This is a genomic window from Sinorhizobium arboris LMG 14919 (genome assembly GCF_000427465.1).
In the GTDB taxonomy this organism is placed as follows: Bacteria; Pseudomonadota; Alphaproteobacteria; order Rhizobiales; family Rhizobiaceae; genus Sinorhizobium; species Sinorhizobium arboris.
Window position 1 is genome coordinate 1 of record NZ_ATYB01000009.1, and the last position, 56,599, is coordinate 56,599.

Consider the following 56,599-nt stretch of genomic DNA (forward strand, 5'->3'; position numbering starts at 1 on the left):
TAACGGGTGGTCACTTGCAAGGATTGGGTAGTGAAAGACTACCCGCAGGTAGTCACTCCGGATTGCGCCGGCGTTCCTTGGCGTAAAGGGCGACCGCCATGGCGCGGTTGCGCACTTCGAGTTTGTCGTAAAGATTTTTGAGGTGGTATTTCACGGTATTCTCGGAAATGCCCGTTCGTGCGGCAATCTGGATATTGGTCCAACCGTTGGCCAGCATGCCGAGCAGCTCACGTTCCCGAGAGGTGAGCTGCTGGAATGGCGTGTTCGAGACTTTCGAGAGCACCGTATAGGGAATGCAGATCCGACCTTGCATTACGGCGGTGAGCGTCGCGAACAGGATTCCAGGATCTTCGAATTGGTAGCAGAGACCGTTGACACCAAGCCGGATGGTCTCGTTGAGGACCGAGGGGTTGCTGGTATCGGCAAAGAGGACAATCCTCGGGTCGAGACCCAGCCGGCTGAGTTCCGCAAGCACCTCGGGCGCCTCTGCATCGTCGAGCTGCCAACTGAGCAGCACGCAGTCCGTCCTGATGGAGGCAAGCTTCTCGCAAAGTTCGGCCGATGTCCGCGCCGTATCGATGATGGAAAACCTGGCGTTTTCGGAAAAAAGTCCGCGAAGAGCGGCAATCACCAGTGGGTTGCGCTCCGCGACCAATACCCGGCCTCCGACCTCCTGCGACATGTGCCTCCCTGCGTCCTATGCGGTGACGCGCACTCATCCAGCGACGGTCCGAACAGTAACATCACAAATTGCGTACATTTCATCGTCGAGCGACGAAACGTGTCTTAAAACGTCTTTTTACATTCTGCACGGCCGCCTTGCCGCCGCCGGTCGGTGGAAGTTGATGGCGATAGATGGGTGCGTGCCTGGCGTCAGCGGGCCCAGGCGTGACCCGCCTGGTTGTCCGGTCGTCTTGACGCTAGTCTCAAAAATGCATAGCCTATGCATATGTTGGATGGAAACAAACTCGGGGTCATGGGACTGCTCGTTGTCGACGCGATCGAGACATCGTTCGGCGATTTGTCGCGCAGTGCCGCCGCCCTTCTCCTGACTTTACACTATCACGGGCCAATGACGGCGACAGAGCTCGCCATGATCGCCGGGATCACCCAGCCAACCGCAGTCCGAGTTGTGGATGGCCTCATCCGACGCGGCCTCGTCGTGCGCGAAGGACGATCGGGGCGGAGGGCGCCGCTGGCCCTTACCCGCGAAGGATCGGAAAGTACCAATGCCCTGCAGGCGGCCCGGTTGGACGCCATGGAACGTCTGCTGGCAACGCTGCCGAAGGCCGAACGTGTGCGGTTCGAGCGGTCCCTCGATCGGCTACTTGCGTCGGCAACTCGGTCCCGGGCCTTTGCCCGTACGACCTGCCGTCTCTGCGACCACGGGCTTTGCAGCGGCCCGCTCTGCCCGATTGGTACCCGGGCGAGTGAACTCGAACACGTCGCCGGCGCTAAAGGAGAACCACATGCTGATCGCACATGACGACAAGAGCCCGCAGATCGACCCCACAGCCTGGATCGCCCCCGACGCAACCGTCTGCGGTGACGTGATCATTGGCCCGGGCGTGCGCATTCTGCACGGAGCAAGGGTGATCGGCGAAGCAGGCGGCTCCATCCGGATCGGCCGCGACTGTATCGTGATGGAGAACGCAGTGATCCGCGCCAATCCTCGTCACGGCTGCGTCATCGGCAATCACTGCCTCATCGGGCCGAACGCCCATGTCATTGGCGCAACAATCGAGGACGAGGTCTTCGTCGCGACCTCCGCCGCAATCTTCCACGGCGCCCATCTCGGCCGCGGCACGGAAGTACGCGTCCATGCAACCGTCCACCTGCGGACCCGCCTCGCGGCCGGCAGCACGGTGCCAATCGGCTGGGTAGCTGTTGGCGACCCGGCTTGCGTCCTGCCGCCCGACCGACACGACGAAATCTGGGCGATACAAAAGCCGCTGAACTTCCCGGAGTGGGTCTATGGCTACGACCGTGCCACGCCGGATCTTATGCGACAGGTCACCCGGCGCCTCTCCGAGAGCTTGGGATCACACATCGGCGACACGGTCGTCGGCTAAATGTCGTAAAGCGTCGCCGATGGTTATGATCAGCGCGTCCAGTGTATATCGCGTATATAAGCGACACCGAGCCGGCGGCCTCAGAGGGTGTTCATTGGCTATAGGTTTCTGGATGAGTATCTACGGAAATCAACACTCTGCCCAGTGGGTCTGAAAGCCATCCAACGACGTGTTCGCTGTTCGTTCATGAATTCCGGACACCTACGCACTACTCTTGTAATGCCCCCGCGATGGCCGAGCAATCGCCTCTGGCGCCTCCACGCCAATGGCGTTCACAATCTTGAATGATACAAGTGTTGCTTTTCGGATCGTTGATGATACGGTGGGAACATGAAGGACGATTTCATGCCGGCGGAGCGCCGCTGGCTGCTTCTGATCCACCAACTGCCGAGCAAACCAGCCTACTTCCGAGTGAAGGTCTGGCGGCGCCTGCAGCGCATCGGCGCCGTCGCCGTCAAGAGCACGGTCTACGCGCTGCCGGCGAATGCTGAGACACAGGAGGATTTTGAATGGCTGCTGAAAGAGATCGTCGAAGGCGGTGGCGAGGCCATGGTGTGCGAGGCGCGTCTGATCGACGGCCTCTCGGACGCCCAAGCGCACGCGCTGTTCGATGCGGCTCGCGACGAGGACTACGAGACAATCGCGAACGAGGCGCGGACGCTTTCAGCCCGGCTCGAGGCGGCTGCGTCGGCAGAGGTACGGGCCGAGATTCGCGCACAGGTCGGCAGGCTGCGCAAGCGCCTCGCGGACATCGCCACCATCGACTTCTTCGGCGCGACCGGCCGCCTCTCCGCAGAGAGCTTAATCGCGGAACTTGAAAGCAGACTTGCAGAGGACACCGACATGGCCGACGAGGAGGCGAGAACGACGCCGCTCACGGCGGCGGATCTGAAGGGGCGGATCTGGGTCACGCGCAAAGGTGTGCATGTCGATCGCATCGCCTGCAGTTGGCTCATCCGCCGCTTCATCGATCCGGATGCCGTCATTCGGTTCGTGCCCGGCAAAGGCTACGTCCCCAACTCTGGCGAAATTCGCTTCGACATGTTCGAGGGAGAGATTACTCATGAAGGCGATCGATGCAGTTTCGAGGTCCTACTCACCAGGGTTGGCATCACCGATCCGGCGCTCCAGGCAATCGCCGAGATCGTCCACGACATCGATTTGAAGGATGCGAAGTTCGGGCGCGAGGAGGCGACCGGCATCGCCAGCCTGGTTGCCGGCATCTGCGCAGCCAATCCGCAGGACGAGCAACGCATTGCCCAAGGCGGGCCGGTCTTCGACAACCTCTATCAGTATTTCCGCGCAAAGCGCGGATGATTACGGAAAGCCAGCCATGAACCAGTCTGACAGTCTCGATACGGCGCCGGTCCAGCGGGCTGACACGCCTTCCCACGGCGTTACCTTCGCCGAGGCACTGCGCGTCTGGGCACGTGTGGCCGCCTTAAGCTTCGGCGGTCCTGCCGGGCAGATTGCGATGATGCATCGCATCATCGTCGAGGAGAAACGCTGGATTGGCGAAACGCGGTTCCTGCACGCGCTCAACTATTGCACGCTGTTGCCGGGGCCGGAGGCGCAGCAGCTTGCGATCTATATCGGCTGGCTGATGCACAAGACGAAGGGCGGACTGGTCGCGGGGACGCTATTCGTGCTTCCCGGCGCCGTTGCCATCATGGCGCTGAGCTGGATCTACGCCCTGTTCGGAAATGTCGGAGCCGTTCAGGCGCTGTTCTTCGGATTGAAGGCCGCAGTTCTGGCGATCGTGCTCGAGGCGGTTCTGCGTATCGGCCGGCGTGCTCTTAGAAACAACGTCATGATAGCGCTTGCCGCCGCGGCCTTCATCGCGCTCTTCCTGTTCCGTGCCCCGTTCCCACTGGTGGTCCTCGCTGCGGGCCTCATCGGCTATATCGGCGGTCGGGCCGGATGGGCTGCATTCCAGGCGGGCAACGGCCACGGCAAAGTCGGTGGCAAACAGGTCGCCGACGCCGAGACAGCGCTTGGCGAAGAGGTCCCGGCCCACGCGCGCCCGCCAATCAGTTGGTCGCTCAAGGTCGCCGGTGTGGCACTCTTTTTATGGTTTGCGCCGGTGCTTGTGCTGCTGGCGTTGCTTGGTCCAGGCAATGTCTTCACGGACATCTCGATCTTCTTTTCGAAGATGGCGATGGTCACCTTCGGCGGCGCCTATGCGGTTCTTTCCTACGTCGCCCAGCAGGCTGTCGAACACTACCACTGGCTGAGACCCGGCGAAATGCTCGATGGTCTCGGCATGGCGGAGACTACGCCTGGACCGCTGATCATGGTCACCCAGTTCGTCGGTTTCATGGGGGCGCATCGTGACCCTGGCTCTCTCGACCCTCTGCTTGCCGGCACGCTTGGTGGAATTCTGACGACCTGGGTAACCTTCGTACCTTGCTTTCTCTGGATTTTCCTGGGCGCACCCTTCATGGAAACGATGCGCAGCAACCGGGCGCTGTCCGCTGCACTGGCCGCGATCACTGCCGCAGTCGTCGGCGTCATCCTTAATCTGGCGATCTGGTTCGCACTGCACGTGTTGTTCCGCGAACTCTATGAGGCGCGTGGCCTCGGCATGACGATCGACGTCCCGGTATTGAGTTCCGTCAACCTCGCCTCGCTGACCCTGACGCTTGGCGCGATGCTCGCAGTGTTCCGCTTCAAGATCGGCATGCTGACGGTCCTGGCCGGCTGCTCGTTCATCGGGCTTTCCTATGGATTCCTCACGGGGTGGGTCTAGCGCATCAATCCCATCTAAGGTGAGACACTCCGCAGGCATAAATAGTGAGCAGTGCGCCAGTGCGGCTCCTCGACAGCATTACGTAGGAAAGTAGTGCGACCCGTGCAGAGCATTCATCCGACTACATACCTCTTAGCGGCGCGAGCTTTACGCGACTTCGGGGACGGTTTCGTCGCCATTCTGCTGCCCGTCTATCTGCTTGCACTGGGGTTTTCACCCCTGCAAGTCGGTGTCATCGCCACGGCATCGCTTTTTGGCTCGGCGTTCTTGACGTTGGTGGTCGGGTTTCTGGGCGCGCGCCGTGAGCTGCGCGGGTTGCTGCTGGGCGCCGCGAGCCTGATGGTGGCCACTGGTGCAGCCATGTCCATGACCAACGATTATGCGCTGCTGCTGGTCGTCACATTTGCCGGCACGATCAATCCGTCCGCCGGCAGTGTGAGCGTCTTCGTGCCACTGGAGCACGCGGTGCTCACTCGCGAGGTCGCGAGTGTCGAGCGCACGAGCATGTTCGCTCGCTACAGCCTCGTTGGGGCGCTCGCGAGCGCGTTTGGCGCCCTTGCCGCAGCCATGCCTGACTTGATCACGCCCCTGGGGCCAGGGCCGCTGACCGCCATCAAGCTGATGTTCGTTCTCTATGCACTCCTGGGTCTGGCGGGGGCTGTACTTTATGCCCGCATACCTCCGCGCATTACCGGCGACGAGCCCCCGAAGACGGCGCTTGGCCCTTCGCGCGCTATCGTGCTGAAGCTCGCTGCCCTGTTCAGCCTTGATGCTTTCGCTGGCGGGTTCGTGGTCCAGTCGTTGCTCGCCTTGTGGCTGTTCGAACGGTTCAATCTGTCGCTCGCGGAAGCCGGGGTGTTTTTCTTCTGGTTGGGCGTGCTGTCGGCGCTCTCCTTTCCGGTCGCCGCATGGCTGTCGAAGCGCGTTGGGCTCGTCAACACGATGGTGTTCACGCACATCCCGTCGAGCATAGCGCTGATGCTGGCGGCATTCGCGCCAACCTTGCCGTTGACGCTCGCCTTGCTGCTCATTCGGGCGGCGCTCTCGCAGATGGACGTGCCAACACGCTCGTCTTACGTAATGGCGGTCGTGACGGAGGCGGAGCGCGCTGCCGCAGCAAGTTTCACGTCAGTTCCCCGAAGTCTTTCGGCGGCTGCCAGCCCCGCGCTCGCAGGTGCCCTCTTCGCTGCATCATATCAAGCCTGGCCGCTCCTGATCTGTGGCGCACTGAAGATCACCTACGACCTGCTACTGCTGCTGCAATTCCGGCACGTGAAGCCACCTGAGGAGTGCTGAACGAAACGCGCCTGAGAGCCAATGATGATCCGTAACTCATCTTGGTTGCCAGAGGCTCGGCCCTTCTCTTGGGCAAAAGTCCGTGGAGATCTCAGTTGCGAAGAAACCGCTGGCGGCAGGCACTCTGGTCATCGATCACGTGGCTTAACCGGCAAACAATTGGCGGCGTCGCTCTTGCGGAAGCCTCAGCCTCACGGGAGTTGCCTCAAGTCAGTCCCCCTCCGGCAGATTGGCCGGATTCCACACGACCTCCCACAGATGGCCATCGGGATCGGTGAAGTAGCCCGCATATCCCCCGTAGAATGTCTCTTGGGCAGCCTTCACGATGGTCGCGCCCGCTTCACGTGCCTGTTCCATGACTTCATCCACCTCGCTTCGTTGCGAGACGTTATGACCGATCGAGAACGATGTGCTGCTGGCGGGCGCTTTCGTCAGGCCGGTATCGTGAGCCAAATCGTCCTGATTCCAGATCGCAAGTTTGATACCGTTCGAAAGATCAAAGAATGCGACGGCGCCATGCTCGAATTCGCGGCCCACGATCCCTGGGGTGTCTAGCCCCAATCCGTCACGATAGAAAGCGAGAGACCGTTCAAGATCTGCGACACCAAGCGTCAGTACAGAGATCCGGGCCTTCATGAGCAATCCTCCCGTTAAATCGTGGCTTGGTACATCAGTTTGGCGCCGCCTTTGCGTCCAAGAGCATTGCCGCAAAAGCATAGCCCGTGAGGGGGCCTGTTATCACTGGGAGTTGTCTTTTCTTGGGCCTTGACGCTCCTCCGCCGAACGTGAGCGCCAAGGCGAATGTAAGGAAACGAAGAGCAACGGTTCGATCCGTCGATCACCGACAAGAGCCCCTCTCCCATCCTTGCACCAGACGCATTCGCTCTCCTGACCGCCATTGCCGACGATAGCGTTCCAATAGCGATCTGTTTCTTCCTGATGCTGATCTGGAACGAAAAGGCTTCACTGTGTTTGAATGTCGGGCCGCCGCGATCTGATGATACGATGACGCGCCAGCTGTCACCGATCCGAGATCACGATCAGGATCGCGGCACTTCTTTAGCTCCCGCGACCCTCGGAGAGAGAAGCATGATGCTGAAAGCCTTCTATCGTGCCTACATAGACTGCCTGAATCGACAGGACTGGAATGAACTTGGGCGGTATGTTGCCGACGATGCCAGACACAACGGTCGCCCCCTGGGACTGTCAGGCTATCGGTCGATGCTTATAAAGGATTTTGAGGACATTCCCGATTTGCGTTTCACAATCGATCGTCTGGCGTGCGAGCCCCCCCTCATTGCCGCCAGATTGTTGTTCGACTGCTCGCCGAAAGGCAACTTCCTCGGGCTAAGGATTGATGGTCGGCGCATCTCCTTCGCAGAGAACGTGTTTTACGAAGTGCGAAACGGCAAGATTGCCGATGTATTTTCCGTCATCGATAAAGCAGCGATCGAAGATCAGATAGCGAAGTGAACCACGCCGGCGGAGATCATGCGACTGCACTCGAGTGATGAAAGGGGTCACAGCGCATAGATATTGACGTCTATGCTTTTGCCGGCGGCCGCTTCGCGCTAACATTTCTGAATCAGATGCTTGGATTGCAATCAATCTCAAGAGGCTCGGCCGTGGATTTCACGCAGATAGTTCGCCCGCTTGAAATCTGGTTCAGGACATTCGTGCTGAGCGAATGGACATTCTACCAGCTTGGAATCATCGCGGCCGGTTACGTTTTTGCCTCCTTCCTTGCGTCCAGAACCGAGCCGGCTATGGAAACCAGGGCCCGGCGCATCAAGGGCAACCCGGATCTGCTGCGCGTGATCATCGCCTTCATGCGCCGTCTGAAATGGCTCTTTCTGACCGGCTGGCTGTGGCTCGCCAACGTCATTCTCACCCAAGGGACCTGGCCCTCGCAGCGATGGCTTGTCTCGACCGCGCTGTCTCTGGCGGCTGCCTGGTTCGTCATTTCCGTGCTGACCAAGATTATCCGCAACCCGACCCTGTCGCGCGTGGTCGCTATCGTAAGCTGGGGCTACCTTGCGATTTATGCCACCGGGCTCGACGGCCCTGTGCTGTCGACCCTGGACGCTGCCGCCGTCAATCTGGGGGCGATGCGTCTTTCGCTGCTGACCGTTCTGAAGGCGATTGTTCTGACAATCGCTCTGATCTGGGTCGCAGTGCTCGTCGGCAACGTGCTTTCCCATTGGGTTCAACGTTCGGGCGACCTTTCGCCGTCGTTCAAAGTGCTGATCAGCAAGGTCATCAAGATCGCGCTGATCATAATCGCCGGCGCCATCGCATTGTCTGCGACAGGCATCGATCTCACTGCTCTAACGGTATTTTCGGGTGCAGTCGGTGTCGGAGTCGGCTTCGGACTGCAGAAGGTTGTGTCCAATTTCATATCCGGGATCATCATCCTGCTCGACAAGTCGATCAAGCCAGGCGACACGATCACCCTTGGCGACACGTTCGGGTCCATTCGGGACCTGCGCGCACGTTTCGTGTCGGTCATTACCCGTGACGGGAAGGAGTACCTTATCCCCAATGAGGACTTCATCTCCCAACAGGTGGTGAACTGGTCCTTTTCCAGCGACTACGTCCGTATCGACGTCGATTTCGGTACATCCTACGACAGTGACCCGCATGAGGTGGTACGGATCGCCATCGAAATGGCATCGGCCGTCCCCCGTGTTGCCGCCAACTACAAGGCGCCGGTCTGCTGGATGACGGCGTTCGGTGCCTCCTCGCTGGATTTCCGCCTGCGCTTCTGGATCTCGGATCCGGCCAACGGCCTGACGAATGTGCGCGGCCAGGTTCTGATGGCATTATGGGATGCGTTCAAGGAGGCGGGGATATCCATCCCCTTCCCGCATCGAGAGATCATCATGAAGACGCCGGTCGAAGTTCAACGGACGCCTCGGGCATAAGTTTGATCGCCGATGACTTCTCGCGTCCGGCCTTGCAAGTATATCCGTCAGGGCTGGATTTCCCGCCGTACAGGCGTGAATTTGGCCTCGGGCAGAACAAGATCTGTTCAAAATCCTGCGCTAACGTAGAAAGAACCCGAAATACAATTGCCGTCTTGGCGTACTCAATCGTGTTCTAGGTCTCTTTGGCCCTGATTTTGGCGCATGAAGCCGTGCTCATTCTAACGAGAGGCTTCTATGTTCAAATCTCTATTGCACGCCCTGGGGTTCTTGCTGGTCACCACCGAACTCGCCCACTCTGCGGACGCCATTGGCTTCCGAGAGACCGATATCGATAAAGGTGGAGCGCGGCCCCTTCATATCAGCATATGGTACCCAACCGAAGACGACGCCAAGGTAGAGATCGTCGGCGAGAACCGTGCATTCTTCGGCGTCCCGGCCATTCGGGATGCGAAACCTGCGTCAACGGGGCGGCCACTTGTCGTACTGTCGCACGGTTATAGCGGTTCGTGGCGAAACCTCAGCTGGTTGGCAATTGATCTCGTCGAGCAAGGTTACATCGTTGCAGCACCTGACCATCCTGGCACGACAACGTTCAATATGGATCCTGCGCAGGCGGCGCAACTCTGGGAACGCCCGCGCGATCTTAGCCGCGTGATCGATCTTTTGGAGGGCGATTCTACCCTTGCCGGCAAGGTCGATGCCGGTCGGATTGCAGCCATCGGGCATTCGTTGGGCGGATGGACGGTCACGGCGTTAGCCGGTGCGCGTTTTGATACGAAGTGGTTTGAAAAGGACTGCCAAGCCCGCACCAGCCCTCGCGCGTGCGCTCTTAAGAACGAGCTTGGACTAAGCCGGCTTCAAATTGAGAGAGATATGATGGACCCGCGTGTGCGAGCATTTGTGTCCCTTGATCTCGGACTGGCGAGGGGATTTACTCCGGCGAGTTTGGCAACGCTGCGGGTACCATCTCTCGTGATCGCGGCCGGCATCGATATCGGCGGTTTACCGTCGAGACTTGAAACCGGATATCTTGCGGATCACCTCCCGGAAATGTCTTCGACCTATATCGAAATTCCAGATGCCATGCACTTCAGCTTCATGGGTCTCTGTAAGCCGGGTGCCGCCGCGCTCATCGAAAAGGAAGAGCCGGCCAATGGCGTGGTCTGCAAGGACGGCGGGACGCGAAACCGTGAAGCAATCCATCGCGAGCTAGCTTATCTCGTTAGCGGATTCTTGACCAAAGCCATCCCGGCAGAGTAGTCAGCATTCGATTGGCCGGCCGAGCGGCGATAGTCGCTCGGCGTCATGCCTGTTACTCGGGAAAACTCCCGGTTGAAGTTGGATTTGGTGTAGAAGCCCGAATCGAACATCACGGCCGTGATTGAGCGATCGGTTTCCGATAGCAAGTGCTGTGCTTCCCTGATCCGGTATTCGTTGACAACCTGCGAGATGTTTCGGCCGAGGTTCCGATTTACTGCACCCGAGATTTGGCGCGACGGAATGCCCAGTTTGCGTGAAAGGCGATTCAGTGTGAGGTCCGGATCGCGGAATAGATGTTTGTCCCGCATGATGGTTTCGATTGCAGTTATGATCCGAGCGTCATCTTGCGCTGCCGACGCTGTTTCGTAGTTGGCGGGCTGTTCGTCCTGACCGTCAACCCAGGTTTGGTTCGACGATTGCATTTGCGGCACACTCCAGCCGAGAACCGCGAGCGCGTAGGCCAACAATGGCAGCGTAATGACGTTGGCGATGCCGACAATAGAGACGGCGTGGCTACCCTGATAAAGAAGGAAGTCGGCAGCGATCATGAGGTCGACGGCACCCGATAACAGGAGCAGCCAGCCTGCCGATAGCGCTGCCCTTCGAGCGTTGGTAACGTCGCTCAGTCGCGTTCTCTCGAAACCATTGGAGTCGCCGTACGAACGATGGATCAGAGATGTGCCATAGGCGAAATAAAGAATCGGCAGGAGCAGATCGATCGGCGGGTGCCATCTCTGCCAAGTAGCCGAGAGAACCAGGATTACTGCGGCTGGCAAGAAATGAAGCCACCTCCTATTCGATGGCAATTGCCCAAGATCGGAAAAGCAAAGCCAGGCGAAGGATGGCAGCAGTGCCGCGACGACGGGCTGGAGCAATCGTACCATCCGGAGATCAACGCTCCAGCGGAGCCCAACTAGGGTTACCAGAAGAATGCAAACGCTGATGAAACCGGCGACCGGCCGTAGATTGGCTTCGCGCTGGGCAAGGACCCGGATCAGGAGGATGACGAGCAGAAGCGCTATCACAAAAGGCAATGGTATCGCCAACATCAGGTCGCTCCATTGCGCGAGTGACTTGGTCGCTGCGTTTCGTCTCGCACGCGCATAATGGTTTGCCGACTGGTCGCGTATTTTCTGGCGATTGCCGAAACGCTGGTCCCCCGAGCCAAGTCGTCACGCACACCTTGCTTCTGTTCTTCGCTGAGGGTCGAGGGGCGACCGAGAAGCTTCCCCTCAAACTTGGCGCGCCTGAGACCGGATTGCGTCCTCTCGATCAGCAGATCGCGCTCGAACTGCGCGACGGCGTTCAGCACATGCATGGTCATGGTGCCTGCCGAACTGGTGAGGTCGGCACCTCCGAGCGCGAGGCAATAGACGCGGACGCCCATTTCGGCCAGCGTCTTGACCGTGGTACTGACGTCGATCGCATCGCGGCCGAGCCGATCAAGCTTGGTCACGATCAGAATGTCGCCAGACTCCAGCTTGTCCATGAGCCGTGAAAAGCCACGGCGCTGCGCGATGGCAGTGCTGCCGGAAACCGTCTCGGTGACGATCCGGCGCGGCTCGACCTGGAAGCCGGCCGCTTCGATTTCCTGAATCTGATTTTCCGTGGTTTGTCCGGTCGTGGAAACGCGGACATAGGCAAAGGTGCGCGGCATGTGATCAATTTCGTCCGAATAGGCTGTCCGAAATATTCTGCCTGTTCGAAAACCTGTCAAGTTAATTTGTGGACAGGTCGTTTTGCCCCTGTACGTCGATTTTTTGGTTAGTTCTTTCTTCCACCGCTGCCTTGGGAGGATGATCCGCAGCGATGAGGAGCAAACAACGCCTGAAGTCCGCGTTGTTGCTGTGCTTTATGCCAAGGAAGGCACGGAAGACGAGGTCCGGCGCGACTTGGCCGTTGTCACCGAAACCTCGCGTCAGGAAATTCGAAAAACCGCGCCAAGCTGGCCATTAACCCTTGCCGACAACAGGATTCGTCTGGATCGGCCACGACCAGGTTTCGGGACCGTTTAGCGGCTTCCGTCGATGCCGATCCATACCCGGCGACTTACCGGAGACTAATGGAAACGTTGTCGTCCGTTGAAGACCTGGTGCGGGCCTGACCCGCTGCCATCAAACCGCCGCCGATGAGGGTGGTGCCGACACATGGGATTCGAGCACCCGGTTTACGCCCATCGTGTGCGCCGGCCGCCGGCGAAATCGATAGACGGCCGCTGGCGGAACGTTCGCCCAGGCGCCACCAATCCGTGTCGCCTTAAGCCCAAGGCGATCCAAGAGCGCCCTCGGTACCGGGCATCTTGGGCCATAGGTGAACTGGTAGAACGCGCCGTCGGGCCGAAGGTGACCGAACGCGCCTTCCAGAATTCTGATGACCTCGCGTGGTGACATCGAAAGGAGCGGCAAGCCGCTAACGATCGCGCCGGCGCCGCGTGGGCCGAACGGCTCGATATGGCGGAGCTGAGCCGCATTCATGCGAAGCGTGCGAGCCTGGGGAAAGCGGAGTTGGAGAAGCTGGGCGAAATCGAAGCTGGACTCGACGAGCACAAGTTGACCCTCGGGAACACCGCGGGCGATGAGCGCGCGGGTAAATACCCCGGTCCCGGCGCCAAGCTCGATGACCGGCCCCGTCGCGGCTGAGATTTCCCTGGTCATCGCGTTCGCCAGGGCCATCCCTGAGGGTATGACCGCGGCTACGCGTAGCGGATCAGATAGCCAGGCGCGGAAGAACCTGACGAGATCTCTCAGGGGACCTGCGTCCGGTTTTTGGGCCTCATTGGTCATCAGCTGATATCCTCTCGATTGCTGCCCGTCCGGCGCGCCGGCGGGTCCAGATCACGACTGCGACACCCTCCGCAATCACCAGGAGCACTAACACACTCAGTGCCAGAGCAGAGGCATTGGCACCGTCGAGCACGGTGCAGGTCGCGAATCCCAATCCGATGAACGTACTGTTCCAGAGTGCGACCCCGCAGGCGGAAGCCATCACGAAACCGGTTGCCTTCACACGCAGGAGCCCGGCCAGCCCGGGTGCAAGCAGCCTGATGGTCGGGACGAGTTGTGCGGCGAACGCAACCGCTGCCTGTTTGTCGTGCAGACTCGCCGTCCAGCGCTCGACGCGATCAACCGATATGCCGAAAAGACGGCCGATGCTGTAGAGAAGCGTACGTGATCGCGCTTCTCCAAGTGCCTTCACCAGCAAATAGCAGACGACGCAGCCCAGAAGGCTGCCGGTGATCGACGTGAAAAGAGCAACGGGGAGTGACCACGTGCCCTCTGCGGCGGCGACACCCACAGCGACAAGAAAGCCGTACGATGGCAGCACGGGTACGAAACGTTCAGCAAGGGCGATGCCGAACAGCCCCGCCACCCCGCAGGCGGCGATCCAGGCCATGACTTCGCCGATCGGATCGATATCCATCAAACCGCCTGCAGCCCGATTCCGTGATTGGCCACGTAGAGAACATCATCGGTTCCAACGACGAGGCCCAGCGGGCGTCCTCCCACGCCGGCAAACCGTTCGAAGCGCGGCGTCTCTGTATTGAGGTCCGCGCGCCAGATCGCGCCATCGACGGTACCGGCGAAGATGTGGGCCCGGCTGTCGATGGCGACGTCTTCCGATCCTGACAAAGTCTCGTCTCCGACCGGGCGCGCTTCGCGCCATGCGGTGTTGCGCGTGTTTTGCGTATACGGGCCCGGTTTCCCTCCCGCCGGTGTGAAATCGGACGACCGGGCCACTGTGGCGAACGCCAGGACGAGAAGAACGACAAGTACCGCTGACTCGATAGCAAAGCGTCGATGAATGACCTGCAGTTTCATGTCGAACGGACCCGGTTTACACGACTGTTCTGAAAATGTATGTCGTTTAACCGCAGTTGATAATTAACCTTGAATCGCACAGGTTGATCACGCCCACTTAACAATTGCGCGGTCAGGGATTGGTGGGGCATTCGGCGAGCGTCAGAGAGGGCGCGCGAAGGAAGGGTGATGTTGAAGCGCACGGAGACCGACGCAGTGGCGGCCTTTATAAGAGTGGCGGAACGCATGAGCTTTCGTGCCGCCGCCGCCGATCTCGGCGTCTCGCCCTCTGCCGTCAGCCAGATGATCAAAGCGCTGGAAACCAGTCTCGGCACCGCGCTGCTATCCAGGACCACGCGCAGCGTCGGCCTTACCGAGGCTGGGGTACTGTTTTTGAAGCAGGCGCGTCCGGCGCTGGAAAACCTCGAAGCCTGCTTTACAGCAATGAAGATCTACAGCGGCCGCCCCTCAGGAACGCTTCGGCTCAACGCATCCCGGGGCGTTATTCCGTTTCTTCTCGATCCGATGCGGGAATTCTGCGCAGCCTACCCTGACATCGAGGTTGAGCTCTTTGCCGAAGATGGGCTCTCGGACATCGTCGCCAACGGCTTCGATGCGGGTGTCCGTCTCGGGGAACGTCTGCAGCCCGACATGATCGCCATGCGGCTGTCGCCGTCCTTCCCGTTCATTGTCGCCGGTTCGCCAGACTATTTCGCTGAGTTTCCGAAACCAGAACGACCGGAAGATCTTGCAAGCCACCGCTGCATCCGGTTCCGTCTCAGCACCTCCGGAAAGATCGCGAACTGGACCTTTCGGGACGGAGAGCGGACCTACGAAGTCACAGTGCAAGGCCCGATGATCCTGAACGACACTCCGGTCACAGTGGCGGCCGCGCTCAAGGGTGTTGGTCTGATCTACGTGCCGGAGCCCGTCATTCACGAGCATCTCGCCTCGGGCCGTCTGATCGGCGTTCTCGGCGATCACGCGACCGAGTCGCCCGGTCTCTTTCTCTATTATCCGAAGCGTAATTCTCTGCTGCCGAAGCTCCGAGCCTTGATAGAGTTCGCCCGTGCCCGGGCGCAAGAGCCGCAGCGGCAAGGCTTTGTGTCGAGGACGCCCTAGGAGCGCGCCTCAGGCAGATATTGCCCGGGTCGCTGCCATTCCGCCGGTGCAAATCTTTGTCGCTTCCTGGCAGTCTGCTTCTGCTCATCGAATCGACCGCAGCACCTGTTTGGCTACATCGATAAAGGCGCGCAGCTTCGGCTGAGCCTGTGCGCGCTGCGGGAAGTAAAGAAGGAGGCCGGGCGTCGTCGGCAGAAAGGGCTCGAGAACTCGGACGAGGTGGCCGCCGCGCAATTCCGCCTCGACTGCGATGTCGGCCACGTAGGCGAGGCCGAGGCCGGCGCGTGCCCAGGAGACGAGCAATGCACCGTCGTTTACGATCAGGCTGCCGGGCGGATCGACGGAGAAGGCGCGGCCGTCCCGCTCGAACTCCCACCGGTAGAGTGCGCCCGAACGCGGAAAGCGGTAGCGGATCGCCTCATGAGCCGTCAGCTCCTGTGGCGTCTCCGGCCTCCCGCGCGCGGCGACATAAGCCGGGCTCGCCACCACCGACCAGGCGATGTCCCGGGTAAGACGCACCGCGACCATGTCGCGCTCGATATACTCACCGATGCGGATGCCGGCATCGAAGCCGCGCCCGGGCAAATCGACCGTCGCATCCTCGACCGCGATCTCCACCGCGATCCGCGGATGAGCGCGTTTCAGCGCGGGGATGACCGGCTCGACGACAAGCGGCACCGCCATCCGCGGCACGGTGAGGCGCAGCAATCCCGAGGGCTCGTCCGTTGCCGCCGCCTGCTCGACAGCGGCGATGATCTCGGCCGCAGCGGGATTGATGCGCGCCAGCAGGGCCGCGCCGGCCTCGCTCAGACCGACGCGCCGCGTCGTGCGGATGAACAAGGGCGTGCCGAGCCTTTCTTCGAGGGCCTTTACCGCCTGGCTTACGGCAGCCGGCGAGACATCCAGTCGCGCCGCCGCCGCAGTGAAGCCGCCCGCCTCCGCCACCGCGAGAAAGGCCGAAAGGCCAGAGAATGGATCCGGTCTCAGGTTCATGGGCCGATTATAAACTCAGACTTTAAAATCCTGAAAGCAGACACGGATTTATTCGGCAAATACTCTTGGTTAGCCTTTCCTCCATCCATGGCAAGAGAGGAGACGCGTGGTGACCGACGAGATCACATCCGACATGACGATGATTCCGCGCAGGCAACTTATCGGCGGCATGCTCGCGACTGGCGCAGCGGCCGGCGCCGGTTTCACGGCGGCACCCGCGATGGCGCAAAACCCTCGTAGTCTCGAGGGCAAGGTCGCAATCGTGACCGGCGGCACGTCCGGAATTGGGGCGGTGACCGCCGGCGCCCTTGCTCGGGCCGGTGCCAAGGTCGCGTTCAATGGTCGGCGGGAAGCGCTCGGGCGCGAGGTAGAGCGCCGCCTGCGCGCCGCCGGCGGTGACGTTGTCTACATCAAATCGGACGTGCGTGATGCGCTTCAAGTCGAGCGTTTCGTGGCCGAGACCATCGAGCGATATGGCCGCCTCGACATCGCCTTCAACAATGCCGGCATCGACCTGCCGCCGGCATCCATCGCCGATACGGACCTTGCCGGTTTCGACGACCAGATCGCCACCAATTTGCGCGGCGTATTCGTCGCGATGAAATACGAACTGCCGCATCTCGTGCAGTCACGAGGCGCGGTGATCAACATGGCGTCGATCGGGGGCCGGCACGCCTTCCCGAACATCGTCGCCTACGGAGCTTCCAAGGCCGCCGTCATCCACATGACCCGCGCCGCCGCTCAGGAGTATGGCCGGCACGTGCGCATCAACGCCATCGCGCCCGGACCGATCGAGACGCCGATGCTGGAGCGGGTGCGGCGCGACTGGAAAGTGACGACGGAACAGCTCGTTGCCCCCTACCCGATGCGCCGCGTCGGTACGCCGGAGGAAGTGGCTTCCCTGGTGGTCTTTCTCGCCAGCGACGCAAGCTCGTACATCAGCGGCCACGTCATCGGGATCGATGGTGGTGACCTTGCCTAAACTCGGGGCTGGGGCAGACCCGACCTGGCACTTTTCTTTGCCGCAGCGCGGCACGATCTGAATAGCATCCTTCGGCTCGTTATTATAGTGGAGATTGATGTCGCCGCGTTTCGCGGCGCGGTCGCTGGCACGGAAGAACTGACCGTCCGAAGAGGCCCTTGTTCCTTCCCCCTTAGTCGGGAATGGGGATGATGTGTATGGGCGGGCGTCGGTCACGCAAGCCTGTGCGGAAATTTGGGACCAGTCGGCAGACCCTCATGCGGATTAGGGATGGAAGTAATATTCTACAGAGGCAAACCTTAAGATTATTACACTCTAACTGAGGTTAAGTCATTGGCAGTACAATCAACCAAATTATTCCCTTTGAGCGTAGAGGCCGCTCTCATCGAACTGAGAAAAGATCTCTCCACGGGAAATTTTTCAGAAGCGCATCTCGCTGATGTAGTAACTGGCCTGAGCCTGTTGCCTCCGCAGGCTATTACTTGGGCTGATGCGAAAATTGCCTACCTCGCCGAACTTTATCCGCGCCTCAGTTCGCGTCCTTCATTCTTGGCTCTGATCGGACTAAGCCGCAGCAAACCAAGCAGGTCGGCGTTTGATCATTTGGCAAATACCCCCAGCTTAGCCCGTCTCTTTCTGTTTCATCGAGATGGATATGTAAGAGAGGCAGCTCTCCACCGCTTTTCAGGCCCACCTGAAACTGCATTCTTCTTGGCCGCTCTTGTCTACAGGCTCAACGACTGGGCCGAGCCCGTTCGCCGTGCAGCGCGCCGCTGCGCCAAACGGGTATTTCCGTTAATTGCGCCGGAGGTCGTGGTCACCGCAGCACCCTTTTTACTTACCCGGTGGCGAATCTGGGGAAGATGGGAGCAAGAAGAAGCCTCTCTTGTCGATGCGCTTTTTGAGCGCGAGGACGTCAACACCTTGTTGGTAGAAAGGTTTGCGCAAGAGACGAAAGGGGCCCTGGCAACTGAATTGCGGTATCTCCTGCGAGGAAATGGCTTTGATCGCCACCTGCTCTTACTAGCGCGCCACGCGAGGCAGCCAAATGTTCGAGCAGTGGCTTTGAAGGCTTTGATTGATGGGTATGCAACCTGGCCGATTGGGTTCGGCCGAAAATGGATTGATAAGCAATTCAACCTCAGCAGACGAATTCCGCTATACGCTCAACGCGCGCTTACCGAACAACATTCAAATGACGCCCTAATATCCGAAGGGCTTCGAGATAAATCCGCGATTGTAAGACGCATCGCGGCCGATGCGCTTATCGAACGACGACAAACGTTTGCTGGCTTAGACGATGTGATTGCGGAGCTTGGCCGGGATCGAAGCCCAGCAATCCGAGAACGTGCAGATTTCCTGGCGCGGAAACGTTCAGAGCAGATTACAAAACCCGCAACAACGACTACTGTCTCAAAGCAATAACTCTGCAGGTTCATGTACCGTTCGCTCTAGCTAAGCGTACGATTGCGTACGATGTTGAACCCGACCCCGATCAAGGGTGTCGAGGAAGATCGCGGCCTCTGCGAGCTCGACGCAACGCAGAGCGCGAGCACGCGCTGACAGAAGCCCGCGATCAGGTGGCCCTCGCTCGCGCCTGGAAGGCCCCCGTTGATCAGCCAGTCGGGAATACGGTCGGCCCTTTCGCTGGTCATCGCCTGCACTCTCCAATCGTCCCCTCATGCCTTGATCGCGTCGACAAGGGCGCGAAAGCCGGCGGACATATGCCGCCGGCTTGGATAGTAGAGATATAGCGCCTCTTCCGGCTGGCACCAGTCGTCCAGCACCCGGATCAATTCACCGGAGGCAACGAACTTCTCGACCCGCTTCTCCCAGACATAGGCGAGCGCAACGCCGCCGAGCGCGGCCTGGGTCATGAGCTCGTGATCGTCGAGCGACAGCGGTCCGGTCGGCTGGAAGGTGATGGCTTGCCCGTCCCTCTCGAATTCCCATGGATAACGCGCCCCCGATGGAAACATGTTCTGGATGCAGAGGTGACGCTTGAGGTCATGCGGCGTCAGCGGTACCGGCCGCCGTTCGAAATAGCCCGGCGATCCGACGACCACGAGCCGCAATCTGGGCTTGATGCGCACGGCGATCATACCCTCCGCCACGCGCTCGCCGAAGCGAATGCCGGCATCGAACCCTTCCTGCACAATGTCGACGAGTCTGTCGGTCGCGCTGATCTCGAGCTCGAGATTCGGGTTCTTCTCCAGTAGTGGGCCGATAATCCAACCAACGACGAACGGGGCGATCGAGTTCGGGACGTTCAGCTTCACCCTGCCGAAGGGCGTATGGCGAAAGCGGTTCAGCGCATCGAGAGCCGACGTGATCTCACCGAAGGCCGGGTCGAGGTGCGACTGCAGCAGCGCGCCCGCCTCAGTGAGCGATACGCTGCGCGTGGTGCGATTGAGCAGGCGAATGCCGATCCGGTCCTCGAGATTGAGAACGGCATGACTGATGGCGGATGCGGTCACGCCCCGCTCCTCACCCGCCCTGCGAAAGCTCTTGTGGCGGGCTACGGCCGCGAAAGCCGACAACTCCGACAATTCGGTCGCACGCATTGATGAATCTCACTCAATATTGTCTCTCAAAAAACAAATCTTATACATCAGCGATTTTGCGGTCAAATTCCATCCCGTCAGCAGAGAGCTGAAGAACACGACATCGGAAGGAGATCGTCATGAAAGTCTGGTTCATCACCGGCGCGTCCCGCGGTTTCGGGGCGCTGATCACCAAGGAAGCCCTGGCCGCTGGAGACGCCGTCGTCGCTACCGCGCGCAGCCCCAAGGCCGTGACGGAAAAGATCGGCGAACACCCGAATCTGTTGGCCGTCGCCCTCGACGTCACCAACGAAGACCAGGCAAAGGAGGCAGCAGCACTCGCCGTGCAGCGGTTCGGCCGCATCGACGTGCTCGCCAACAATGCGGGCTACGGCCTGCTGGGCGCAGTCGAGGAAGCAACGGCAAGCGAGATCGAGGCCCTCTATGGCACCAATGTCTTCGGGGTCCTGAAGGTTACGCGCGCCGTGCTGCCACACATGCGCCGCCAGCGCTCGGGCCATATCCTGAACTTCTCGTCGATCGGCGGCTACTTCGGCTATCCGGGCTGGGGCGTCTATGGGTCGACGAAGTTCGCAGTCGAAGGCTTGTCGGAGTCGTTGGCAGCGGAGGTCGCTCCCTTCGGCATCAAGGTGACGATCATCGAGCCCGGCTTCTTCCGCACGGACTTCCTGCACGACAGCTCGCTGGCGATCAGCCCGGCTTCCATCCCGGACTATGTCGGAACCCCGGCCGGTGACATGCGCGATTTCGCGGCTGCTGCCAACCGCGCCCAGCCCGGTGACCCTGCAAAGCTGGCCAGGGGCATTCTGACGCTCGCCAATGCGGTCAATCCTCCGTTGCGCATGCCATTTGGCAGTGACACGGTGGCAAAGATCGAAGAACAGAATGCAAGCGTTGGCGAGGAGCTGGCGAAATGGAGAGAGCTTGCTGTCTCCACGGACTTCGACGTGTGACAGAACGGCTTCCCTCAAGTCATCCCGGTCGGCAGCTGGCCACCGGGATGTCTGATTCAATACATGTATCCGCGCGCACGCTCTGGAGCGGTCGGCAGGATTGACGGGCAGTTTTCGCAGTCGCTCTTCGAAATTCAGGATTTTCGCGATAACGCAAAGCCGCCTCGAAACAGGCTTTCGAATCGCATAAGTTTGTGCTTATGTGACCGCATGATCGAGAATGACTTTTTCCGGGCTTTGGCAGACCCGACCCGGCGCGCGATCTTCGAGAAGCTGGCGGCAGGGAGCATGAACGCCAGCGCCTTGCGCGAGGGCATGGAGATCAGCCAGCCGGCAATGTCGCAGCACCTCGCGGTTCTGCGCAATGCAAAGCTCGTGAGGGAAGAACGGCAGGGGCGCTTCGTGAATTACGAGGTCGATCCGGAGGGACTGGCTCTCATCGCTCAATGGCTGGCGAAGTATCGCACCTACTGGCCCACGCGCATTGAAGCTCTCAAGGTCTTGCTGAAGGACATGGATCAATGAACGAAGGGAAGACCAAGGAGCAGGACAGCGGCGTCGAAATGGAATTTGACCTGGGCGATCCGCCGCAAAAGGTCTGGCGCGCTATCAGCATTCCCGAATTCAGGGAGAGGTGGCTGCCAAAGGAGGCACTGGCCGATCACGATACGGTCACTGTCACCCCCGGCCAGGAAGTCCGGTACAAGCTGCGCGACGATAGCCCGCCGTTCCTGGAAAGCACTGTGACGTTCACGATCACTCCGATCGCGACGGGCGGAACCCGCCTTCGGATCGTCCACGAACTGACGGACACGAGATTCGACGGAATGGCAAGGGCAGCCGCGAACAGCAACAGCCCTCCCCTCATGCTTGCCGCCTGACGCGGCGAGCCTCACCATGAATTCTGAAAGTCTGGAGGTCGCCGATGCGCGAAGCGATGCAGCTCGTCCCTATGGTCGTAGAACAGTCGAGCCGTGGGGAACGATCATTTGATATTTATTCCCGGCTTCTGCGCGAGCGGATTATCTTCCTCAATGGTGAGGTCAACGATACTGTTGCGGCGCTCGTCTGCGCGCAAATGCTGTTTCTGGAAGCGGAAGACCCCAAAAAGCCCATCAGCCTTTATATCAATTCGCCGGGCGGCGTCGTGACCAGCGGCATGGCCATGTACGACACCATGCGCTTTATCCGCGCGCCGGTTCATACGCTTTGCATGGGGACGGCCCGTTCTATGGGATCGTTTCTTCTGATGGCAGGCGAACCCGGCGAAAGAGCTGCATTGCCCAATGCCAGTATCCTAATTCACCAGCCTTCCGGCGGCTTCCAAGGGCAGGCTTCCGACATGCTGATTCACGCCGAGGAAGTTCTAAAGACCAAGCAGCGCATGACGCGGCTCTACGCGGAGCATTGCAGACGGTCCTATGAAGACTTTGAAAGCGGGATGGATCGCGACCGTTTCATGACGGCGGAAGAAGCATTGGAATGGGGCCTGATCGACCGTATTCTAAAGGTTCGGGAAGATACGGCCAGCCTGTAATCTCTGCCGCAAAATCGCGCGTCTTCGCCAGGGATTACGCGCCGGGCGGCGATCCCGCTTTGCAGCTTTGCATCTCGACGACGTGACTTCAACGGTCACGTTCCAAATCGGCCATCAGCCTTCTTCTGTCCCGCCTGCTTCTGATTTGCTCCGTCTGCAGCTCTCGCCCACGGATCACCGGTCCGCCGGCATTTTCGAGCACAACGAAAACTCTGCGCGCGCCTATGGGAAGGTCTTCCGAGCCGTAATGGCCGACGATTTCCACCATGATGGAGCGAACTTCGGTGTGCCGTTCGTTGGCAACCGGGCGTTCCGATTTGGCATGCAGCGCGTGGTGCATCAGCGTACCAAAGGAACCCAGATCCCTGGTCTCGCCGCTCCCCAGAGGGCCTTGCCGCGTGCGCTGCCGAGGTTCGGCCGGAGCCTCTCCTTCCGGATGCAGCATGTCCGTTACAGGGCAGATGAGCGACCCCGCAGGGGTCTCCAGTTTAACAATCACGCTGGCCACGTGGACGGGTCCCGAGCTCATATTGCTCAGGAAGCATCGAGCGTCCAATCCGGATCCCGCGCCGCGTGTAATCAGCAAAGTGGCACGGAGCTGCCTTCGATAGTTGCTGACGAACACCTGCAGGTAGATCACCCAGACGGCCAGGGTCCCCAGCCCGGTAAGCGCAGTGATAAGTTCGCGGTGATCTTCAATCCACTGCAACCCGTTTCTCCGGCGGAAGTGCAATCCTTTGGTGTCGCCAATACCCTGAACGCCAATGCCATTCGGCGGTGAGCATCCAATCGCGTGGAGGCCCCAGCGGCGGCCAGGTGGTTCGCTCCTGTAACCGCTGAACGTCCGTTATGTTGCATTACAGGGAATGGCTGCCCGGCCGTTTCCCACCCGCACCGAACGGCCAGAGAAAGAAGGTAGCTGGGCACGTTGCTATCTGCGATGGGCTCCCATCCCGAGGCCGGAGGTCTTCCCCGGTGTGCCGCCCGCTCGGGTTCCAATCCTAGATGCCGACGATCACCGCCCCTCCGGTCAGGCCCGCGCCAGCCGCCGTCAGCAATACCCTTTCTCCTGACGCGAAAGGCCTATGCCGCTGCGCAAGCGAGAGCGACAGCGGGATTGTCGCGGCGGAGGAATTGCCGTGGTCCTCGATCGTCCGCACGGTCTTTGACGGGTCGATGCCGAGATTGCCGCAAACCGCATCGAAGATCCGGACATTCGCCTGGTGCGGCACGAAGCGGCTGATGTCCGCAGAACCAAGACCGGCATCGGCGAGCGCGCGCTTTGCGCAGGCTGTCATCATCTCCACGGCGCGGACGAACAACTCCCGTCCGTCCCGCATCGTCATCAGCACATCCTCCGCAGGCATGTTCGGCGCAAAGGGCCGGCTGCTGCCGCCGGCGGGTATCGTGATCAGGTCGTAGCAGTTCCCGTCCGATGCCAGATCGATGCCGATGAGCCCCTTGTCCGGATCGTCGCAAGGCGCAAGGACGACGGCGCCGGCGGCATCGGCAAAAAGCACAGCGCTCGCCCTTTCCGCCGGATTGATCCGACGGCTGAGGATATTGGCGGCAACGACAAGCACCGGTCTTCCCTGCGCGCGGACGAAACCATCTGCGAGCGTCAGCGCGTAAAGGAAGCCCGAGCAGGCGCCGGCAAGGTCGATAGCACCGGAATTGGCAAGGCCGAGCCGATGGGCAAGCAGCGGCGCTGAAGGCGGCAGCAGGTGGTCGGGCGTCGAGGTTGCAAGCAGCGTCAGAGCAATGTCGCCCCGCGAAATGCCCGAATCCTGAAGCGCCGCCTCACCTGCTTTTGCCGCAAGTCCGCTCAGCGTATCACCCTCGTCCACCCAATGCCGCGCGCGGATGCCGGTCCGCCGCTCGATCCAAGCCGGCTCGAGGCCGAGCCTCGTTTCGATCTCGGCATTCTCGACGCGCCGTGCCGGCACGTGATGGCCGAAGCCGGCAAGGCGTGACGACCGGACGGCGCTCATAGCCGCCCTGCCGCGAAGGCCGACGCCGCCTCGTCGATCGCGCCATAGGCCCGGTCAAGATCGGCCTCGGTGACGCAATAGGGCGGCATCATGTAGATGACATTGCCGAGCGGCCGGATGAGAAGCCTGCGCTCACGGAAGAAGGCGCGAAGCCGCGGACCGACGTCGGACAGATAGCCGCCGACCGGCACGGCGAGGTCGAGCGCGGCGATGGTGCCGGCCTGGCGAATGCTGCAGAAACGCGGATCGCCTTCGAAGCGCCGCAGGTGGATCTCCTGCTTCGCCGCAAGCGCCTCGACGCGCGCCCCGACCGGCTCCGTCTTCCAGATCTCGAGATTGGCAAGGGCGGCCGCGCAGGCGATCGGGTTGGCCGTATAGGAGCTCGAATGAAAGAACGTCTTGCGGCGATCGGTCGAAAGATGCGCATTGAAGATCTCGGCGGAGCAAAGGGTCGCCGCCAGCGGCAGCGCGCCGCCTGTGAGCCCCTTCGAAGTACAAAGGATGTCGGGAGCAATCCCCGCCTGCTCGCAGGCGAAAAGACTGCCTGTCCGGCCCCATCCGGTCATCACCTCGTCGGCGATGACGAGGCTGCCGTGGCGCTCGGCGATCCGCTTCAGTTCTGCGAGGACGGCGGGCGGATAGATCTTCATTCCGCCGGCGCCGAGCACCAGCGGCTCGACGAGCAGTGCCGCCACCTGACCGGAAGCGCAGAAGACCTCGAAGGTGTCGAGCGTCTCCTGCTCGCGGCCGGCTTCGGGAAACGGTAGCCGATCGACGGCGAAGAGAAGCGGCTCGTAGGCGGCATTGAAGACGCCGCGTTCGCCGGCCGACATCGTGCCGATCGTGTCGCCATGGTAGCCGTGCTCCAGGACGCAGATCCGGCTGCGCGGGGTCCCGATATTGTGGAAGAAGCCAAGCGCCATTTTCAAGGCCACTTCAACTGCAGTCGAGCCGCTGTCGGAATAGAACACGTGCTTCAGCCGGGGAGGCGCGATCCCGATCAGCCCGCCGGCAAGCTCCTCCGCCGGCGCATGGGTAAATTCGGCGAAGATGATCTGGTCGTAGGTCTCCGAAGCATGCCGGATCGCCTCCATGATTGCGGGGTGCCGGTGGCCGTGGGTGATCACCCACCAGGACGAGATCGCATCGAGGATCCGGGCGCCATCCTCATCGATAAGGTAGGCGCCCTCGGTGCTGACGATCCGCTTCATCGGGCCTTCGAGCGCATGTTGGGTAAAAGGGTGCCAGACAGGCGACGTTCTCATATCTGGGCCTCGCGGAAGGCGTCGATGTCGAAATGGGCGCGAAAAGCTTGCCGCAGAGCATCCGGCGTCAGCGGCTGGAGCCGCGGCAACCGACCGAGGGTGCGGACCTGTCCGAGCGCGGCAATAATGGCCTGACTGTCCGCCTGCTCGTCGCCGATGAAAGCGACGCCGAGGATCGGGATCGAACGAGCGCGAAGCGCTTCGAGCGACAAGAGCGTGTGATTGATCGTCCCGAGCCCGGTGCGGGCACAGAGGACAACGGGAATCCGCCAGCGCGCGAAGACGTCGGCAAAGATCGTCTGTTCCGTAAGCGGCACCATAAGCCCGCCCGCCCCTTCTATGACGAGCGGCGCGTCGGTCTCTGGCGGCGAAAGATCGTCCGGCACGATGGTGACGCCGTCGAGCTTGGCAGAGAGATGCGGCGAGGCAGGTGTCGTAAGCCTGTAGGCCTCAGGCAGGATGCGGTCGGGCGCTGCCTGCCCGAGCCGCCGCACGGTTTCGCTGTCCGTTGCGCCCTCGAGCCCGGACTGCACCGGCTTCCAATAGTACCCGGAAAGGGCATCGGTGAGTGCTGCGGCAAAGACCGTCTTGCCGATGCCGGTATCGTTTCCGGTGATCACGAGGCGCGCTTTCATGGCCGCTCCTCCGCGATCGCGATCTTCAGCCTCTCCAGCATCTCGGCGATCGCCGTTGCATCGACATTCAGCGTGATCGAGATCCGGAGCCGCGCGGTGCCTTCGGGAACGGTCGGCGGACGGATTGCGCGGATATCGAAGCCTTCGCCGCGCAACCGCGCCGCTATCCGTACCGCTTTGGCATTGTCGCCGATCACTACCGGCAGGATCTGTGATCCGCTGCCCTCTATGCCGAGCGTTGTCGCAAGTGCGTCATTGGCGAAGGTCCTGCGCTCATCGAAGGCCGCTCGGCGCTGCGGCTCATCCGCGAGTATCCTCAATGCCTCGCGCACTACGGCGGCCGTCAGCGGCGACGGCGCAGTCGAATAGATGAAGCCGCGGGCGCGGTTGACGAGATAGTCGCAAAGGATCGCGTTTGCGGCGAGCAATGCGCCCGAAACCCCGAGCGCCTTGCCGCAAGTATGCAGCACGACGACATTGTCCCGGCCCTCCAGGGCAGCGGAAAGACCGCGTCCGCCGGGGCCGAAAACGCCGGTCGCGTGCGCCTCGTCGATCACCAGAAAGGCGTCATGCCGCTCCGCGAGCGCAGCGAGTTCGGCGAGCGGCGCCCGGTCGCCGTCCATCGAGTAGAGGCCTTCGACCGCAATCCACGGATGCCCGGTGCCACCGGCGGCGCGCCATGTGCGGATCGCGTCGGCAAAAGCGTCGACATCGTTGTGCGGCACGGCAACCCCTTCGGCCTTGCTCGCGGCGATGCCGTCGCGCGCGCTCGCATGGATCAGCGCGTCATAAACGATGATGTCGTCGCGCTGCGGCAGGGTAGAGAAGAGCGCCACATTGGCCGCATAACCGCTGCCGAAGAAGAGCGCCCGTTCCGTGCCGAAGAATTCGGCCGCTTCCGCCTCCAGCGCCTCATGCTCCGGATGGTTGCCGCGCAACAGCCGCGAGCCGCCGGCGCCGACCGGCAGGCCGCGGTCGATCGCTGTTGCAATGGCAGCCTTGAGGCGCGGCGAATCGGCCAGCGCCAGGTAGTCGTTCGAAGTGAAATCGACACCATGCCGGGGCGCAAGCGCCCGGCTCCGCCCTTTGCGCTTAAGCCCCGCCAGCGTCCTCTCATAACGGACGAGAGCGCCCGGCGTCATTCGCCCGGCTCCGGTTCGGCCGGATGCAGTTCCATCGGCTTCAGCCCGAGGCGGCGGAACAACGCCGCGTCATGGTCCTCGCCCGGGTTGTCAGCCGTCAACAGCGTCTCGCCGACGAATATCGAATTGGCGCCGGCGAAGAAACAGAGCGCCTGCATCTCGTCGCTCATGCCCGTGCGGCCGGCCGAGAGACGGACGTGGGATTGCGGCATCAGGATGCGGGCGAGCGCGATCGTGCGGACGAAATCGATCGGATCGACCGGCGGTGCGCCGGCGAGCTTCGATCCGGGGATGGGGATCAGCATGTTGATCGGCACGCTCTCCGGGGCGGTTGGAAGATTGGCGAGCGTCACCAACATGGAGATACGATCGTCGACCGTCTCGCCCATGCCCAGGATGCCGCCGGCGCAGACCTTGATTCCCGCCTCGCGCACATTGGCAAGCGTCTCCAGCCGATCGGCGAAGGTCCGGGTGGTGATGACCTCGCTGTAGAAGCGCTCGGACGTATCGATATTGTGGTTGTAGTAGTCGAGGCCGGCATGCGCCAGCCGCTCCGATTGCGCCGGCGTCAGCATGCCGAGGGTCATGCAGGTTTCCATGCCGAGCGCCTTGACGCCCTCAACCATGGCGACGATCGTCGCCATGTCCCGTTCCTTCGGGCTCCGCCAGGCGGCCCCCATGCAGTAGCGCGTCGCTCCGCCCTCCTTGGCCTTCTCGGCCTCCGCGACGACCCGCTCGACCTCCATCAGCTTCGATGCCTTGAGCCCGGTCGGGTAATGCGCCGACTGGCTGCAATAGCCGCAATCCTCCGCGCAGCCGCCGGTCTTGATCGACAGGAGCCGGCTCATCTGCACGGCGTTGGGATCAAAATGCGCGCGATGGACGGACTGGGCGCGGAAGACAAGATCGTTGAACGGCAAATTATAGATTTTTACGGCCTCGGCGAGAACCCAACGCTCTGCCCCGGCCCTGGATTCCGCCGCAACTCCGTCTCCTGATGCTTGTGTGTCGAGCATTCCTGGGGATTCCTCCTGCGCGTAACGGTCAATATAGATAGATTCAGGTTTTATCTATAATTTAGCTCGCCAAAGGCTACAGCAACCGCCTAGACGGCGAGCGGTTTCAAAATTTCAACTAAAGCGGGATCTCCCGACCGTGGCGAACTCTCGCCCGGAACCGGAAAATGCTGCAAACACAATATGCTAAGCGTGGCGGTCAGCCGATGATCGCGAAGGTGGCGCGCGTGGAACCGGCCGTGTTTTTCACCGGTTTTTGGCCGATCCTCTGAACGTGACGCTCCAGCACGGCGATGGCGTTCTCGGTTTTGCCCTGACGAAGGAAGGTCAGGATTGACCTGTGGTCGTGGTCGGGCTTGACTTCCCAGTCCGAGCGCCAGGTCGCAAACAGGAAGCGGGCGCTGACCGCATGCAGATCGTCGATGGCGGCAAGCAGGCGCGGCATGCCGCAAGGCGCGAGAATCAGCCGGTGGAAGCGCCGGTTCGCATCCTCCCAGGCGCGCAGGTCAGAGGCGGTGTCGGCTTCGGCCGTCGCCTGTTCGGCCTCATCCAGGATTGAAGGTGTCAGGTGCGGAGCCGCATGGCGAAGCGCCAGGACTTCGAGGGCCGCCCGCATCTCCGCAACTTCGCGAACCTCCTTGTGGCTGAACGACGCGACCCGAACCCCACGGCGCGGCTCACTGACGGCCAGCCCTTGGGCTTCAAGCCTCCGAAACGCTTCGCGCACGGGCACATGGCTCGTCCCGAACTCCTCGGCGATATGGTCCTGCCGGAGCTTGGTGCCCGGCTCCAGTACGCCCGTCACAATCCGATCGGCAAGGATGCGGCAGATGCGGGTGGCAATCGTGTCTTCGTTCGTAGTGGTCATATTTTATAGATAATTTGCGGCAGCCTCGCTGTCGAGCCGGACAGAAGATTGCCGCCGCTGTGCTCAGCAACGATTTTGATCTAACCGGCCGTTGGAAGGCTTTCCGGGCGCGGTATGCGAAACCGTCATGGCCGGTCCGGAGAAAGCCTTGTGGCAACTTGACCTAACGCGCCATTAGTCGGCGGCAGGAATCGGGCAGACGTCATCCTTGCAGTTGAGGTAGTTCTGGAAGTCCTTGATGCGCGCTTCCGTCAAGATCGCCTGGCACATGGAATAGATCATCGGCCCCATGCTGCCGCCACCGACGCCGGCGCGCTGCAGCGTGCATTCGGCGTCACGATAGGAAACCCAGGCGCGCTGCGCTGTAACCAGTAGTTTCTTCGTGTCGGCGTCATCCTTCAGGCGCGCTTCGATTTCCTTGTAGAGCCTGTTCAACTCAGCGTCGGACTTTTTGAAATCCTGATCGGCGCAGTCGTTCATCGACGCCTGGTCCATCGCCTTGCTCATGCAAGCGTCATCGGCGCTGGCCCCGGTAGGAGCCAGAACTAGTGCAGGTAAAAGCATTGCGGCAGGAAGAAGAAGCACGTTTCGCATGATTGCTATCCTCGCTTGGCTCTGAATTGCCGCCTCTTGCTGGCGGTCAGCTGTTCAAGGCATCCCTACAACGCCGGCATTCTCAGTTTGTCGTCACCTGTGAGATCTCGATGGCAACGACGAGACCATCTGCCAGCTTGTAGGCAACGGACCGCGTTACGTCGGCCCCGGATTTATCCTTGAACAGGCTGTACAGGATGGCGGGAGATTCATCGTCTGCGAAGAATGCCGCCTTACAGCTATAGTAAGATTTATTGCCGGTCTCATAGGCGGCCCCCTCCATGTGAGCAGACTGGGTACTCTCGGCACTTGAATTCCGAGTCGATGCCTGGCGGATAGGTCCTCAGGCCGACAAATTTGGTTCGGCTGAGGAATGCTCCTTTAGTTGGGATTGTCGGGGTTATCGACTAGGCAACCCACTCCGTGACATCCCTGATAATTTCCGTGGATATCGAAATTCGGCTCGCCGTTTTTATCGAATTGCGGGGTCGTATCGACGGTATCGCTGGCGAATACACGCATTGCATACAACCCTTCGCCGCTTCTCTCTTCTTAGGAATTAGCAATTATCACTAAACTTGACAATTCATGCCCTAGTCGCTTTCGCAAACATGGCCTTTATGGATAATTTTTTACTTAGGGCTCGAGCCTTATAGAGAGCGGTTTTCCCTATTTTAGGCGGGCAGCAATTCCCGAACATTCAGGCCAGACGCAAGGAACTGGCGGGTCGACATCTTCAACCAGGTGGTATCCTGGGTAGTGGACGCCAGCTTTTATAGCCATGTGGCAATCGCGGACAATGCCGGTGTCTTTGCCGCTGGTTGCCATCGATCGGGCATCGGGGTCGGTTAGGGAGACCTGTTTGTCCGGTGAGGCCTCGACCTGATTGCCGATCTCCTTAAGCGACTGCATCTGCCGGCGCAGGCCTTCGATTTCTCCTTGAGGCGCACCGTCTTGGCCCCGGCGACATCGCCGTCCTCGAAGAGGTCTGAACTCGGGACAAAAGCGGACGATCAAAAGGAGGCGATCAACGTTCCAAACCGCATCTATCAGCCCATTCATAAGGAACGGAGAGCGCTGCGTCCGCGCGGCTCACGCAATATTGTATGCCGCAGATTTTCGCAGCAGGCTTATCCGCGCCATTCTGCTTAAGGAGCGCGCGGAGGCCAAAAGAGCCGTCCCGCTCGAACACGCATTGAAGACGTAGCGCTCCACCGCACGCAGGACGTGTCTCCCCGCCTGGTCTAGTCCACTGCGAAGCAGTAGAAGAGACCGTCTCCGCCCGTGCTCTTGAACGCCTCCAGTGAGCAGCCGCCTCGCGTCAAATGCGAAGAGTTCCAGGATTTAGCTGCGGCGGAATCGTCCAATCCAGTGCGATCGCTGTGGCCAACTATCGCAGCGCCCTCCGCACTGCCCATCGTCCAGTTTCCGCAGGTTTCCGGCGCGGCGGTTCCATCGGGCTTGGAGCCGGTCAGTATGTCGTGGCGGTTCGGAGTGTCGCCGCGGCCGGGGATGACTTCACCCTTTTCGTTGAGCGCGGTCTGCTTCGTGATGTTGTTGCCATCACTGTGAAGCGAGGCGACATCGTCGGCGATCTTTTCGCCCTTGGCGTTGTACCAAGGCCCCGTTCCAATCCGGTCTTTGGCGTTCTCCCCGCCGGTGGAGAGATAAGCTCTCCAGGTCTTGCCCGTCGAACCGCTCGCCGTCGCCAGAGAATTACAATAGGCGTCGGCTCCGGCAAGTCCTCCGAGATCGCCGCCCTTGCCCGGATTAGCGCTGGTGACAAAGAAGCTCATAGTGGTGTCCTGAGCAGTGGCCGACAGCGGCGGCCAGGCCAGAGCGGCCAGGACCAAAGCGAGCCTGCGTTTCATGGTATTCCTCCCGCATGTCCATATAGCTGAGCCTATTGCGGGAATGGGTCGGCGTAAAATCGAATTCTTGTGACTTCAGCCCCGCCGGAGGCGAAATCTTCAGGCGGAAATTGCCCAGCACGGATCGAATTGGACGGTTCAGTTTGCGCCGGCCTTATAGCTGATCCTGTAAATCACCCCGTTCGTGTCTTCAGACACGAGCAGTGACCCGTCCGGCGCTATCGCGATCCCAGCAAGGCGGCCGAACTCCATTTTTCGGTCATCGCTCAAGAAACCGGTCAGGAAGTCTTCCGATCCGGTTGGCTCGCCTTTGTCGAAGTTGACGCGCACCACTTTATAGCCGGCCGGATCCGCCCGGTTTGCCGAGCCGCGCAGAGTAACAAAGGCATCGTTGCGAAATTCCTCCGGAAACTGCTCCGCACCGTAGAAGCGGATGTTGATGACGGAAGCATGCGCGTCGAACGTCAGCGCCGGCCCGACGGTCCTGGTGCTGCAGAACTCGTCCTTGGGCGCGCCCTCCGGCATCGTGAAGCTCGCCCAATCGGGCTGCCGATCGCCATAGCAGAAGGGCCAGCCGTAGTGCGCGCCGTCTTCGATCTTATTCAACTCCTCGCCGGGGAGGTCATCGCCAAGATGGTCGACGCCGTGGTCGACGCCCCACATCACACCCGTTTCTGGATGCCAATCGAAACCGAGCATGTTCCGCAAACCGCTCGCGAAAACCGTCCGCTTCCTGCTGTCGAGGTCAAGGCGTAGGTTGGCAGCCTTCTCACCGCTGCTTTCGAAGCAGGCATCGCAGGAACTGCCGACATTGATGTGCAGCGCTCCGTCAGGCGCGAAGCCGAGCGTTCGCCGCCCGTGCTGGCCGCCGTCGGGCAGGTCGTCGATGACCGTTTCCATCTCGCCGATCGTGCCATCCGCATTCAGGCCGGCCACCATCACCGAATGCACGGTGGCCAGGAACATGCGGCCATCTCGGATCGCGATGCCGTGGATGCCCTCGAGATCGGATGCCACCACGCGCGGCTCTGAATTGCCGTCCTTCAGGGCGATCACGTCCTTTTCCTCGGGTCGCGTCACGTAAACGGTGCCGTCTTCCGCCACTGCCATCATGCGGGCATTGCCGAGGTCATGAGCAAAGATGCTCACTTCGAAACCATCGGGCACCTTGAGCCGCTTCAGGATATCCTCGCTGAAGGTCTGATGTTTCGGCCTGAAGACATTTGTTTCCACGCTGTGGAGGACGCCTTCCTGCTGTGCCCATGCCGCCGTCGGGAACAGCAAGATACTCGCCAGCAATGCGGCTCGCGTCATCATATCTACCCTCCTCTCCAGCCGACGTGTCTTTCCTTGGCCTCTTATCAGGCCGGCCGCGGTTCGTAGAAGCGGCACCGGCCGCACCAAGCATTTCCGCCCGGGATACCGCTTGGCTTGAGCGTCCTTGCCGGGGTCTTATCCACCTGAGCGCGATCCTTTTTCATGATCTTGCCTAACTGTCAGATTCGAGACCTGCCAACGCCCACGAATAGCGGTCAGATCGACTTCAGGTACTCGATCAAATCGCTCCTCTCCTCGTCGGTGAGATCGAGTTTGAGGTGACGGTCGTAATGCCTGACGACGTCCTCGAGCGTCGCGAACCGGCCGTCATGGTAGAACCCTCCCTTGTGGATCTTTTCCATGTTCCACAACGCCCGCAATGGCGCGGTGCGATAACGCTCGTCCGGGGATCGCATCGCCTGAAAATCATCGATGCCGATCTCATCTGCCGTATGCAGGTTCCAGCCGGGCTCCGTGAAGAGCGGTGGCACATGGCAGGTGGCGCACTTGGCCTTTTCATTGAAAAGGGCCTCCCCCTTCTCCGCCGCTGCGCTGTCGAAGGTGCCGCCGGGGGGCTTCGGAGTTGGCAACGAAAGCTGATAGAAGTGGAGCGCTGGCAGTTTGCCGGTGATCCGGTCTTCCGTGTCCTGCTTGTGGCCCTGCTTTGTTCTGGCGGCGACGGGGTACTTCTCAGCGTCGTCAAGGCGTGGGTCGTAGAACGTGCCTTTGCCGTGCATTTCGAGATTGCCGACATAGGCGTTCCAATAGCTGACAGTGCCCCAAGCTCCGGTCCAGGTATGGTTGTTCACGCCTGCCAAACCGAATGCGGGCGGATTGAGGGTGGCGGACGTCTTTCCGTCCGGCCGGAACGCCTTTCCGTCCAGATTGAGCTCGGCATCGAATTTGCCAGGTCCCCATGCCTCGATGGCCTTCTTCACCTCCGCCTCGGAAATCTGCAGCATGTCGCTGAAGGTGCTCAGGTCAGGTGCGAGGGCAACAATTGCCCCGATGTTGAGGTCGCGGTTCGGCCAGCCGTCCAGTCTCGCGCCGATGCCCGGCGCGTAGGCATCGTCGACGGTCGAGTGGCACACGGCACACTGAATTCCCACCGACCTCAAGGCCTTTCCATCCTCGGCGAAGAACCCCGTCACTCCGACAACCGCATTGGCTTTCAACAAAGCAAGGGTGCTCGCCGGATCTTCAAGGTCCACCTCGCCTTTGTTGAGCGCCTCGGCTACATCCTTAGGGATAGCGTTGACGTCGACTTTCAAACCGAGCTCGAGCGCCTTCTTTGGGCTGAGACCAGGCCCTTTGCCGCCCAGCTTCTCGCCGGCGATCGCCTCGTGAAGCTTCAGCTTGCCTCCCCAGAAATCCTCGCTGCCGAACGTATCGTAGCGGAACGTCTCGCGGCCTTCCTCCAGATATCGCATGGCCTGCTCGGTCGCAGCCGCGTCGAAATCCTTGCCCCGCGTAGAGGCTTTGCCGCTCATTTGAGCGGCGGATGGGATCGAAGTTGAAAAGAAAAGAAGCGGCAAAAATATCGCCGCAGCGAGGCGTCGAGGCATGCCATATCCCTCCCCGCGGTCGATGCGTCGACTCGCGAAATGCGATCCACGTCAAAGGAAAAATGCCGCCATACGATACATTAAAATGTTCTAATTTACAAAGGTTCACCTCACTTCCGGTAGCAGTTCGCAAGGTTCCGACGGCTCGGGGAGCTCAGCCCGAGCTATGCTGTGGTTGTCCCTTGTGACCGGCGTAGCGAACTGAGCAATTGGTATAGCCGGACGGCTGGAGGCGCGGGCTTGGGAATGCAGAAGGGGCGCTTTGAGCAGAAGACGCACAGCTTTTAAAGGCTGTTTCACAGATCCACTGGGATAAGCGGCTGGCGTGCCGGACCGTGGATCACCGTTCCATCGGAGGCAAAGATCGAACCGTGGCAGGGACAATCCCAGGTGCAATCGGCATTGTTCCACGTGACCGTGCAGCCCTTGTGCGTGCAGGTTGCGGAGACGGCATGCAGAGATCCGTCAGCATCCCGGCGGACCGCGATCTTTTCGTCGCCTCTCTGAATGACCCCGGCTTCGCCGGCCCGGATGTCGTTCGTGCTCTGGACGATGGATTGGCTGTCGCCATTTTTATGGAAGTCCTTGGGATAGGGCCGCGTCGGGTTGTAGAGATTGTGCCAGGGACTGGACCCTCCCCGGATCACGTCCGCGATCATCATGCCGGCCGCGGTCCCGTTGCTGATGCCCCAGGCGTTGAAGCCGGTAGCGATATGAAAGCCCGGAGCGTTCTCTGGATCGGGTTCGCCGACATAGGGAACCCGATCCGCCGTGTCGTAGTCCTCATTGCACCAACCCCAGGCAACATCCCCGACAGGCAGGTTCTTTCGCGACCATTCCTCCAGATCGACGAACCGCGCCGCGACGTTCCCATCCTGTCCAGTGTTGAATTTCGGCCCCAGCACCACGAGTAGCGGACCGTCGCCATCCCGACCCGTTCGTATCGAATGCGTGGGGTCGTCGATACCAATGAACATGCCATCGATGACGGACGGATCGCCGACGCGGAAAGCCATTGCGGTGTGGCACCGAGGCTGCGTCCGGTTGGCCATTCCCACCGGGCTCTTGACGGTCATGTTGGTCGCAACGACCACGTTTTCGGCATGAACTGTACCGTGAGCCGTGACGACGCGCCACCGGCTCGCTTCACCTATCAGGATCGCGCGGCTCTTCTCGAATATGCGCCCGCCCCGATTCGCCACGGCGCGCGCCAACCCGACGAGATACTGCGCCGGATTGAATTGCGCCTGATCGGCAAAGCAGAGCGCTCCTGCCGTCTCGAAGGGAAGCGGAGCGCGATCGAGTACCTCCGCTTGCAGCCCGACTTGGCGCGCGGCCTCAGCCTCGGCTATGATTTCGCCGTGTCCTTCTGCGGTCGTGGCGTAGGTGTATGCATTCTTGCGCTCCAGATCGCAGGCGATCGCATGTTCCTTTATCCAGTCCTTGATCAGTTCGGCTCCGGCCGAATTCGCCTCTGCATAGCTGCGCGCCGTCGGCACACCGCAAGTGTCGATCAGATGGCGATAGATTAGTGCGTGCTGTGTAGTGATCTTCGCTGTCGAGCGGCCCGTCACCTGTTTGCCAATCTCAAGGGCTTCGACAAGGATCACCGAGCGCCCCGCCTCGCGGAGACGAAGTGCTGTCGTGAGTCCGACGATCCCGCCTCCGACGACAACGGTTTCGGCATGTATCGAACTATCGAGAAGCGGATAGCCCGTCCGGCCGGCGGTTGCCACCCAGCAGCTTCCGCGATTTCCCGGCAAGTTGACCATCCAAACGGCGTCCCACGATTGCATGTGATTTCGATAACCACAGCCGCACGGGAATGTTCCGGACCCTACTCGACACGCCGGGCGCGGCCTTCAAAGCGCCATCCTCTTGAATTCCCCGAAACGAACTGTGGCATATGAAGGCTGGGCCTGCAGTCGGCGGGCCTGACGCGCGAAGATGCGCTTCGTCAGATGCGGAACTATCTGGCCCATCGGCTGCCGCATAAGCATCAAAAACTTTAGGAGCGGCCGCCATTTCTCATGGCCGCGGGGACCACGCTTTCCTCAGCGCGTTACTGGGGTCGGTTCCAGCTGGGCGCGGAATGACACCCTAAGCGGTTGTCTCGATGGGCCAGAGATATTCGCCCGTCAACAGGATGTGCGCCCAGCTCAGCCATCGTGGCGGCGCACCGGAATAGATCGGGCCAATTTGCGACGATCAGCTCTTCCCGGATTTGCCACCGCCCAGGCCGCCCAAATCCTTCGGCGTTGCTGCAGGATTGAACACGTAGAGCCGTTTCGATGGCAAATCACGAATACGCAGGATGAGGCGATAGCCGAGCATGGCGCTGATGCCGAAAAGGTGATCCGTGAAGCCGGCCGTATCGGCATATTGTTCCCCAACCTGCCGACCTGCCTCAAGAAGGCACTGCAACACCCGAAAACATCGAGAGGAAATCCGAGGTCGTCTATGCGCAAAGTCTTCGCCACTATGTTCGCCCTACTGTTTGCTCTATTCGAGTGTGCGCATGCGACAGCTCGCCAACGGATTGCGATACCAGCGTCGACGGGCCATATTCTGGTTGAGCGCTTTGCGAGTGGAAGAACGGGGTCGCGTCCGGCGGTGCTGATCTTGAGCGGTAGCAGGGGGTTTGGTGCAGCCAGCTATGATGAGATTGGGCAGACGTTTAGCACGGCCGGCCTCGACACGTACCTTGTTCATGTGCTTTCCTCGGCCGATCTTGAATCGATCGAGAGTGCTGGAAACGCAAGCGCCCGTGTCAGGTACTACGCCAAGCGGTTGCCCGATTGGACATCGGCAGTCCACGACGTTATTTCCTATCTTAAGGCGCAACCCCAATATACCGGCAAGGTCGGCGTGCTCGGAATATCTCTCGGAGCACAGATTGCCGCCGCTGCGTCGGTTGAAACAAGAGAGATAGGCGCCCTGGTGCTCGTCGATGGTGCCTTCCCAAGCGGCTACCCCCAACCGGTACGCCCATTGCCACCACTCTTATTGATTTGGGGCAGCGCCGATCGAACTTTTCCGTTGTCTGTAGGACAGGAATTGCGTCGAAAGGCGCAAGCTTTGGGCGGAGCGGCTTCTCTTGATACCTATGAGGGCGCTGCGCATGATTTCTTTCTAAAGTCAGGCGCGCGACAGGCACAATCAGCTCATCGTAGCGCGGCCGACTTTCTGACATTGCAGTTGCGATAAATCCAGGAGAGGCAGCGCCAGAAATGGCTTAGCGTGTCATTTCGCCCCCTACCGGAACCGACCCCTTACTGCCCAGATACTTCCTTAGACGTTCTTTTCTCTGAAGAAGCTCGGACAGGCCTTGGTTGAGTCAATGTGCTTTGCTACAGGTGCTCTATATTTTCCACGCTCCGATAAGGAGCACACTAACTTAACTTCGATGAAAGCGCCATTTTAACGCATTCCCCTAGAGTAGACCAAGATTTCCGATCAATTTTCACAGCGCCTCAAAGGTGACTCATTGTATGTACGTCAATCCAGCGCTCCTCGCCCTTTATAGTTATTGTATCATCTGGGGTTTTCTCACGTCACTTACACTGGTGGACGCTGGCTATGTGACGAACTTGGTAAACGCCATGATCATGACGTTTATTATGCTGTGGTGGGCGCAGTTGGACGCGGTGAAGCGCGGGCGTTCGATTTCCAAATGGCTCAGATGGCTTGTGGCACTCACAGGTCCAATCGGACTTGTCGTTCACTTTCTCCAGACGAGGAGCATATTTGGTGCATCCCTCGCCGTCATCGCAACGGTGTTGCTGGTGCTGCTGTCGCTCGTCTTCGTCGCGGTAGGAGTCGCATTCGCATGGTTTGCTTGCCAGCTCGATTTTATGCAGGATTATTGCCGCCCAGAGTTTTTGAGCGGCTAAACGTGCGCCCGCCGCAGGAGTCCTCGAGAGTGCCGTAGACGCAACAGTCAGCGCAGCAGATTTCCAGCTATTGAGCGCGGCCGCAACATCCCGCCCGGTCCGGGACATCGACTCCTATGGCTCGCCTCTATTGGACTCGAAGATCGACGGGCGCATTCTGCTGCACGTCTCGGCGCAATGACATTCCGTTTATTCAACGGGCCACCGCGACGTAAGGAGGGGTGAGAGGATCAGCATCCAGGCCGATACGATGAAGGTGGTGCTTACGTCGCTGTAGGCAGAAAGGGCGCCCCACAAGCAGCTTCCGCTCGTCGTAGCGCCATACATGACCATCAGGTAAGCCGAAATAGCGCGGGCGCGGATGGATTTGGGGAACATGATCTGCGCAGATCCATTGAGACTGGACACAATGAAGGCCCACCCCACCCCTGTTGCCAGCATGGACACCCAAATGGCGACGGACGTGCCGTTCCAGGCAGCAAGCAAGAGTGCCAAGCCGAGCTGCGTCGAAGCAACGGCAATGAGGCGATTGATGCCGATTTTGGCTTTGAGCCTCGGAAGAAGCGTCCCTCCGAGCACGGCGCCCACGCCGATTGTTCCCATCAGGAGTCCGACTTCTGCAGCCTCCATCTGAAGTTGGAGAGCTGCAAAGGCTGGCAGGAGACTCCACATGCTGCTGGCACCAAAGAAACAGATAAAGGTGCGCACAAGCAGGCTGCGAAATCGGCTGTCGCTCAACATCGCCGAGAAGCCCATTGCCATCGTCTCGCACGGTGGCTCAGACTTCGTTGCACGGATGCGAGCGGAGCCGGTTCGCCATCGCCAGAAGACAAGGATCAGCCCAAGGAAGGACACGGCGTTGATCCAGAAGATGGTTGCAATGGTCGCTGCCTGGGCAATGAAGCCAGCCAGGGCCGGCCCGACCGCGCGCGCAAAATTGAAGCTCATGCCATTCAGCGCCGCCGCACTGTGGATCTGCCCGGGCTCGACGAGCGTGGAAACTGCCGCCTGCCAGGCCGGCATCGTCAGCGCTGCACCGCAGCCAATCACCAGCGTACCGGCCAACAGTATCTGTGGAGTCGCCAAACCGGCGGTGATCATGAGGCTTAAACCCAAGGCTGAGAGCGCCATGAGGGCATGTGTGGCCAACAGGAAGGTCGGTCGATCGTGGCGATCTGCAAGGATGCCGGCAGGGACGACCAGGAGGAAAATTGGCAGCGTCATCGCGGCTTGCACCAGAGCCACCATCTGCGCGGATTGGCTGAGTTGGGCCATCAGCCACGCAGCCCCCATGCCCTGCATCCACGTGCCGAGATTAGAGACGGCGTTGGCAATCCACAGCGACCGGAACAGGCGGTTTCCGAGCGGTGACCAAATCGGTTCGACGGCCCTTGCCGCCGACGAACCTTCAGTCATGCCGACCATTCCGAATTGGCGTGGAACCAGCTCTCGAGCGTCTTCGCGCGCGCCTGCAGGTGCTCTTCGTTATCTCCACGAAAGACAAGGCTGGCTACTTCAGCGTTGGTCATTGCGGCTCCGCCGTATTCTCGGCCAACGACCACGCGGCCCCATGCCAATTATTCCGAATTTCCAAGGCATTTAGACTCCAGGTCAATCGATTTACCTTTGATTGCGCGAGGTCTTTACACGCGCACTGGATGTGGTCAATATTGATTGATTGATTCAATATTAAGGTTCCGAAGCCGCCATGGGCGAAACCGCTGGATACATGACCGCCAAGGAAGCGGCGGCGGAACTGAATGTGAGCGTGGCCACGCTTTACGCCTATGTCAGCAGGGGGATTGTCCAGTCCGAGGCGCGGCCAGGTAGCCGGTCAAGACGCTATCTCGCCACCGACATCCGGGCTCTTGCCGAAAAGAACAAAATCGCCAAGCACGCGGACGGGGGCAGCATTTTGAGCTTCGGCTCTCCGCTGCTCGATTCCGAGATCACCTATACGGACGGCAAGCGGCTATATTTTAGAGGCAGGGACAGCTCGCTGTTGGCCACGGCCAGCGCCAGCCTGGAGTCGGTCGCGACTCTGATTTGGGATTGCAGCGAAGACCATGTCTTCCAGGAGGCTCCGCCCCGTATTCCGGCCGAGTTCGCGGCTATGCGACATGCCGGAAAGGCCGATCGTCCCCTGGTATTGTGTCAGGCCCTGCTTCCACTCATCGGTGAAATGGACCTGCGGGCATATGATCGTTCGAGGCGTGGCGCATCCCAAACCGGCGCGCGTGTCCTGCGCCTCATGGCCTCGCTTGTAACGGACATGCAACCCAGTGCGACGGCAGTGCATGAGACATTGTCGTTCGCCTGGCAGGTTGGCAGCCACGCACATCTGGTGCGGTCAGCCCTTATACTCGCGGCAGATCATGAACTGAACGCATCGACTTTCACAGTTCGAGTCGCCGCCTCCGCAGGCGCTCCGTTGTATCACGCTGCTGCCGCCGGCTTGGCCACCCTGCAAGGTGCGCGGCACGGCGGTGAAATCGAACGCGCACTGCGGTTGCTGCGTGAGATGATGAGGGAACACGATCCCGCAGAGGCCGTCTCTGCCTGGATGCGCCGGGGAGACGCGGTTCCAGGGTTTGGCCATCCTCTTTACCCGGAAGGCGATCCGCGGGCCAGGACTTTGCTGACGTTGATGGAGCGGGAGTTCACCTCTTCCGAGAGCCTTGCGCTTCACAGAGCCGCTGCTGTCGCGCAATCAATCACCGGCAGGCATCTCAACTTCGACGGCGCGCTGGCAATACTCTCGTTGCATCTTGGTTTGCCGGCTCACACAGGCCTGAGCCTTCTTGCGATCGGTCGGGTGGTAGGCTGGATTGGTCATGCTATAGAGCAGTATCTGGATGATCGATTGATCAGACCTCGGGCGCGCTATGTCGGCCTCCGGTAGAGGTCGGCCAATGGACCTCAGGAGCGCCGCGGCAATGTCGCACCAGCATGGCGCCGATCACAAAGCAACGGAGCACACAGCCCGGCGCCTGATGCGCTGAAGCCAATTCGCGCGCGCAGTTTGACCCGTTTACTGGGTGGACAACGGAACTGCGTTAGCGTCGCTGGCGAAGGCCATCCCTACCCACCCTGTGTTCCGTCGATGGTTATGCGATCTTCAAGGCACAGAACGGGAACACTTGGACGCAAGATCATCGGTTCCGACCGTTGTGTGCGCTAACGCGTGTCTTGCCGCTCGGCAACAAAATGCCAATGCCAATTTCCAGCACCCGAACCCTTATCGATCCACCATCAGAGTATTGGCCACACGTTCCTTTTGACAGTCAATACCCCCGCGCCTTGAACGGATTCGAACCGCGGACACGCTGAGCCCGACGACATCAGACGCCGCCGAGGCCGGTTACGGGTCCTCCTGCATTCCGCCTCGTTACGTCGTCGAATTTTAAGCCGAATCGGGCGAGGTATTTCACGAGACGGTCAGCATCGTTGCTGCTCTTCTTTTCCAGACGTGAGCTTGCGAACAGCGCTCTCCCAGCGGCGCTCGCTGTCACATGCTCGCGACAGACCCGAAGAACAGCGGCCAGTTGGGCGGCATCGAATTGATCGAGGCGCGCGGCTGCATCGGCGCCCAAGAGCTCTGCGATACTCGAGTCAGCATCAGAAACATCCGCCGACGGTCGCCAGAATGAATTCAGTCTGCGGATCTCGTCAGCGACGACCTCGACGGTGATGCGGCCATGGGGGGCGAGAGTAGCCATTCGCGTTATGGAGGCCGAGAGGTCGCGGAAGTTCGCATTCCAAACTGCTTGCGGGCTGGTGGCGAAAGCGACATAGCGCTCGCGCGCCTCCTTATTGAAAGTGACGTTCTGGCCCTCGCGCTCCAGATAGCGCCTCAGCTCGAATTCGATGTTGGGCTCAATGTCCTCCTTGCGCTCGCGGAGCGCCGGCAGCTGGAACGTCCACAGGTTAAGGCGAGCATAAAGGTCCTCGCGGAATCTGCCCTTCCGCACTTCCTCACCGAGATCGCGATTGGTGCCGGCAAGCAACTGAAAATCAGCCGAGACTTCGCGGTCGGCGCCGACAGGCAGGAAACGCTTCTCCTCGATCGCGCGCAGGCACATCGCCTGCTCGTCCAATCCGAGCTCCCCAATTTCGTCGAGAAAGAGCACGCCCTGATCGGCCGATTTGAGCAACCCGGCACGTTCGCCGGCCGCTCCCGTAAATGCGCCCTTCACATGGCCGAACAGGGCAGACATCGCGTGGTCGCCGCGCAGGGTCGCGCAGTTGACCTCGACGAATTGCCCGCTCACCTTGCGCTGGTTTTTCTTGAGCTCATAGATCCGGCGCGCAAGCTGGGACTTGCCCGCTCCGGTCGGACCGGTCAGCAGCACCGGTGCCGTCGAGCGGATGACGACGCGCTCGATCTCGTCGATCATACGGTTGAAGGCGGCACTGCGAGTGGAAATACCCGATTTCAGAAAGGATGTGGCGTCCTCGCGTTCGGAAGCGAACCGCTTGGCGATTTCGTCGTAGCGCGACAGGTCGAGATCGATGATCCGGTGCGTTCCGGCGAAGTTCTCCCCCGGCTCCCGCTCCCGCGGGGGAGAGAGCTGGAGCAATCGGCCAGGAATGATCCGGGCCTCTGTGAGCAGGAACCAACAAATCTGGGCCACATGTGTGCCGGTTGTGATGTTGACGAGATAATCCTCTTCGTCCGGGTCGAACGTATAGCTGCGGGCAAAGTCTCTGAGACGGGTATAGACCTCGGAGAAGTCCCAGGGGTCCTTGAAGTTTATAAGGTTGCGGCGAACTTCCGTCGCCGGCGATACGGTTTCGATGTCACCAATAATCCGCCTGGCTAGAGCCTCGGCGTGGTTGTCGTGAATGAGCTCCAGCCTGTCGATGAAGAGGCCCGATTGCTGGCACAACCCGACATTTGGTCGCCAGCGGCTCCAGCGGTCTTCCCGCTTGCCCAAGTCAAGCGTGGTTCCCAAAATGCTGATAGCAACGCGCCGCTTCATGACCTATCCAAATTTATAAAATCCTATAGATGCAGCTAAGATAGCTGCTGCCTCGTTAGTCGCGCAACCGGCGATTGACGGTTCATCCATATTTTTTTGTTATTTAGTTTCAATCATATAAGGCAGAGCGGCGTCGTTCTTCTGCGCCTATCTCCGAAATTGGCACGCCTCTTGAAATGTATTTGGCACGAACCGATCAAGAGGTGCTGTCATGGTCAACAAGGCATTCTTCAAATCCTATCTCGGTAAACTGCTTCCGCGTGCGGACGCAGCGAACCATGAAGGCGCTCCGGCTTATCGCCTGACCGCCCGGGAAGCGCTGGCACAGTATGCCATAACCGGGACCTTCAACGGCACCTTCTACGCGGACGGCGCCGAGCAGCTCGAAGCGGTGAAAGCCCTCGCGCTCGAGGTCGAGCCGGAATTCCTGGCCAAGGTGGCGATCTATGCGGCCGAGAAGGGCTACATGAAGGACATGCCGGTGACTCTGCTGGCAATGCTTTCGAGCCTTCAGAGCGATGCTTTTGCCCGTGCGTTTCCGCGCGTGGTGAAAAGCGGCAAGATGCTGCGTGGCTTCGTTCAGGTCATGCGCTCCGGCGCCGCTGGACGCAAGTCGCTCGGCACGCGGCCGAAGAGGGCCGTGCAGGCGTGGCTCGAGCGCGCAAGCACAGAGCAGATCCTGCGCGCAATGGTCGGCAACGACCCTTCGCTCGCCGACGTGATCCGCATGGTCCATCCGAAGCCGTCCTCGGAGGAGCGCAAGGCGCTCTACGCCTGGGCGATTGGCAAGCCGTATGAGCATACGGCACTGCCGGATCTCGTGAAATCGCTGGAGGCATTCCGGCGCGATCAGCGAGGTCCGGTGCCGGATGTGCCGTTTCAGTTGCTGACGTCCCTGCCGCTCACCCGTGAGCACTGGGTCGAGATCGCCCGACAGGGCGGCTGGCAGATGCTGCGTCAGAACCTCAACACCTTTGCGCGCAACGGCGTGTTCGAGGTGAACGGGTTCGCGCAGGCTCTGGCGGCACGGCTCTCCGATCCCGCGGAAGTCCGCAGGGCGAAGGTCTTCCCCTATCAGCTGATGATAGCGTGGAGGATGGCCGACAGCCTGGTTCCGGATCTCGTAAGGAACGCTCTGCAGGAGGCGATGGATATCGCGATCGCCAACGTGCCGGCGATCGAGGGCCGTGTCGTGCTCTGCCCTGACGTATCCGGCTCCATGAGCTCGTCGGCGACTGGTTACCGAAAAGGGGCCACGTCTTCTGTGCGCTGCATCGATGTCGCCGGGCTGATGACTGCAGCCTTCCTGCAGCGCAACCCGAAGGCGCGGGTGCTTCCATTCGAGAGCGACGTGGTGCACATCGACCTCAATCGCCGGGATTCGGTGATGACCAATGCCGGCAAGCTGGCAGCGATCGGTGGTGGCGGAACCAATTGCTCCGCGCCACTGAGGAAGCTTGCCAGCGAGAAGGCGAAGGTCGATCTCGTGGTCTTCCTCTCGGACAACGAATCCTGGGTGGACGCACGCCGTGGCGGTCAGCCGACCGCCGTGATGACCGAGTGGGCGAGGATCAAGAGGGTCAATCCGGATGCAAAGCTGGTTTGCCTCGACATCCAGCCGCACGCCACGTCTCAGGCGCCCACGCGTGACGACGTGCTCAACATCGGCGGCTTCTCCGACGCCGTCTACGACGTGATTGCGGCCTTCGCGGCCAACAGGAAAGGAGCGGAAGCCTGGGTGGAAAGCATCGAAGCGATCGAGCTTTGACCCGAACGAAGCAATTCCTCGCGCCGCCCTGAACGGCGCGGGGGGCCGTGACGAATGCCGGATGAAACTACAGGCTGTTAACCCTCCAAGACGCGGGTTCGAATCCCGCCGGGCCCTCCATTATGGCCCGTAGCTCAGCGGATAGAGCAGGACGTTTCTCCAACTGTCGTCGTCACGGACGAATACATGGCGAATGCGTGAGAAACTCCATCGGTAGCCCTCAGGGTCGTGGGTTCGAAGCCCACCTTCCGCAAGGAAGAAGTGTTTCTCGCAACACTCGTCGCCATGGACGGGCAGCTTATGCCTGGAAAACGACGCTGGTGCTCCGCGAATGGAGTTGCAGGTTCGAAGCCTGTGCTGCCGTCATCTCCCGTCGTGGAGGAACGGCAGGAAGTTTTCCGGGCAAGGCTGTTTCAGGCAGCGGCGAATGCCGGACGGAACTACAGCCTCACCATCGGATGGTCTGGTTGGGTTCGACTCCCACCCTTGGCGGCGCTCTCTGGCACGAGCGGGGCCATCCGGTTTCGTCCACTCTCGTCGCCGCTGTGAATATCCCCGCATCGGGGAACCGAAAGGAACGGAATGCCCTGCGAATGCCGGCAGGACTACAGGGTAGAGCGGCCCGCCGAACACTCGGCGGGCAGGTCGGGTGTTCAATCCATCCCGTGTTCCGTTGGAACGCGTAGCTCAGTAAAGCGTCCTGCCAACTCTCGTCGCCGGGACGATGCGATGAAGAAACGAACGGAACAGAAGGACTGCAGACGCAGAAAAGAAAATGACCGAAGTAATAAGCGGACAGGACTTGATCGATGCTGGCATGAGCCAGGGCAAATGGTTTCGGGCGGCGCTCGAAGCAGCGAACAAGGCGTTGAACGACGGCGGCTCGATGGCCGACGCTCTGGCTGCTGCTCGCGCACACCAGCCCGCACCGACCCTGCCGCTGCGATCGGATAACGGCGTGACGATACACATGAACATCCGCGCCGAAAACGCCCATGAGCAGGACAACATCGAGAAGGTGAACGCCACCATGCGGGAGCTTGTCCGCACACCGGTCGTGCGGGCGGCGGCGATCATGCCGGACGCCTGCCCGTCAGGGCCGGTCGGCACGATTCCCGTCGGGGGTGTGGTCGCCTCGGAGGCCATTCATCCGGGAATGCATTCGGCCGACATCTGCTGCTCGATGGCGATTTCGGTCTTCCCGGACGCGTCGCCAAAGGCGCTGCTCGACGCCGTGCATACGGTGACCCATTTCGGTCCGGGCGGACGTCCGCGCGGCGCACAGATCAAGCCTTCCGAGGCGACGCTTGCGGCGTTCCAGCAGAATCCGCTTCTGAGGGAGATGGTGAGCGTCGGCATTGATCATTTTGCCACCCAGGGCGACGGGAATCACTTCGCCTATGTGGGGCAAATGAGATCGACCGGTGAGCCGGCGCTCGTCACCCATCATGGCTCGCGTGCGCCCGGCGCCCGGCTCTACGAGAGGGGCATGAAGATCGCCGACAGGTTTCGCCAGCAGCTTTCTCCTGAAACGCTGAGGGAAAATGCCTGGATACCGGCGGAGAGTGAAGAAGGGGAGATCTATTGGTCGGCCCTGCAGGCGGTCCGTCAGTGGACGAAGGAGAACCATTTCGCCATTCACGACATGGCGGCGGAGAAGCTTGTGGCAAAGATCGGTGACCGCTTCTGGAATGAACACAACTTCGTCTTCCGGAAATCCGACGGCCTCTTCTATCACGGCAAGGGCGCCACGCCCGCTTTCGATAATTGGGCCGGCGACGCGACCGATCTCACGATCATCCCGATGAATATGGCGGAGCCGATCCTGATCGTACGCGGATCGAACGCCGATAACGGACTTGGCTTCTCGCCTCATGGAGCCGGTCGGAATTTCTCGCGTACCGCGCACATCAGGCGTCTCCGCGAGGAATACGGCGCGGACGCGCGCGGTCTGAGCCCGAACAACATCGCGGCGATCATGGAGAAGGAGACGAAAGGTCTCGATGTGCGCTTCTATGCGGGTTCGCCCGACGTGTCGGAGCTTCCTAGCGCCTACAAGAACGCCGCCCACGTGAAGAAGCAGATCGAGCATTACGGTCTCGCCGAAGTCGTCGACGAGGTCATCCCGTATGGCTCCATCATGGCCGGCGACTGGCAGAGCAACGCTCCGTGGCGTCGCGGCAAACGTCGCGGATGATTGTCAGAAGGGCACCGCACTTGCTGGTGCGGTGCCCTTTCGACCTGGCTCAACACGGCAGTTCCCGTCCAGGAACGCTCCTCATCGGCAAGCGATCGGTTCTCGAGGTCAATCCAACCCGTCAATTCAGGCCGGCACGGGCAAGTCCCTCGATCAGGCGCGCCCGATCGTCGGCGCGGACGAAAGAAGATGTTGCTCCGACCGCGTCCCGTGAGATGTCAGGGACAAGCGACTTGAGCCGTCCGAGCAAGTCCGCGGCAGCCTCCTGGTTGTCCAGAAGCCCGGCACAGGCCGTGCCGATGACCAGCGGAACCGCGTGGCCGGACCGCAAGCGATGCGCCTCCCGTGCATAACTCAATCCAAGCTCGTAATTCGCCCCCTGGAAATAAGCCATGGCGTAGTAAAACTGAAAGTCGCCGAGAAAAGCCTCGCGCGGGCTCAGTCTGAGGGCGTGGTCGATGCAAGGAATGGCGTCCGCCGCGCGGCCCCCGTTGGCGTGCGCAAGTCCCAACTGACCGTGTGCAAACGCGGAGTTCGGGTTGATAGCGACAGCCTGGCTGATCGCTGCCATCGCCAGGACATTGTCACGCGTGGCAAAGGCTATCATCGCCTGCGCAAGGTAGGCCCACGGTTCTTTATCGTCCGCGGCAATGGCTTGTTGGACGGTATCCCTGGCAAGGGCCAGGGCGTACCCCATGTCCTCCCATCCCTGGAACGCGCGCCACACCGTAATCCAACCTTTCATGGCGAGCGCCTGGGCATAATCGGGAGCCAGTCCGATTGCCCGATCGAGCAGGGGGAGCATCTTTCGGCTGCTCTCCTCAGACAACTGGGAACACAGGAACACCGCCCGCACGACACATTCCCAGGCATCAAGGCCATGATGCGGCTTGGGGCTTTCGCGAGCATGCTCTGCCGCCAGCAGTTCCGGCCCGATGCGGCCGACGACGCTTGTGGTGATTTCGTCCTGAATGACGAAAATGTCGCCGAGGTCGCCGTCGTACCTCTCGGCCCAGAGATGGGCTTCGGAGGCCGCATCGATGAGCTGCGCGGTCACCCTCACGCGGTTGCCGGACTTGCGGACGCTCCCCTCGAGAACATAGCGGATCCCGAGTTCGCGCCCGACGGCGCGCACATCCACGGGCTTTCCCTTGTAGGTGAACATCGTGTTGCGGGCGATCACGAAGAAGCCCTTGAGCTTGGATAGCGCGGTGGTGATGTCCTCGGTGAGCCCATCGCTGAAGAAGTCCTGCTCCGGGTCGGCGCTCATGGCGCTGAACGGCAGTACGGCAATGGATGGTCGGTCCGGAAGTGCGGGCCTTGGCGATGCCGTTCGTGCGGTCGTCCCTCCCAGAAGCGGCCGGTACAGTCGCACCGGCCGCTCCATGTTCTTGAGCTGGCGTTCGCCGAGGTACTCATAGTCGCAATCAAGCTTGCCCTGGAGATGATCGTACGCCGTGCCGGAAATGCAAATGCCGCCTGGATCCGCCAAGGTCTGGAGGCGGGCCGCGATGTTGACGCCATCGCCGTAGAGATCCCCATCAACCTCGTGGATCACATCACCGAGATTGACGGCGATCCGGAAGATGATGCGTTGCTCCGTTGGGATATCGGCCTGGTTCTCGGCAACGCCCTTCTGGATGGCGACCGCGCATGCGACTGCATCGACGACCGAGCCGTACTCCACGAGCGCGCCGTCGCCCATCAGCTTGACGACACGGCCCTGATGCTCGGCAAGCAGCGGGTCGATCACCTCCCGGCGCAGAACCTTCAGGGCCGACAACGTCCCAGCCTCGTCATGTTCGACGAGGCGGGAATAGCCGACGACATCAGCGGCCAAGATCGCGGCCAGCCGCCGCTCCGCTCTTGCAGTTGCCATGGCTGTCTCTCCCTCAGGAGATCCGCCGGATGAAGCCCCAGGCGATTGACGCGACATGCACCATCCGGCTGCCCGACACCGCGACCGTGCTGGTTCATGTTACCACTGAGACGGCCATGTGGCGACGCTTCACGAGAGTGCCGAACAGAATCCGCGAAGCGGTCACTGCAAAGGATTGTTGCGGTCCATTGCAAGGACGGCGTCATTCGGAGGAAGGTCCGTTTTCGTGACTTCGAACCCACTGGCGCGCTGAATTTGCCGAAGCGGTTTCTTCCGTCGTTGGTGGTGGGAACAATCGCTCCGGCGGCGACGTGTCCTAACCTCAGGATGGGCCACGACCATGCCCCCAGCCGGCCTCGATGTCCGCAACCAAATATCTGCGGCCGGAAGCAGCCAATCCGCTCCCGGCCCCAGGCCGACTTTCGTCCCTCGCCTTGAACGGAATCGAACCATAGATACCGCAATTCGCATGCACCATTTCCGGCGCGCCGATAGGATATGGTTCAGCAGCCGCCGCCTATGCTAGTTACGCCAAGCGGAATCATAGCTCCATGCCTCACACGTTTGGATCCGGCCCCTGTCGGCGCACTTCACTTCAAGCGAGGTCAGGCCTGTGATCTTATAGGTACGGCGCGTGCCGCAGACCGCGCCCCCATTGGCGAATACCTCGACGACGCCGCGGTCAAAGAACAAGGTCAATCGTTCGAGCGTCAGCGGCGCTGAGCGGTACTTGATTTCACCATTATCCTCCGCCACGGCCAGCTCAAGCCGGCGGGCGCTGTGAACCAATCTAAAGCTCTCCCCGTCGCTGCCCCGCGCGATGATTAGAATTCCATCCAGATCGCCTGCCAAAGACAACTCGACGGGGCGCCCCGGTTCGCATGCGAATTGGCAAGGTGCAGTTAGCGGAAGAGTGCGGGCGCGCAGGCGCTGACAGCCCTTCTCCGGCATCATTGTCAAATTCCGTTGGGCGTCGAGGCCGAGCACGCGCGGGAGCGACAGCTCCCCGCTATAGGGCGAACCTCCTGGTTTGCGGAATTCCCAATTGAAGAGCCAGGCAAAAGCGATCTGGCGATCCTTTGCCACGAAGCTCTGCATCGCGTAAAAGTCGGTGCCGAAATCCAACTCCTGCAAAGCGGGAGTCGCGGGCATGAAGCGGTCGCCCTCGAACGTGCCGACCTGCGCGAAAAGCAGGTTATGACGGCCGGTTTCCGGCTCAGTGTATCCTACAAAGCCCATCACCAGGACATAATCACCATCGAGCTCGAAGAAATCCGGGCACTCCACGCAGCGTGCGCCGTGCCGGCGAAAATGCTCGGGAGCCCGATAAAGGACGGACAAGAATTTCCAGTCCTCGCCGTCCTCGGACCCATAGAGCAGGACGGCTGGATCACCATCGATCGCCGCGCCGAGCACCATCCGATATGTGCCGGAGGCCGCATCATACCAGACCTTGGGGTCACGGAAGTCGTGGGCGCTGCCGTCGGGACCGTTGACAAGCACCAGCTTGGTGGCATCCGGACGCAGGAGATCGGCCGATGGCAGCACTCGCTTCTGCACCTCCTTGTAGTCCTTGAACAGGTCATAGGCCGGCAGCCGTTCTGTGTAGTAGAAGCTGAGCTTGCCATCGGGGCCGACGAAGGCACTTCCCGAGAAAGCGCCGCCGGTGGCGCCCAGCGACCAAAGATTCTGTTCCGGATGCAGGAAGACCGGCAGATGGATCCAACGGTAGAGGTCATCGCTGACGGCATGGCCCCAGTGCATGGGTCCCCATTCGGATTCAACGGGGTGGAACTGGTAATACAGGTGATAGCGGCCGTCGACGAAACACAGACCGTTCGGATCGTTCATCCAGGCCTGAAACGGCGAGAATCTGAGCTGCGGGCGATTTGCATCGCTCTCGTACCACTCCGGCCAGGATGCCCTCGGTCGAGCGATTACGCGGCCATCGCGCAACTCCAGGAAAGTCACGCCTTTCTCAGCCACGTCGTCCGGGTTGAAGCTGTAAAGCAGTGGAATTTCAATGGCGCCATCGTCCCATTCTACCGTGAGCGGACCGGCCGCATAATGGGTATAGGAATAGAATTGAAAGTAGGGCGGCAGCCGCGCAATCCGGTAAACGACCCGATCGCCGGCACGCAGAACAAAGGCCTCGGCGTATTCTTCGGGAACTGATTTTCCAGGCTTTTGCCGAGCCCAGATCTCGAACCGCACGCCGTGCTCAGCATTCAATTGCACCCTGTTCTTCATTCGATGATCTCATTGAATAGTCACTGAATTTCGAGAGTCTTCGTTCAGTCTATATTGACACTTTGCCACTTTTCCCAGGAACTGGAGTACCCCTGAATGCATTCATTGTTTTGTCCATCTCAACCTGTTCGTCAGTTCCTGAATCCAGGACACTGTTTCGTGCTGACCCTCTTTGTATCAGTACCGTCGTTACTTCGAGCTCGTTCAAACTGCCAGTTGAAAGCAATGCGCCCACTTGCGTCGAAAAACAGGCACTGTTTGGCGCATCATTGATTTGCGATATTTCTGTTGTCGCCACGATGTGATTATTGGCTATGTAATTTCCGCTACCGGAAACCACATTGATTATGACAGGCTTTGCAGCGAGAGGTTTGATGTACCTAGCATCTATTGTTTCTGAAATATGGTTCGCAATTATCGAATTGTTGCTGCCGTCGATTTGCAAAAGTCCGAACAGATCATCCAAGCCGTTGTCGTACTTTTGCATCGGCGCCCATGGCTCTCGATCTCGCAAAAAGTGATTTGAGGAAACCAGATTTTCGCAACAGTTAGCAGCGAAAACCAGCATTCCGGGGTAAAACGAATGAAATCTATTCCCTGTGACCGAGGAACGCGCCACGCCGGAAAAGTAGACACTGCTCGCACCTCGAGGGAATACGTTGTTTGCGGATACTAGAATGCCCCCATAATTTTCGGCATAAATGGAATGTCCCCTATAACCGGCTCCGACAAAATTATTGGCTATTCTTGAGGCCTGCCCCATACCCTTCAATTCGATACAGTTTCCGCACTCCGCAATGAAATTGTTGTCTATCGCCAGCGCATCTGCATCATGAATAATAACTCCATGCTCCAGATAGATAAGACCCATCCCCGTTATTCGGCATGAGTCATTGGCGCTGGCTACATAGATGCCCGTTTTGCCATTCTTATATGTATTTTCTGCCTCACTTTGCCCCGAACCATCGTCAATGAAATGCAGGCCATCAATGCAAAAGTCAGCAAACTCCACAGAGCTTATCCGAGGATTTCCGGTGCGCTTAACATAAAAGGCGGCTCCAGCAGTCTCACTGTCGGCGGCCTCTGGAGAAATGTCCACAAGTATACGACTACCGCCGGGCCACACTTCGTGCCAGCGTGCCAGCTCGTTTGCGGGTGTGTTGAAACGAATGCTCGAAGACGTAAAACCGTGCCCGGAACCCACAATCTTCAGATAGCTCACGTCTATAACGACTTGAGTGGCAAGACGGTAATCGCCCGGCGGTATATAGATAACTGCTCCAGGTTTTCCGCCATCATTTAGATCGGAAACAGTTTGCCTGCTCTTGATGTCTGCAATGATGCTATTGATGACCGCTCCGATATCCTCATGGGGATCACCTATGGGATACTTTGTTACGTCGTAACAGTTTTCGCTAATCATTATTGATGTCTTCTCGGACATTTCTCACTCCAGACCGGTAGTAGACTGACGTTCTTGATTGGGTTGTTGCCTGCAAGCCGACCGGGGAGTGCGTTCAAGCAGCTTTCTGTTTAGGTTTGCAGTAAGATCTAGCCGGAGATCCGAAGGAGTCGCAGGCGATTGGTGGCGATAGAGGCTCGTCATCCTTGTTTCTCTCCTGGCGATACCATCACCAGATGCTGGTGCGGGTGTCCGGTTCAAAGAAGTGAAGTTGTTCGGCATCAACAGCGACACGCGCGATGTCACCTGCGCGTACTGTGCTCTTCGGAGAAAAACGGGCTACAGCAGCTTTTTCGTCGCCTATGTCGGCGACCGCGTCCGGGTCGCCGGCATCCACCCAAGGTGCGTCGATATCCAGATGCACCATGGAATCAGAACCTAGCACCTCAACAAGAGTGACCGGGGCCGAGATCTCGGCCGAAGACGGCCGGATTGCGGCGTCGTTCATGTGCTCGGGCCGGACACCGACAATGACCTGACGGTTAGATGCACCGTTGAGCGAGGGGCGGCATTCGAAGACCCGCTCGGGGATTTCGAAACTGTTGCTGCCCAGGGTCAGGGTCCTTCCATCCAGAACGGCCTCGTACAAGTTCATCGAGGGCGATCCGATAAAGGCGGCGACAAAGACATTGCCAGGGCGATTGTACAGGTTTTGCGGTGTGTCGATTTGCTGCAGCACGCCGCCTTTCATGACAGCTACGCGGTCACCCATCGTCATCGCCTCGACCTGGTCGTGTGTCACGTAAATCGTAGTGACATTCAGTTTCCTTTGAAGGCTGGCGATCTCGGCGCGCATCTGCATGCGCAGCTTGGCATCGAGGTTCGACAACGGTTCATCCATCAGGAAGGCCGCTGGTTTGCGCACGATCGCTCGTCCCATGGCGACACGCTGACGCTGGCCTCCGGAAAGGAGCGCCGGCCTACGGTCGAGCAAAGCCGTCAATTCGAGGGTGCGTGCGGCTTCGTCTACGCGGCTGGCAATTTCGGCCTTCGGCAACCCGGCCATCTGCAGGGGAAAGGCGATATTTTCGCGCACTGTCTTGTGGGGATAGAGCGCGTAGGACTGGAACACCATGGCGATATCGCGATCCTTGGGATCGACATCGTTGACTAACCTGCCACCGATCCTGAGTTCACCGCTGGTAACGCTCTCCAGGCCGGCGATCATCCTGAGCGCCGTCGACTTTCCACATCCTGACGGACCGACGAAAACCATGAACTCGCCATCCCTGATGTCGAAGCTCAGATCGTGCAGAGCGTGAAAGCTGTTTCCGTAGACCTTGTTGATATTGCGCAGCTCAATGGCGGACATGCTTCTGCCTCCCTCATCCCTTTACAGCGCCGAATGTCAGGCCGCCGACGATCTGCTTTTGAAGTGCGAGCGTTACGACGATGACGGGAAGCGAATAGAGCACCGCGGCTGCGGTCATCGCTCCCCAGGCAAGCCCGTAGACTGAATTGTATTCGGCGATGACGATCGGTGCCGTTTTCGTAGCCTCCGAAGTCAGCAGCAACGCGTAGAGAAACTCGTTCCAACTCGTGATGAAGGTGAAGAGCGCAGTCACTGCGATCCCGCCGATCATGACCGGAAGGATAATCTTCCGGAATGCCTGGAAACGTGTGCAGCCATCCATGCGTGCTGCTTCTTCGAGTTCCTTCGGCACGCCTTCGAAGAAGGCGGACATGAGCAACAGCGCCAGCGGGACGGCAGCCGAGGTGTGGGCGAGAACCAGACCCGGAATTGTATCGAGCAGTCCCAGAGACTTTAGTAGCTGGAACAGTGGCACACCGAGGGACACCGACGGCACCATGCGCGTGACCAGCGCAAACAGCAGGAACAGGGTGGTGATCCTGCGCCGGTACTGCGTTGCGACGTAGGCTGCGGGGACCGCCACCGCCAGCGACAGCAGGGTTGTCAGCACCGCCACCGTGAGCGAGCTTGCGAACGCCTTCGGCAGAGCCGACGATTGCAGTACTTCGCGAAAGTTTTCGAGCGAGACCACTGCAGGCAGGAAGCTCGGCGGAATCTGCTGGACATCCGCCGCCGGCTTGATCGAGGTCATGAGCAGGTAGACGTATGGCAGCGCATAGGACAGAACGAGCACGAGGGCTGCCGCGTTGACGAGGATGCCATTGATATTGAAGCGGCGTGCCCTACGCATGAGCCGGCCTCCATATCTTCCAATATGCCGCGGCGGCGAGAAGCATCATGACGATCAGGAACAGGGTCCCGGACGCCGATGCCTCGCCGAGATCGCCGAACCGAACCATGCGCTGATAGATGTTCATCGAGAACACTTCAGATGCGTGATTGGGACCCCCTTGCGTCTGTATCCAGATGAGGTCGAAGGTCTTGGCCGCATCCACAGCGCGGACGATGACAATGACGGCGATAACCGGACGCATCAGCGGCAAGGTGACATGCCAAAACCGCTTGAACGCATTCGCGCCATCGATCCGGGCAGCTTCGAGCAAGTCTCTCGGAATGTTCGTCAATCCGGCGTAGGACACGAGCGCGACAAAGGAGGTCGTCAGCCAGATATCGGCGAAGGAAACGGAATAGATGACGATGTCCTCGTCGGACAGCCAGGCGATCGCATCGGGGTCTGTGATAATACCCAGATGGACGAGCCCATAATTGAGAATGCCAATGTTGCCGACGAGCAGGAAGCGCCACAACAGACCGGCGACGATCGGCGGCACCATCAGCGGCAGCGTGAAGACCGTGCGGTGCCAGCGCGATCGGCCAGGAAGCGCCGAAAACAGGAGAGCGGCGCAGAAGCCGAAGGCAAACTCGAAGAACAGCGCAAAGACCGAATATTGAAACGTTCTCATTGCGCTTTCGGCGACACGCTTGGAGGTTAGCGCGTCGATATAGTTCTTGAGCCCGACCCACTCCCTTATGTGGGGGGTGATGGTGTCGACCTTGAAAAAGGAATCGAACACCAGGAGCCCCACCGGGTATGCGACCAGCAGCCCTAGGATGGCGAGCGCCGGCGCAAGCATGCAGAGCACAAATCGGTCTTCACCCGACATGGCTGTCTCCGAAAGCTGATGATAGGCGGAGGATTCTCTCCTCCGCCGACGATGCGGATATAGAGTTAGTCGAGGATGTCCTCGATCGTTTCCCTGGCATCGGCCAGGACCTTGCCGACATCCGCTTTGCAGGCCAGGGCCTGCTGCACGGCGGGAAGGACAGCTTCATCGACGATTTCCTGGTATTTCTCATTCATCGGCCGCCCCTGGGTCGCCGGCGCACTCAAGGTCTCAAGCAGCGGCGTGAAATGCTCATATCCCGGCTTGCCGGAATAGCTGCGATAGGCGGAGTTCGTCGCGGCGAGGCCGAGCGGCGCTTCGATGCCCAATGCATTGTTGGCGATCGCAAAGGCTATGAATTTCTTGGCCAGGTCCTTGTGCTGCGACGTCGAAGGAACAACATTGTACCACGGCCCCGGAATGGCGGCGATTCCGGCATCGCCCGCCAGCATCGGTGCAACGCCGACCTTTCCGCTGACCTTGGAATCCGCAGGCGTCATCTTGTAGGCGTGGGCCCAGAATTTCATCATGGCCGTCTTGCCTTGATAGAACAGGTTCTGAGCCTCGCCCCAACCGATCTCATTCACGTTCGCCGGCACCGATTGATCGGTGCAGC

Annotated in this window: 52 protein-coding genes and 2 pseudogenes (1 of these 54 cut by a window edge); 21 read left to right on the plus strand and 33 right to left on the minus strand. The window is 60.2% G+C overall.

All coding sequences use genetic code 11. The annotated features are described in order from the left end of the window. Window positions 1-52: 52 nt before the first annotated feature. The gene (locus SINAR_RS0107780) at window positions 53-682 is read right to left on the minus strand and encodes a response regulator transcription factor (protein WP_027998577.1); all 630 of its coding nucleotides are present in this window, start codon (window positions 680-682) and stop codon (window positions 53-55) included. 294 nt (window positions 683-976) lie between these two features. Between SINAR_RS0107780 and SINAR_RS01000000133130 the strand changes: the two genes are divergently transcribed. From SINAR_RS01000000133130 to SINAR_RS0107805, 5 genes are all read left to right on the plus strand, one after another. Next, window positions 977-1,486, plus strand: coding sequence for a MarR family winged helix-turn-helix transcriptional regulator (locus SINAR_RS01000000133130; RefSeq protein ID WP_234710578.1), 510 nt, complete (start codon window positions 977-979; stop codon window positions 1,484-1,486). Further along, a complete protein-coding gene (locus SINAR_RS0107790; RefSeq protein WP_027998578.1) occupies window positions 1,470-2,072 on the plus strand; it encodes a gamma carbonic anhydrase family protein in 603 nt (200 codons plus the stop codon). The genes SINAR_RS01000000133130 and SINAR_RS0107790 overlap by 17 nt, the downstream gene beginning before the upstream one ends. Window positions 2,073-2,402: 330 nt before the next feature. After that, complete coding sequence (locus tag SINAR_RS0107795; RefSeq protein ID WP_027998579.1) at window positions 2,403-3,389, plus strand: chromate resistance protein ChrB domain-containing protein; 987 nt, start codon at window positions 2,403-2,405, stop codon at window positions 3,387-3,389. A 16-nt stretch (window positions 3,390-3,405) separates the two neighbouring features. Further along, window positions 3,406-4,821, plus strand: coding sequence for a chromate efflux transporter (chrA, locus tag SINAR_RS0107800; RefSeq protein ID WP_027998580.1), 1,416 nt, complete (start codon window positions 3,406-3,408; stop codon window positions 4,819-4,821). Between the two features lie 93 nt (window positions 4,822-4,914). Beyond that, entirely contained in the window at window positions 4,915-6,117 is a 1,203-nt protein-coding gene (locus SINAR_RS0107805) for an MFS transporter (protein WP_027998581.1), read from the plus strand. Between the two features lie 210 nt (window positions 6,118-6,327). Here the strand turns inward: SINAR_RS0107805 and SINAR_RS0107810 are convergent, their stop codons facing one another. Together SINAR_RS0107810 and SINAR_RS1000000135135 are read right to left on the minus strand one after the other, a co-directional pair. After that, window positions 6,328-6,753: a VOC family protein gene (locus SINAR_RS0107810; protein WP_027998582.1), complete on the minus strand. Its 426-nt coding sequence runs from the start codon at window positions 6,751-6,753 to the stop codon at window positions 6,328-6,330. Window positions 6,754-6,969: 216 nt separating this feature from the next. Beyond that, window positions 6,970-7,106 (minus strand): annotated as a pseudogene (locus SINAR_RS1000000135135) (VOC family protein); the annotation flags it as partial. A 103-nt stretch (window positions 7,107-7,209) separates the two neighbouring features. Here SINAR_RS1000000135135 and SINAR_RS0107815 point away from each other — a divergent pair. The 3 genes from SINAR_RS0107815 (at window position 7,210) to SINAR_RS0107825 (ending at window position 10,304) form a co-directional block, all read left to right on the plus strand. Beyond that, on the plus strand, window positions 7,210-7,590 hold the full coding sequence (locus tag SINAR_RS0107815; protein ID WP_027998583.1) for an ester cyclase: 381 nt from the start codon (window positions 7,210-7,212) through the stop codon (window positions 7,588-7,590). Window positions 7,591-7,742: 152 nt separating this feature from the next. Then, entirely contained in the window at window positions 7,743-9,041 is a 1,299-nt protein-coding gene (locus SINAR_RS0107820) for a mechanosensitive ion channel family protein (protein ID WP_027998584.1), read from the plus strand. 237 nt (window positions 9,042-9,278) lie between these two features. Next, entirely contained in the window at window positions 9,279-10,304 is a 1,026-nt protein-coding gene (locus SINAR_RS0107825) for an alpha/beta hydrolase family protein (protein WP_027998585.1), read from the plus strand. Here the strand turns inward: SINAR_RS0107825 and SINAR_RS0107830 are convergent. Both SINAR_RS0107830 and SINAR_RS0107835 read right to left on the minus strand, forming a co-directional pair. Next, on the minus strand, window positions 10,259-11,353 hold the full coding sequence (locus SINAR_RS0107830) for a helix-turn-helix domain-containing protein (protein ID WP_050577441.1): 1,095 nt from the start codon (window positions 11,351-11,353) through the stop codon (window positions 10,259-10,261). The two genes, SINAR_RS0107825 and SINAR_RS0107830, sit on opposite strands and share 46 nt — an antisense overlap. After that, on the minus strand, window positions 11,353-11,961 hold the full coding sequence (locus SINAR_RS0107835; protein ID WP_027998587.1) for a recombinase family protein: 609 nt from the start codon (window positions 11,959-11,961) through the stop codon (window positions 11,353-11,355). Before SINAR_RS0107835 ends, SINAR_RS0107830 begins: the two co-directional genes overlap by 1 nt. Before the next feature lie 82 nt (window positions 11,962-12,043). Between SINAR_RS0107835 and SINAR_RS1000000136495 the strand changes: the two genes are divergently transcribed. Then, on the plus strand, window positions 12,044-12,319 hold the full coding sequence (locus SINAR_RS1000000136495; protein WP_150852001.1) for a hypothetical protein: 276 nt from the start codon (window positions 12,044-12,046) through the stop codon (window positions 12,317-12,319). A gap of 99 nt (window positions 12,320-12,418) precedes the next feature. On the opposite strand, the gene SINAR_RS0107840 is transcribed toward SINAR_RS1000000136495, so the two are convergent. Genes SINAR_RS0107840 through SINAR_RS0107850 form a run of 3 tightly spaced genes read right to left on the minus strand, consistent with a single transcriptional unit; the run spans window position 12,419 to window position 14,122 of the window. Then, window positions 12,419-13,087 (minus strand): class I SAM-dependent methyltransferase, encoded by a 669-nt coding sequence (locus SINAR_RS0107840; RefSeq protein WP_027998588.1) that lies wholly within the window; start codon window positions 13,085-13,087, stop codon window positions 12,419-12,421. Continuing rightward, a complete protein-coding gene (locus SINAR_RS0107845; RefSeq protein WP_050577442.1) occupies window positions 13,077-13,724 on the minus strand; it encodes a DedA family protein in 648 nt (215 codons plus the stop codon). The genes SINAR_RS0107840 and SINAR_RS0107845 overlap by 11 nt, the downstream gene beginning before the upstream one ends. Beyond that, on the minus strand, window positions 13,724-14,122 hold the full coding sequence (locus tag SINAR_RS0107850; RefSeq protein ID WP_027998590.1) for a hypothetical protein: 399 nt from the start codon (window positions 14,120-14,122) through the stop codon (window positions 13,724-13,726). Before SINAR_RS0107850 ends, SINAR_RS0107845 begins: the two co-directional genes overlap by 1 nt. A gap of 168 nt (window positions 14,123-14,290) precedes the next feature. Here SINAR_RS0107850 and SINAR_RS01000000133135 point away from each other — a divergent pair, with 168 nt between their 5' ends. Further along, window positions 14,291-15,223: a LysR family transcriptional regulator gene (locus SINAR_RS01000000133135; RefSeq protein ID WP_033057188.1), complete on the plus strand. Its 933-nt coding sequence runs from the start codon at window positions 14,291-14,293 to the stop codon at window positions 15,221-15,223. Between the two features lie 84 nt (window positions 15,224-15,307). Here SINAR_RS01000000133135 and SINAR_RS0107860 read toward each other — a convergent pair whose 3' ends face one another. Next, entirely contained in the window at window positions 15,308-16,216 is a 909-nt protein-coding gene (locus SINAR_RS0107860) for a LysR family transcriptional regulator (RefSeq protein WP_027998591.1), read from the minus strand. Between the two features lie 109 nt (window positions 16,217-16,325). Between SINAR_RS0107860 and SINAR_RS0107865 the strand changes: the two genes are divergently transcribed. Next, window positions 16,326-17,198 (plus strand): SDR family NAD(P)-dependent oxidoreductase, encoded by an 873-nt coding sequence (locus tag SINAR_RS0107865; RefSeq protein ID WP_050577443.1) that lies wholly within the window; start codon window positions 16,326-16,328, stop codon window positions 17,196-17,198. A 333-nt stretch (window positions 17,199-17,531) separates the two neighbouring features. Then, entirely contained in the window at window positions 17,532-18,623 is a 1,092-nt protein-coding gene (locus tag SINAR_RS1000000136500) for a hypothetical protein (protein WP_150852002.1), read from the plus strand. A gap of 26 nt (window positions 18,624-18,649) precedes the next feature. Here the strand turns inward: SINAR_RS1000000136500 and SINAR_RS0107870 are convergent, their stop codons facing one another. Continuing rightward, window positions 18,650-18,853, minus strand: a complete 204-nt coding sequence (locus SINAR_RS0107870) for a hypothetical protein (protein WP_027998593.1) — start codon at window positions 18,851-18,853, stop codon at window positions 18,650-18,652. Between the two features lie 24 nt (window positions 18,854-18,877). Beyond that, window positions 18,878-19,762, minus strand: a complete 885-nt coding sequence (locus tag SINAR_RS0107875; protein WP_027998594.1) for a LysR family transcriptional regulator — start codon at window positions 19,760-19,762, stop codon at window positions 18,878-18,880. A 119-nt stretch (window positions 19,763-19,881) separates the two neighbouring features. On the opposite strand from SINAR_RS0107875, the gene SINAR_RS0107880 reads away from it, so the two are divergent. From SINAR_RS0107880 to SINAR_RS0107895, 4 genes are all read left to right on the plus strand, one after another. Continuing rightward, on the plus strand, window positions 19,882-20,715 hold the full coding sequence (locus tag SINAR_RS0107880; RefSeq protein ID WP_027998595.1) for an oxidoreductase: 834 nt from the start codon (window positions 19,882-19,884) through the stop codon (window positions 20,713-20,715). A 210-nt stretch (window positions 20,716-20,925) separates the two neighbouring features. Then, window positions 20,926-21,240: an ArsR/SmtB family transcription factor gene (locus tag SINAR_RS0107885; protein WP_027998596.1), complete on the plus strand. Its 315-nt coding sequence runs from the start codon at window positions 20,926-20,928 to the stop codon at window positions 21,238-21,240. Next, complete coding sequence (locus SINAR_RS0107890) at window positions 21,237-21,596, plus strand: SRPBCC family protein (RefSeq protein ID WP_027998597.1); 360 nt, start codon at window positions 21,237-21,239, stop codon at window positions 21,594-21,596. Before SINAR_RS0107885 ends, SINAR_RS0107890 begins: the two co-directional genes overlap by 4 nt. 44 nt (window positions 21,597-21,640) lie before the next feature. After that, a complete protein-coding gene (locus tag SINAR_RS0107895; RefSeq protein ID WP_027998598.1) occupies window positions 21,641-22,252 on the plus strand; it encodes an ATP-dependent Clp protease proteolytic subunit in 612 nt (203 codons plus the stop codon). Window positions 22,253-22,340: 88 nt separating this feature from the next. Here the strand turns inward: SINAR_RS0107895 and SINAR_RS0107900 are convergent, their stop codons facing one another. The 13 genes and pseudogenes from SINAR_RS0107900 to SINAR_RS0107980 all read right to left on the minus strand — a co-directional run. Continuing rightward, window positions 22,341-22,961, minus strand: coding sequence for a hypothetical protein (locus SINAR_RS0107900; RefSeq protein WP_027998599.1), 621 nt, complete (start codon window positions 22,959-22,961; stop codon window positions 22,341-22,343). Between the two features lie 292 nt (window positions 22,962-23,253). Next, window positions 23,254-24,243 carry a 3-oxopimeloyl-[acyl-carrier-protein] synthase BioZ gene (gene bioZ / locus SINAR_RS0107905; protein WP_027998600.1) on the minus strand — a complete coding sequence of 330 codons (990 nt, stop codon included), beginning with the start codon at window positions 24,241-24,243 and terminating at the stop codon, window positions 23,254-23,256. After that, complete coding sequence (locus tag SINAR_RS0107910) at window positions 24,240-25,508, minus strand: adenosylmethionine--8-amino-7-oxononanoate transaminase (RefSeq protein ID WP_027998601.1); 1,269 nt, start codon at window positions 25,506-25,508, stop codon at window positions 24,240-24,242. The genes bioZ and SINAR_RS0107910 overlap by 4 nt, the downstream gene beginning before the upstream one ends. Beyond that, window positions 25,505-26,143 (minus strand): dethiobiotin synthase, encoded by a 639-nt coding sequence (gene bioD / locus SINAR_RS0107915; RefSeq protein ID WP_027998602.1) that lies wholly within the window; start codon window positions 26,141-26,143, stop codon window positions 25,505-25,507. The genes SINAR_RS0107910 and bioD overlap by 4 nt, the downstream gene beginning before the upstream one ends. Continuing rightward, window positions 26,140-27,285: an 8-amino-7-oxononanoate synthase gene (locus SINAR_RS0107920; protein WP_027998603.1), complete on the minus strand. Its 1,146-nt coding sequence runs from the start codon at window positions 27,283-27,285 to the stop codon at window positions 26,140-26,142. The genes bioD and SINAR_RS0107920 overlap by 4 nt, the downstream gene beginning before the upstream one ends. After that, window positions 27,282-28,301 (minus strand): biotin synthase BioB, encoded by a 1,020-nt coding sequence (gene bioB / locus SINAR_RS01000000133140; RefSeq protein WP_033057191.1) that lies wholly within the window; start codon window positions 28,299-28,301, stop codon window positions 27,282-27,284. Before bioB ends, SINAR_RS0107920 begins: the two co-directional genes overlap by 4 nt. A gap of 199 nt (window positions 28,302-28,500) precedes the next feature. After that, on the minus strand, window positions 28,501-29,169 hold the full coding sequence (locus SINAR_RS0107930; protein ID WP_027998604.1) for a GntR family transcriptional regulator: 669 nt from the start codon (window positions 29,167-29,169) through the stop codon (window positions 28,501-28,503). A 174-nt stretch (window positions 29,170-29,343) separates the two neighbouring features. Then, entirely contained in the window at window positions 29,344-29,676 is a 333-nt protein-coding gene (locus tag SINAR_RS0107935; RefSeq protein WP_336884848.1) for a lysozyme inhibitor LprI family protein, read from the minus strand. A 1,331-nt stretch (window positions 29,677-31,007) separates the two neighbouring features. Next, entirely contained in the window at window positions 31,008-31,634 is a 627-nt protein-coding gene (locus SINAR_RS0107955) for a hypothetical protein (RefSeq protein WP_027998608.1), read from the minus strand. Between the two features lie 138 nt (window positions 31,635-31,772). Then, on the minus strand, window positions 31,773-32,951 hold the full coding sequence (locus SINAR_RS0107960) for a PQQ-dependent sugar dehydrogenase (RefSeq protein WP_027998609.1): 1,179 nt from the start codon (window positions 32,949-32,951) through the stop codon (window positions 31,773-31,775). Window positions 32,952-33,166: 215 nt separating this feature from the next. Next, window positions 33,167-34,441, minus strand: a complete 1,275-nt coding sequence (locus SINAR_RS0107965) for a c-type cytochrome (protein ID WP_234710579.1) — start codon at window positions 34,439-34,441, stop codon at window positions 33,167-33,169. A 371-nt stretch (window positions 34,442-34,812) separates the two neighbouring features. After that, complete coding sequence (locus SINAR_RS0107970; protein WP_050577444.1) at window positions 34,813-36,312, minus strand: FAD-dependent oxidoreductase; 1,500 nt, start codon at window positions 36,310-36,312, stop codon at window positions 34,813-34,815. Between the two features lie 347 nt (window positions 36,313-36,659). Continuing rightward, a pseudogene (locus SINAR_RS0107980) lies at window positions 36,660-36,922 on the minus strand (Tn3 family transposase); the annotation flags it as partial. A 54-nt stretch (window positions 36,923-36,976) separates the two neighbouring features. Between SINAR_RS0107980 and SINAR_RS0107985 the strand changes: the two are divergent. Both SINAR_RS0107985 and SINAR_RS0107990 read left to right on the plus strand, forming a co-directional pair. Then, window positions 36,977-37,723 (plus strand): dienelactone hydrolase family protein, encoded by a 747-nt coding sequence (locus SINAR_RS0107985; RefSeq protein ID WP_027998613.1) that lies wholly within the window; start codon window positions 36,977-36,979, stop codon window positions 37,721-37,723. A gap of 284 nt (window positions 37,724-38,007) precedes the next feature. After that, window positions 38,008-38,409 (plus strand): hypothetical protein, encoded by a 402-nt coding sequence (locus SINAR_RS0107990; RefSeq protein ID WP_027998614.1) that lies wholly within the window; start codon window positions 38,008-38,010, stop codon window positions 38,407-38,409. 189 nt (window positions 38,410-38,598) lie between these two features. Here the strand turns inward: SINAR_RS0107990 and SINAR_RS01000000133145 are convergent, their stop codons facing one another. Further along, complete coding sequence (locus tag SINAR_RS01000000133145) at window positions 38,599-39,825, minus strand: MFS transporter (protein ID WP_084617282.1); 1,227 nt, start codon at window positions 39,823-39,825, stop codon at window positions 38,599-38,601. 292 nt (window positions 39,826-40,117) lie between these two features. Between SINAR_RS01000000133145 and SINAR_RS0108005 the strand changes: the two genes are divergently transcribed. Next, on the plus strand, window positions 40,118-41,311 hold the full coding sequence (locus SINAR_RS0108005; RefSeq protein WP_027998615.1) for a citrate synthase family protein: 1,194 nt from the start codon (window positions 40,118-40,120) through the stop codon (window positions 41,309-41,311). A gap of 439 nt (window positions 41,312-41,750) precedes the next feature. Here the strand turns inward: SINAR_RS0108005 and rtcR are convergent, their stop codons facing one another. Further along, on the minus strand, window positions 41,751-43,391 hold the full coding sequence (rtcR, locus tag SINAR_RS0108010) for an RNA repair transcriptional activator RtcR (protein ID WP_027998616.1): 1,641 nt from the start codon (window positions 43,389-43,391) through the stop codon (window positions 41,751-41,753). Window positions 43,392-43,602: 211 nt separating this feature from the next. Here rtcR and SINAR_RS0108015 point away from each other — a divergent pair, with 211 nt between their 5' ends. After that, the gene (locus tag SINAR_RS0108015) at window positions 43,603-45,159 is read left to right on the plus strand and encodes an RNA-binding protein (RefSeq protein ID WP_027998617.1); all 1,557 of its coding nucleotides are present in this window, start codon (window positions 43,603-43,605) and stop codon (window positions 45,157-45,159) included. Between the two features lie 775 nt (window positions 45,160-45,934). Then, window positions 45,935-47,356: an RtcB family protein gene (locus SINAR_RS0108020; RefSeq protein ID WP_033057193.1), complete on the plus strand. Its 1,422-nt coding sequence runs from the start codon at window positions 45,935-45,937 to the stop codon at window positions 47,354-47,356. A gap of 121 nt (window positions 47,357-47,477) precedes the next feature. Here SINAR_RS0108020 and SINAR_RS0108025 read toward each other — a convergent pair whose 3' ends face one another. The 7 genes from SINAR_RS0108025 to SINAR_RS0108055 all read right to left on the minus strand — a co-directional run. Then, entirely contained in the window at window positions 47,478-49,235 is a 1,758-nt protein-coding gene (locus tag SINAR_RS0108025) for an adenylate/guanylate cyclase domain-containing protein (RefSeq protein ID WP_027998619.1), read from the minus strand. Between the two features lie 522 nt (window positions 49,236-49,757). Then, window positions 49,758-51,485 carry a GH32 C-terminal domain-containing protein gene (locus SINAR_RS0108030; protein ID WP_027998620.1) on the minus strand — a complete coding sequence of 576 codons (1,728 nt, stop codon included), beginning with the start codon at window positions 51,483-51,485 and terminating at the stop codon, window positions 49,758-49,760. Between the two features lie 49 nt (window positions 51,486-51,534). Beyond that, a complete protein-coding gene (locus tag SINAR_RS0108035; protein ID WP_027998621.1) occupies window positions 51,535-52,908 on the minus strand; it encodes a NosD domain-containing protein in 1,374 nt (457 codons plus the stop codon). Window positions 52,909-53,116: 208 nt separating this feature from the next. Next, on the minus strand, window positions 53,117-54,259 hold the full coding sequence (locus SINAR_RS0108040; RefSeq protein ID WP_027998622.1) for an ABC transporter ATP-binding protein: 1,143 nt from the start codon (window positions 54,257-54,259) through the stop codon (window positions 53,117-53,119). A 13-nt stretch (window positions 54,260-54,272) separates the two neighbouring features. Then, complete coding sequence (locus SINAR_RS0108045) at window positions 54,273-55,109, minus strand: carbohydrate ABC transporter permease (RefSeq protein ID WP_027998623.1); 837 nt, start codon at window positions 55,107-55,109, stop codon at window positions 54,273-54,275. Continuing rightward, window positions 55,102-55,983 carry a carbohydrate ABC transporter permease gene (locus tag SINAR_RS0108050; RefSeq protein WP_027998624.1) on the minus strand — a complete coding sequence of 294 codons (882 nt, stop codon included), beginning with the start codon at window positions 55,981-55,983 and terminating at the stop codon, window positions 55,102-55,104. Before SINAR_RS0108050 ends, SINAR_RS0108045 begins: the two co-directional genes overlap by 8 nt. A 65-nt stretch (window positions 55,984-56,048) precedes the next feature. Further along, window positions 56,049-56,599: the 3' portion of an ABC transporter substrate-binding protein gene (locus tag SINAR_RS0108055; RefSeq protein WP_027998625.1), read on the minus strand. It continues 709 nt past the right edge of the window; 551 of the gene's 1,260 nt are visible here — the last part of the coding sequence; its start codon lies beyond the right edge, outside the window; the stop codon is at window positions 56,049-56,051.

Excerpts from the sequence above, each read along its gene's own strand:
- SINAR_RS0107875 (WP_027998594.1), bottom strand. The coding sequence starts at position 19,762 with ATGCGTGCGACCGAATTGTCGGAGTTGTCGGCTTTCGCGGCCGTAGCC.
- SINAR_RS0107835 (WP_027998587.1), bottom strand. The coding sequence starts at position 11,961 with ATGCCGCGCACCTTTGCCTATGTCCGCGTTTCCACGACCGGACAAACC.
- SINAR_RS0107930 (WP_027998604.1), bottom strand. The coding sequence starts at position 29,169 with ATGACCACTACGAACGAAGACACGATTGCCACCCGCATCTGCCGCATC.
- SINAR_RS0107780 (WP_027998577.1), bottom strand. The coding sequence starts at position 682 with ATGTCGCAGGAGGTCGGAGGCCGGGTATTGGTCGCGGAGCGCAACCCA.
- SINAR_RS0107850 (WP_027998590.1), bottom strand. The coding sequence starts at position 14,122 with ATGAAACTGCAGGTCATTCATCGACGCTTTGCTATCGAGTCAGCGGTA.
- rtcR (WP_027998616.1), bottom strand. The coding sequence starts at position 43,391 with ATGAAGCGGCGCGTTGCTATCAGCATTTTGGGAACCACGCTTGACTTG.
- SINAR_RS0107790 (WP_027998578.1), top strand. The coding sequence starts at position 1,470 with ATGCTGATCGCACATGACGACAAGAGCCCGCAGATCGACCCCACAGCC.
- SINAR_RS0107845 (WP_050577442.1), bottom strand. The coding sequence starts at position 13,724 with ATGGATATCGATCCGATCGGCGAAGTCATGGCCTGGATCGCCGCCTGC.
- chrA (WP_027998580.1), top strand. The coding sequence starts at position 3,406 with ATGAACCAGTCTGACAGTCTCGATACGGCGCCGGTCCAGCGGGCTGAC.
- SINAR_RS0107910 (WP_027998601.1), bottom strand. The coding sequence starts at position 25,508 with ATGAGAACGTCGCCTGTCTGGCACCCTTTTACCCAACATGCGCTCGAA.
- SINAR_RS0108015 (WP_027998617.1), top strand. The coding sequence starts at position 43,603 with ATGGTCAACAAGGCATTCTTCAAATCCTATCTCGGTAAACTGCTTCCG.
- SINAR_RS0107960 (WP_027998609.1), bottom strand. The coding sequence starts at position 32,951 with ATGATGACGCGAGCCGCATTGCTGGCGAGTATCTTGCTGTTCCCGACG.
- SINAR_RS0107985 (WP_027998613.1), top strand. The coding sequence starts at position 36,977 with ATGCGCAAAGTCTTCGCCACTATGTTCGCCCTACTGTTTGCTCTATTC.
- SINAR_RS0107870 (WP_027998593.1), bottom strand. The coding sequence starts at position 18,853 with ATGACCAGCGAAAGGGCCGACCGTATTCCCGACTGGCTGATCAACGGG.
- SINAR_RS0107920 (WP_027998603.1), bottom strand. The coding sequence starts at position 27,285 with ATGACGCCGGGCGCTCTCGTCCGTTATGAGAGGACGCTGGCGGGGCTT.
- bioD (WP_027998602.1), bottom strand. The coding sequence starts at position 26,143 with ATGAAAGCGCGCCTCGTGATCACCGGAAACGATACCGGCATCGGCAAG.
- SINAR_RS0107825 (WP_027998585.1), top strand. The coding sequence starts at position 9,279 with ATGTTCAAATCTCTATTGCACGCCCTGGGGTTCTTGCTGGTCACCACC.
- SINAR_RS0108035 (WP_027998621.1), bottom strand. The coding sequence starts at position 52,908 with ATGATTAGCGAAAACTGTTACGACGTAACAAAGTATCCCATAGGTGAT.
- bioZ (WP_027998600.1), bottom strand. The coding sequence starts at position 24,243 with ATGAGCGCCGTCCGGTCGTCACGCCTTGCCGGCTTCGGCCATCACGTG.
- SINAR_RS0108050 (WP_027998624.1), bottom strand. The coding sequence starts at position 55,983 with ATGTCGGGTGAAGACCGATTTGTGCTCTGCATGCTTGCGCCGGCGCTC.
- SINAR_RS0107840 (WP_027998588.1), bottom strand. The coding sequence starts at position 13,087 with ATGACCAATGAGGCCCAAAAACCGGACGCAGGTCCCCTGAGAGATCTC.
- SINAR_RS0107795 (WP_027998579.1), top strand. The coding sequence starts at position 2,403 with ATGAAGGACGATTTCATGCCGGCGGAGCGCCGCTGGCTGCTTCTGATC.
- SINAR_RS0107965 (WP_234710579.1), bottom strand. The coding sequence starts at position 34,441 with ATGAGCGGCAAAGCCTCTACGCGGGGCAAGGATTTCGACGCGGCTGCG.
- SINAR_RS0107880 (WP_027998595.1), top strand. The coding sequence starts at position 19,882 with ATGAAAGTCTGGTTCATCACCGGCGCGTCCCGCGGTTTCGGGGCGCTG.
- SINAR_RS0107815 (WP_027998583.1), top strand. The coding sequence starts at position 7,210 with ATGCTGAAAGCCTTCTATCGTGCCTACATAGACTGCCTGAATCGACAG.
- SINAR_RS0107810 (WP_027998582.1), bottom strand. The coding sequence starts at position 6,753 with ATGAAGGCCCGGATCTCTGTACTGACGCTTGGTGTCGCAGATCTTGAA.
- SINAR_RS0107935 (WP_336884848.1), bottom strand. The coding sequence starts at position 29,676 with ATGAGCAAGGCGATGGACCAGGCGTCGATGAACGACTGCGCCGATCAG.
- SINAR_RS0108025 (WP_027998619.1), bottom strand. The coding sequence starts at position 49,235 with ATGGCAACTGCAAGAGCGGAGCGGCGGCTGGCCGCGATCTTGGCCGCT.
- SINAR_RS0107895 (WP_027998598.1), top strand. The coding sequence starts at position 21,641 with ATGCGCGAAGCGATGCAGCTCGTCCCTATGGTCGTAGAACAGTCGAGC.
- SINAR_RS0108040 (WP_027998622.1), bottom strand. The coding sequence starts at position 54,259 with ATGTCCGCCATTGAGCTGCGCAATATCAACAAGGTCTACGGAAACAGC.
- SINAR_RS0107955 (WP_027998608.1), bottom strand. The coding sequence starts at position 31,634 with ATGAAACGCAGGCTCGCTTTGGTCCTGGCCGCTCTGGCCTGGCCGCCG.
- SINAR_RS0108005 (WP_027998615.1), top strand. The coding sequence starts at position 40,118 with ATGGGCGAAACCGCTGGATACATGACCGCCAAGGAAGCGGCGGCGGAA.
- SINAR_RS0107885 (WP_027998596.1), top strand. The coding sequence starts at position 20,926 with ATGATCGAGAATGACTTTTTCCGGGCTTTGGCAGACCCGACCCGGCGC.
- SINAR_RS0108030 (WP_027998620.1), bottom strand. The coding sequence starts at position 51,485 with ATGAAGAACAGGGTGCAATTGAATGCTGAGCACGGCGTGCGGTTCGAG.
- SINAR_RS0107830 (WP_050577441.1), bottom strand. The coding sequence starts at position 11,353 with ATGTTGGCGATACCATTGCCTTTTGTGATAGCGCTTCTGCTCGTCATC.
- SINAR_RS0108045 (WP_027998623.1), bottom strand. The coding sequence starts at position 55,109 with ATGCGTAGGGCACGCCGCTTCAATATCAATGGCATCCTCGTCAACGCG.
- SINAR_RS0107890 (WP_027998597.1), top strand. The coding sequence starts at position 21,237 with ATGAACGAAGGGAAGACCAAGGAGCAGGACAGCGGCGTCGAAATGGAA.
- SINAR_RS0108020 (WP_033057193.1), top strand. The coding sequence starts at position 45,935 with ATGACCGAAGTAATAAGCGGACAGGACTTGATCGATGCTGGCATGAGC.
- bioB (WP_033057191.1), bottom strand. The coding sequence starts at position 28,301 with ATGCTCGACACACAAGCATCAGGAGACGGAGTTGCGGCGGAATCCAGG.
- SINAR_RS0107970 (WP_050577444.1), bottom strand. The coding sequence starts at position 36,312 with ATGCAATCGTGGGACGCCGTTTGGATGGTCAACTTGCCGGGAAATCGC.
- SINAR_RS0107990 (WP_027998614.1), top strand. The coding sequence starts at position 38,008 with ATGTACGTCAATCCAGCGCTCCTCGCCCTTTATAGTTATTGTATCATC.
- SINAR_RS01000000133135 (WP_033057188.1), top strand. The coding sequence starts at position 14,291 with ATGTTGAAGCGCACGGAGACCGACGCAGTGGCGGCCTTTATAAGAGTG.
- SINAR_RS0107860 (WP_027998591.1), bottom strand. The coding sequence starts at position 16,216 with ATGAACCTGAGACCGGATCCATTCTCTGGCCTTTCGGCCTTTCTCGCG.
- SINAR_RS01000000133145 (WP_084617282.1), bottom strand. The coding sequence starts at position 39,825 with ATGACTGAAGGTTCGTCGGCGGCAAGGGCCGTCGAACCGATTTGGTCA.
- SINAR_RS01000000133130 (WP_234710578.1), top strand. The coding sequence starts at position 977 with ATGGGACTGCTCGTTGTCGACGCGATCGAGACATCGTTCGGCGATTTG.